General features: G+C 41.2%; 70 protein-coding genes and 1 tRNA gene (2 of these 71 cut by a window edge). 35 read left to right on the top strand and 36 right to left on the bottom strand.

The features are described from left to right. The 3 genes in view from BBW65_RS07260 to xseA are tightly spaced (at most 12 nt apart) and all read left to right on the top strand, a layout consistent with a single transcriptional unit that may run on beyond the window. A protein-coding gene (locus tag BBW65_RS07260; RefSeq protein WP_066341512.1) for an alanine racemase crosses the window boundary here: on the top strand, nt 1–312 show its 3' portion. 708 nt of this gene lie to the left of the window's left edge; only the last 312 of its 1,020 coding nucleotides appear in the window; the start codon falls outside the window, past its left edge; the stop codon is at nt 310–312. Next, nucleotides 309–755 carry a YqaA family protein gene (locus tag BBW65_RS07255; protein ID WP_066341510.1) on the top strand — a complete coding sequence of 149 codons (447 nt, stop codon included), beginning with the start codon at nt 309–311 and terminating at the stop codon, nt 753–755. The genes BBW65_RS07260 and BBW65_RS07255 overlap by 4 nt, the downstream gene beginning before the upstream one ends. Nucleotides 756–767: 12 nt before the next feature. Next, the gene (gene xseA, locus BBW65_RS07250) at nt 768–2,003 is read left to right on the top strand and encodes an exodeoxyribonuclease VII large subunit (protein WP_066341508.1); all 1,236 of its coding nucleotides are present in this window, start codon (nt 768–770) and stop codon (nt 2,001–2,003) included. Here the strand turns inward: xseA and BBW65_RS07245 are convergent. The 7 genes from BBW65_RS07245 to yaaA all read right to left on the bottom strand — a co-directional run bounded on the left by BBW65_RS07245 (nt 1,989) and on the right by yaaA (nt 9,062). Then, nucleotides 1,989–2,831 carry an ankyrin repeat domain-containing protein gene (locus BBW65_RS07245; RefSeq protein ID WP_066341505.1) on the bottom strand — a complete coding sequence of 281 codons (843 nt, stop codon included), beginning with the start codon at nt 2,829–2,831 and terminating at the stop codon, nt 1,989–1,991. The genes xseA and BBW65_RS07245 overlap by 15 nt on opposite strands. Further along, nucleotides 2,831–3,322, bottom strand: a complete 492-nt coding sequence (locus BBW65_RS07240) for an HIT family protein (RefSeq protein ID WP_066341503.1) — start codon at nt 3,320–3,322, stop codon at nt 2,831–2,833. The genes BBW65_RS07245 and BBW65_RS07240 overlap by 1 nt, the downstream gene beginning before the upstream one ends. Nucleotides 3,323–3,331: 9 nt before the next feature. Then, nucleotides 3,332–4,783, bottom strand: a complete 1,452-nt coding sequence (locus BBW65_RS07235) for a Mur ligase family protein (protein ID WP_066341502.1) — start codon at nt 4,781–4,783, stop codon at nt 3,332–3,334. Further along, entirely contained in the window at nt 4,783–5,502 is a 720-nt protein-coding gene (locus BBW65_RS07230; protein WP_066341500.1) for an alpha/beta fold hydrolase, read from the bottom strand. The genes BBW65_RS07235 and BBW65_RS07230 overlap by 1 nt, the downstream gene beginning before the upstream one ends. Nucleotide 5,503: 1 nt before the next feature. Beyond that, nucleotides 5,504–6,541, bottom strand: coding sequence for a D-alanine--D-alanine ligase (locus tag BBW65_RS07225; RefSeq protein WP_066341498.1), 1,038 nt, complete (start codon nt 6,539–6,541; stop codon nt 5,504–5,506). Then, nucleotides 6,541–8,292 carry a pyruvate carboxylase subunit B gene (locus BBW65_RS07220; protein ID WP_066341496.1) on the bottom strand — a complete coding sequence of 584 codons (1,752 nt, stop codon included), beginning with the start codon at nt 8,290–8,292 and terminating at the stop codon, nt 6,541–6,543. The genes BBW65_RS07225 and BBW65_RS07220 overlap by 1 nt, the downstream gene beginning before the upstream one ends. 62 nt (nt 8,293–8,354) lie before the next feature. After that, a complete protein-coding gene (gene yaaA, locus BBW65_RS07215; protein ID WP_066341495.1) occupies nt 8,355–9,062 on the bottom strand; it encodes a peroxide stress protein YaaA in 708 nt (235 codons plus the stop codon). An 86-nt stretch (nt 9,063–9,148) separates the two neighbouring features. On the opposite strand from yaaA, the gene BBW65_RS07210 reads away from it, so the two are divergent. Further along, nucleotides 9,149–9,610 (top strand): tRNA (cytidine(34)-2'-O)-methyltransferase, encoded by a 462-nt coding sequence (locus tag BBW65_RS07210; RefSeq protein WP_066341493.1) that lies wholly within the window; start codon nt 9,149–9,151, stop codon nt 9,608–9,610. Here the strand turns inward: BBW65_RS07210 and rny are convergent, their stop codons facing one another. The 10 genes from rny to BBW65_RS07155 form a co-directional block, all read right to left on the bottom strand. Next, a complete protein-coding gene (rny, locus tag BBW65_RS07205; RefSeq protein ID WP_066341491.1) occupies nt 9,611–11,086 on the bottom strand; it encodes a ribonuclease Y in 1,476 nt (491 codons plus the stop codon). After that, nucleotides 11,034–11,633, bottom strand: a complete 600-nt coding sequence (locus BBW65_RS07200; RefSeq protein WP_066341488.1) for a 5-formyltetrahydrofolate cyclo-ligase — start codon at nt 11,631–11,633, stop codon at nt 11,034–11,036. Before BBW65_RS07200 ends, rny begins: the two co-directional genes overlap by 53 nt. Nucleotides 11,634–11,975: 342 nt before the next feature. Beyond that, the gene (locus tag BBW65_RS07190) at nt 11,976–12,749 is read right to left on the bottom strand and encodes an agmatine deiminase family protein (protein ID WP_066341484.1); all 774 of its coding nucleotides are present in this window, start codon (nt 12,747–12,749) and stop codon (nt 11,976–11,978) included. A 10-nt stretch (nt 12,750–12,759) separates the two neighbouring features. Beyond that, complete coding sequence (locus tag BBW65_RS07185) at nt 12,760–13,038, bottom strand: hypothetical protein (RefSeq protein WP_066341482.1); 279 nt, start codon at nt 13,036–13,038, stop codon at nt 12,760–12,762. Between the two features lie 126 nt (nt 13,039–13,164). After that, entirely contained in the window at nt 13,165–13,464 is a 300-nt protein-coding gene (locus BBW65_RS07180; RefSeq protein ID WP_066341478.1) for a uracil-DNA glycosylase family protein, read from the bottom strand. A 665-nt stretch (nt 13,465–14,129) separates the two neighbouring features. Continuing rightward, nucleotides 14,130–15,059 carry an acetyl-CoA carboxylase carboxyl transferase subunit alpha gene (gene accA, locus BBW65_RS07175; protein WP_066341474.1) on the bottom strand — a complete coding sequence of 310 codons (930 nt, stop codon included), beginning with the start codon at nt 15,057–15,059 and terminating at the stop codon, nt 14,130–14,132. A 9-nt stretch (nt 15,060–15,068) separates the two neighbouring features. Then, nucleotides 15,069–16,307, bottom strand: a complete 1,239-nt coding sequence (locus tag BBW65_RS07170) for a beta-ketoacyl-ACP synthase II (protein ID WP_066341472.1) — start codon at nt 16,305–16,307, stop codon at nt 15,069–15,071. A 34-nt stretch (nt 16,308–16,341) separates the two neighbouring features. Beyond that, nucleotides 16,342–16,572: an acyl carrier protein gene (gene acpP, locus BBW65_RS07165; RefSeq protein ID WP_066341470.1), complete on the bottom strand. Its 231-nt coding sequence runs from the start codon at nt 16,570–16,572 to the stop codon at nt 16,342–16,344. Nucleotides 16,573–16,647: 75 nt separating this feature from the next. Continuing rightward, nucleotides 16,648–17,391, bottom strand: a complete 744-nt coding sequence (gene fabG, locus BBW65_RS07160; protein WP_066341468.1) for a 3-oxoacyl-ACP reductase FabG — start codon at nt 17,389–17,391, stop codon at nt 16,648–16,650. 233 nt (nt 17,392–17,624) lie between these two features. Next, the gene (locus tag BBW65_RS07155; RefSeq protein ID WP_083986204.1) at nt 17,625–18,248 is read right to left on the bottom strand and encodes a DNA-methyltransferase; all 624 of its coding nucleotides are present in this window, start codon (nt 18,246–18,248) and stop codon (nt 17,625–17,627) included. A gap of 184 nt (nt 18,249–18,432) precedes the next feature. On the opposite strand from BBW65_RS07155, the gene BBW65_RS07150 reads away from it, so the two are divergent. Further along, on the top strand, nt 18,433–19,200 hold the full coding sequence (locus tag BBW65_RS07150) for a TSUP family transporter (RefSeq protein WP_083986143.1): 768 nt from the start codon (nt 18,433–18,435) through the stop codon (nt 19,198–19,200). Between the two features lie 35 nt (nt 19,201–19,235). On the opposite strand, the gene BBW65_RS07145 is transcribed toward BBW65_RS07150, so the two are convergent. The 6 genes from BBW65_RS07145 to BBW65_RS07125 all read right to left on the bottom strand — a co-directional run bounded on the left by BBW65_RS07145 (nt 19,236) and on the right by BBW65_RS07125 (nt 23,880). Beyond that, nucleotides 19,236–20,903 (bottom strand): AIPR family protein, encoded by a 1,668-nt coding sequence (locus tag BBW65_RS07145; RefSeq protein WP_066341465.1) that lies wholly within the window; start codon nt 20,901–20,903, stop codon nt 19,236–19,238. Between the two features lie 51 nt (nt 20,904–20,954). After that, complete coding sequence (locus BBW65_RS07140) at nt 20,955–21,779, bottom strand: DNA-methyltransferase (RefSeq protein ID WP_066341464.1); 825 nt, start codon at nt 21,777–21,779, stop codon at nt 20,955–20,957. Continuing rightward, a complete protein-coding gene (locus BBW65_RS07135) occupies nt 21,776–22,327 on the bottom strand; it encodes a DpnII family type II restriction endonuclease (protein WP_083986141.1) in 552 nt (183 codons plus the stop codon). The genes BBW65_RS07140 and BBW65_RS07135 overlap by 4 nt, the downstream gene beginning before the upstream one ends. Nucleotides 22,328–22,354: 27 nt before the next feature. Beyond that, the gene (locus tag BBW65_RS07930; RefSeq protein ID WP_199919423.1) at nt 22,355–22,528 is read right to left on the bottom strand and encodes a hypothetical protein; all 174 of its coding nucleotides are present in this window, start codon (nt 22,526–22,528) and stop codon (nt 22,355–22,357) included. A gap of 91 nt (nt 22,529–22,619) precedes the next feature. After that, nucleotides 22,620–23,303, bottom strand: coding sequence for an XRE family transcriptional regulator (locus BBW65_RS07810; RefSeq protein ID WP_233702026.1), 684 nt, complete (start codon nt 23,301–23,303; stop codon nt 22,620–22,622). Beyond that, a complete protein-coding gene (locus BBW65_RS07125; RefSeq protein WP_066341462.1) occupies nt 23,293–23,880 on the bottom strand; it encodes a hypothetical protein in 588 nt (195 codons plus the stop codon). The genes BBW65_RS07810 and BBW65_RS07125 overlap by 11 nt, the downstream gene beginning before the upstream one ends. A gap of 77 nt (nt 23,881–23,957) precedes the next feature. Here BBW65_RS07125 and BBW65_RS07120 point away from each other — a divergent pair, with 77 nt between their 5' ends. The 10 genes from BBW65_RS07120 to BBW65_RS07080 all read left to right on the top strand — a co-directional run bounded on the left by BBW65_RS07120 (nt 23,958) and on the right by BBW65_RS07080 (nt 30,072). Continuing rightward, nucleotides 23,958–24,161: a helix-turn-helix domain-containing protein gene (locus tag BBW65_RS07120; RefSeq protein WP_066341456.1), complete on the top strand. Its 204-nt coding sequence runs from the start codon at nt 23,958–23,960 to the stop codon at nt 24,159–24,161. 8 nt (nt 24,162–24,169) lie between these two features. After that, a complete protein-coding gene (locus BBW65_RS07115; protein WP_066341455.1) occupies nt 24,170–26,293 on the top strand; it encodes a DDE-type integrase/transposase/recombinase in 2,124 nt (707 codons plus the stop codon). A 171-nt stretch (nt 26,294–26,464) separates the two neighbouring features. Continuing rightward, nucleotides 26,465–27,331, top strand: a complete 867-nt coding sequence (locus BBW65_RS07110; RefSeq protein WP_066340866.1) for an AAA family ATPase — start codon at nt 26,465–26,467, stop codon at nt 27,329–27,331. 191 nt (nt 27,332–27,522) lie between these two features. Beyond that, nucleotides 27,523–27,687, top strand: coding sequence for a hypothetical protein (locus BBW65_RS07925; RefSeq protein ID WP_199919393.1), 165 nt, complete (start codon nt 27,523–27,525; stop codon nt 27,685–27,687). A gap of 64 nt (nt 27,688–27,751) precedes the next feature. Continuing rightward, nucleotides 27,752–28,087: a DUF7768 domain-containing protein gene (locus BBW65_RS07105; protein WP_066340865.1), complete on the top strand. Its 336-nt coding sequence runs from the start codon at nt 27,752–27,754 to the stop codon at nt 28,085–28,087. A gap of 10 nt (nt 28,088–28,097) precedes the next feature. After that, on the top strand, nt 28,098–28,583 hold the full coding sequence (locus BBW65_RS07100; protein ID WP_066340862.1) for a host-nuclease inhibitor Gam family protein: 486 nt from the start codon (nt 28,098–28,100) through the stop codon (nt 28,581–28,583). Nucleotides 28,584–28,662: 79 nt separating this feature from the next. Continuing rightward, nucleotides 28,663–29,073: a hypothetical protein gene (locus tag BBW65_RS07095; protein WP_066340861.1), complete on the top strand. Its 411-nt coding sequence runs from the start codon at nt 28,663–28,665 to the stop codon at nt 29,071–29,073. Next, entirely contained in the window at nt 29,045–29,449 is a 405-nt protein-coding gene (locus BBW65_RS07090; RefSeq protein ID WP_066340858.1) for a phage protein GemA/Gp16 family protein, read from the top strand. Before BBW65_RS07095 ends, BBW65_RS07090 begins: the two co-directional genes overlap by 29 nt. Further along, on the top strand, nt 29,446–29,685 hold the full coding sequence (locus BBW65_RS07085; RefSeq protein ID WP_066340857.1) for a Mor transcription activator family protein: 240 nt from the start codon (nt 29,446–29,448) through the stop codon (nt 29,683–29,685). The genes BBW65_RS07090 and BBW65_RS07085 overlap by 4 nt, the downstream gene beginning before the upstream one ends. A gap of 66 nt (nt 29,686–29,751) precedes the next feature. Continuing rightward, the gene (locus BBW65_RS07080) at nt 29,752–30,072 is read left to right on the top strand and encodes a TRL domain-containing protein (protein WP_066340856.1); all 321 of its coding nucleotides are present in this window, start codon (nt 29,752–29,754) and stop codon (nt 30,070–30,072) included. On the opposite strand, the gene BBW65_RS07075 is transcribed toward BBW65_RS07080, so the two are convergent. The 6 genes from BBW65_RS07075 to BBW65_RS07050 all read right to left on the bottom strand — a co-directional run bounded on the left by BBW65_RS07075 (nt 30,073) and on the right by BBW65_RS07050 (nt 35,964). After that, nucleotides 30,073–30,501, bottom strand: coding sequence for a phage virion morphogenesis protein (locus BBW65_RS07075; protein WP_066340855.1), 429 nt, complete (start codon nt 30,499–30,501; stop codon nt 30,073–30,075). 1 nt (nt 30,502) lies between these two features. Further along, a complete protein-coding gene (locus tag BBW65_RS07070; RefSeq protein ID WP_066340854.1) occupies nt 30,503–31,291 on the bottom strand; it encodes a phosphoadenosine phosphosulfate reductase domain-containing protein in 789 nt (262 codons plus the stop codon). Between the two features lie 66 nt (nt 31,292–31,357). Further along, nucleotides 31,358–32,527 carry a phage minor head protein gene (locus BBW65_RS07065; RefSeq protein WP_066341453.1) on the bottom strand — a complete coding sequence of 390 codons (1,170 nt, stop codon included), beginning with the start codon at nt 32,525–32,527 and terminating at the stop codon, nt 31,358–31,360. Beyond that, entirely contained in the window at nt 32,528–33,901 is a 1,374-nt protein-coding gene (locus BBW65_RS07060; RefSeq protein WP_083986092.1) for a phage portal protein family protein, read from the bottom strand. Beyond that, entirely contained in the window at nt 33,901–35,430 is a 1,530-nt protein-coding gene (locus BBW65_RS07055) for a hypothetical protein (RefSeq protein WP_066341451.1), read from the bottom strand. Before BBW65_RS07055 ends, BBW65_RS07060 begins: the two co-directional genes overlap by 1 nt. 66 nt (nt 35,431–35,496) lie before the next feature. Then, nucleotides 35,497–35,964 (bottom strand): DUF1804 family protein, encoded by a 468-nt coding sequence (locus tag BBW65_RS07050; RefSeq protein WP_066340848.1) that lies wholly within the window; start codon nt 35,962–35,964, stop codon nt 35,497–35,499. Nucleotides 35,965–36,088: 124 nt separating this feature from the next. On the opposite strand from BBW65_RS07050, the gene BBW65_RS07045 reads away from it, so the two are divergent. The 17 genes from BBW65_RS07045 to BBW65_RS06965 all read left to right on the top strand — a co-directional run bounded on the left by BBW65_RS07045 (nt 36,089) and on the right by BBW65_RS06965 (nt 47,752). Continuing rightward, on the top strand, nt 36,089–36,901 hold the full coding sequence (locus BBW65_RS07045; protein ID WP_066340846.1) for a phage protease: 813 nt from the start codon (nt 36,089–36,091) through the stop codon (nt 36,899–36,901). Between the two features lie 10 nt (nt 36,902–36,911). Continuing rightward, the gene (locus BBW65_RS07040; protein WP_066341449.1) at nt 36,912–37,796 is read left to right on the top strand and encodes a Mu-like prophage major head subunit gpT family protein; all 885 of its coding nucleotides are present in this window, start codon (nt 36,912–36,914) and stop codon (nt 37,794–37,796) included. Further along, nucleotides 37,793–37,993 (top strand): hypothetical protein, encoded by a 201-nt coding sequence (locus BBW65_RS07035; protein WP_066341447.1) that lies wholly within the window; start codon nt 37,793–37,795, stop codon nt 37,991–37,993. Before BBW65_RS07040 ends, BBW65_RS07035 begins: the two co-directional genes overlap by 4 nt. Continuing rightward, nucleotides 37,965–38,270 (top strand): hypothetical protein, encoded by a 306-nt coding sequence (locus tag BBW65_RS07030; protein WP_066341445.1) that lies wholly within the window; start codon nt 37,965–37,967, stop codon nt 38,268–38,270. The genes BBW65_RS07035 and BBW65_RS07030 overlap by 29 nt, the downstream gene beginning before the upstream one ends. Further along, nucleotides 38,233–38,604: a hypothetical protein gene (locus BBW65_RS07025; protein ID WP_199919422.1), complete on the top strand. Its 372-nt coding sequence runs from the start codon at nt 38,233–38,235 to the stop codon at nt 38,602–38,604. The genes BBW65_RS07030 and BBW65_RS07025 overlap by 38 nt, the downstream gene beginning before the upstream one ends. After that, nucleotides 38,601–39,008 (top strand): N-acetylmuramoyl-L-alanine amidase, encoded by a 408-nt coding sequence (locus tag BBW65_RS07020; protein WP_066341441.1) that lies wholly within the window; start codon nt 38,601–38,603, stop codon nt 39,006–39,008. Before BBW65_RS07025 ends, BBW65_RS07020 begins: the two co-directional genes overlap by 4 nt. Continuing rightward, nucleotides 39,001–39,315 carry a hypothetical protein gene (locus BBW65_RS07015; protein ID WP_066341440.1) on the top strand — a complete coding sequence of 105 codons (315 nt, stop codon included), beginning with the start codon at nt 39,001–39,003 and terminating at the stop codon, nt 39,313–39,315. Before BBW65_RS07020 ends, BBW65_RS07015 begins: the two co-directional genes overlap by 8 nt. After that, nucleotides 39,287–39,484 carry a hypothetical protein gene (locus BBW65_RS07010; protein ID WP_066341439.1) on the top strand — a complete coding sequence of 66 codons (198 nt, stop codon included), beginning with the start codon at nt 39,287–39,289 and terminating at the stop codon, nt 39,482–39,484. The genes BBW65_RS07015 and BBW65_RS07010 overlap by 29 nt, the downstream gene beginning before the upstream one ends. Then, nucleotides 39,474–39,782, top strand: coding sequence for a phage holin family protein (locus BBW65_RS07005; RefSeq protein ID WP_066341436.1), 309 nt, complete (start codon nt 39,474–39,476; stop codon nt 39,780–39,782). Before BBW65_RS07010 ends, BBW65_RS07005 begins: the two co-directional genes overlap by 11 nt. Before the next feature lie 3 nt (nt 39,783–39,785). After that, nucleotides 39,786–40,346: a hypothetical protein gene (locus BBW65_RS07000; RefSeq protein WP_199919421.1), complete on the top strand. Its 561-nt coding sequence runs from the start codon at nt 39,786–39,788 to the stop codon at nt 40,344–40,346. After that, nucleotides 40,343–40,642, top strand: a complete 300-nt coding sequence (locus BBW65_RS06995; protein WP_066341431.1) for a hypothetical protein — start codon at nt 40,343–40,345, stop codon at nt 40,640–40,642. The genes BBW65_RS07000 and BBW65_RS06995 overlap by 4 nt, the downstream gene beginning before the upstream one ends. Before the next feature lie 17 nt (nt 40,643–40,659). Beyond that, the gene (locus BBW65_RS07920) at nt 40,660–40,887 is read left to right on the top strand and encodes a hypothetical protein (RefSeq protein ID WP_199919420.1); all 228 of its coding nucleotides are present in this window, start codon (nt 40,660–40,662) and stop codon (nt 40,885–40,887) included. Nucleotides 40,888–41,007: 120 nt separating this feature from the next. Then, nucleotides 41,008–44,223 carry a hypothetical protein gene (locus BBW65_RS06985; protein ID WP_066341423.1) on the top strand — a complete coding sequence of 1,072 codons (3,216 nt, stop codon included), beginning with the start codon at nt 41,008–41,010 and terminating at the stop codon, nt 44,221–44,223. Beyond that, the gene (locus BBW65_RS06980; protein WP_066341421.1) at nt 44,220–45,083 is read left to right on the top strand and encodes a hypothetical protein; all 864 of its coding nucleotides are present in this window, start codon (nt 44,220–44,222) and stop codon (nt 45,081–45,083) included. The genes BBW65_RS06985 and BBW65_RS06980 overlap by 4 nt, the downstream gene beginning before the upstream one ends. Before the next feature lie 12 nt (nt 45,084–45,095). Further along, complete coding sequence (locus tag BBW65_RS06975; RefSeq protein WP_066341419.1) at nt 45,096–45,677, top strand: hypothetical protein; 582 nt, start codon at nt 45,096–45,098, stop codon at nt 45,675–45,677. Further along, complete coding sequence (locus tag BBW65_RS06970; protein ID WP_066341417.1) at nt 45,678–47,237, top strand: RCC1 domain-containing protein; 1,560 nt, start codon at nt 45,678–45,680, stop codon at nt 47,235–47,237. Between the two features lie 14 nt (nt 47,238–47,251). Beyond that, nucleotides 47,252–47,752, top strand: coding sequence for a hypothetical protein (locus tag BBW65_RS06965; protein WP_066341412.1), 501 nt, complete (start codon nt 47,252–47,254; stop codon nt 47,750–47,752). 122 nt (nt 47,753–47,874) lie between these two features. Here the strand turns inward: BBW65_RS06965 and BBW65_RS06960 are convergent, their stop codons facing one another. The 5 genes from BBW65_RS06960 to accB form a co-directional block, all read right to left on the bottom strand. Then, nucleotides 47,875–48,129: a DpnII family type II restriction endonuclease gene (locus tag BBW65_RS06960; RefSeq protein WP_066341410.1), complete on the bottom strand. Its 255-nt coding sequence runs from the start codon at nt 48,127–48,129 to the stop codon at nt 47,875–47,877. 223 nt (nt 48,130–48,352) lie between these two features. Then, entirely contained in the window at nt 48,353–49,453 is a 1,101-nt protein-coding gene (pseC, locus tag BBW65_RS06955; protein WP_066341408.1) for a UDP-4-amino-4,6-dideoxy-N-acetyl-beta-L-altrosamine transaminase, read from the bottom strand. After that, the gene (locus BBW65_RS06950) at nt 49,450–49,950 is read right to left on the bottom strand and encodes a hypothetical protein (RefSeq protein WP_066341407.1); all 501 of its coding nucleotides are present in this window, start codon (nt 49,948–49,950) and stop codon (nt 49,450–49,452) included. Before BBW65_RS06950 ends, pseC begins: the two co-directional genes overlap by 4 nt. Continuing rightward, nucleotides 49,937–51,286 (bottom strand): acetyl-CoA carboxylase biotin carboxylase subunit, encoded by a 1,350-nt coding sequence (locus tag BBW65_RS06945; protein WP_066341406.1) that lies wholly within the window; start codon nt 51,284–51,286, stop codon nt 49,937–49,939. The genes BBW65_RS06950 and BBW65_RS06945 overlap by 14 nt, the downstream gene beginning before the upstream one ends. A 12-nt stretch (nt 51,287–51,298) precedes the next feature. Continuing rightward, a complete protein-coding gene (gene accB / locus BBW65_RS06940; protein WP_066341401.1) occupies nt 51,299–51,760 on the bottom strand; it encodes an acetyl-CoA carboxylase biotin carboxyl carrier protein in 462 nt (153 codons plus the stop codon). A 151-nt stretch (nt 51,761–51,911) separates the two neighbouring features. Between accB and dcd the strand changes: the two genes are divergently transcribed. Beyond that, nucleotides 51,912–52,472: a dCTP deaminase gene (gene dcd / locus BBW65_RS06935; RefSeq protein ID WP_066341399.1), complete on the top strand. Its 561-nt coding sequence runs from the start codon at nt 51,912–51,914 to the stop codon at nt 52,470–52,472. Here the strand turns inward: dcd and BBW65_RS06930 are convergent, their stop codons facing one another. Together BBW65_RS06930 and BBW65_RS06925 are read right to left on the bottom strand one after the other, a co-directional pair. After that, nucleotides 52,473–53,069, bottom strand: coding sequence for a phosphatase PAP2 family protein (locus BBW65_RS06930; protein ID WP_066341397.1), 597 nt, complete (start codon nt 53,067–53,069; stop codon nt 52,473–52,475). A 52-nt stretch (nt 53,070–53,121) separates the two neighbouring features. Further along, nucleotides 53,122–53,198: transfer RNA gene (locus tag BBW65_RS06925), tRNA-Arg, on the bottom strand. A gap of 132 nt (nt 53,199–53,330) precedes the next feature. On the opposite strand from BBW65_RS06925, the gene rpsU reads away from it, so the two are divergent. After that, nucleotides 53,331–53,543 carry a 30S ribosomal protein S21 gene (gene rpsU / locus BBW65_RS06920; protein ID WP_066341395.1) on the top strand — a complete coding sequence of 71 codons (213 nt, stop codon included), beginning with the start codon at nt 53,331–53,333 and terminating at the stop codon, nt 53,541–53,543. A 388-nt stretch (nt 53,544–53,931) separates the two neighbouring features. Further along, nucleotides 53,932–54,320: the 5' portion of a hypothetical protein gene (locus BBW65_RS06915; RefSeq protein WP_066341394.1), read on the top strand. It continues 22 nt past the right edge of the window; the window shows 389 of its 411 coding nt (coding positions 1–389); the start codon lies at nt 53,932–53,934; the stop codon falls past the right edge of the window.

Here is a 54,320-nt window from a genome sequence, read left to right as displayed (position 1 = left end):
CTCAAAGCAGGTGCAAAAGTGGGCTATGGGGGCGTGGGCATTGTCCCGCAAGATTGCTCTGTCAGCACCTATGATTTGGGATATGGTGATGGACTTTTACGCCTAAATGAACATTTTACAACCCCATTGCGTTGTGCCAATGGAGCCATCATCCTTCCCAAAATGTCAATGGATTGTTTTTCGTGTTTGAGCGATGAGGAGGAGATTTGTCTATTTGAGGATGCAAGTCTTTGGGCGCAGCATTTTGACACGATCCCCTATGACATTCTCACAAAACTCTCACCCTACATCACAAGGAAAATCATTCAGTGATCCTGCAAGATTTGGGGCTTTTAGGACTTTTTCTCGCCACTTTTGCCTCAAGCACGATCCTCCCATTACCCTCTGAGGCTTTTGTGTTGGGATTTATCGCACTCAAATACGATGGGCTGGTTGTTTTGCTTGTCGCAAGTTTGGGCAATACGCTAGGAAGCCTCACGACTTACTATCTAGGCTATGTGGGATTGACAAAAATTTTGGAATATTTTGGGCATTTGGAACACAAAAAGATTCTTTATTTCAAACACAAAAGTCGCAAATATGGTGCGTTACTGGCGTTTTTCTCTTTTTTGCCTTTTTTTGGCGATATTTTTGTGCTTGCTTTAGGGCTTGCACGCTACAACCTCGCAACAAGCGTGTTTCTCATCGCTCTAGGCAAAACCCTAAGATACACAATCGTGATTTTTGGGACAGAAAAACTACTGCAAATCTTTTGAGAGAGGACATTTATGGAACATCGACCGCTTAGCGTTTTTCAACTCAATTCTCAAATCAAATCAATCTTGGAAGACACTTTTTTGAGTGTATGCGTTGAAGGAGAGATCAGCAACATCACACACCATAGCAGTGGGCATATCTATTTCAATATCAAAGATTCTCAAAGTGCCATTGCCTGCGTGCTGTTTAGGGGCAATGCACAATTTGTGGATATTGCATTAAAAAACGGCTTGCAAGTCATTGTCTATGGCGGGATCAGCGTATATCCACCAAGGGGCAACTACCAAATCCTATGCAAAAAAATCATCGCTTCAGATATAGGCAACCTGTTTTTGCAATACGAACAGCTCAAACACACTCTGCAAGCAAAGGGTTATTTTGATACCAAAAAACCCATTCCCGCATTCCCAAAACGCGTCATCCTCATCACCTCCTCCACAGGAGCGGCACTCCAAGATATGCTACGCGTTGCCCAAAGCCGTTGGAATCTCCTAGAGTTTCTCATCCTTGACACCTTGATGCAGGGTGAAAATGCCAAATATCAAGTCGCCCAACACATTGCCTATGCTGACACACTCCAAGCTGATGTCATAGTGCTAGCGCGCGGTGGTGGAAGTATGCAGGATCTATGGACATTCAACGAAGAATGTGTAGCTGATGCCATTTTTCAAGCACAAACCCCCATTGTTTCAGCCATTGGACACCAAAGCGATGTGTTATTGAGTGATTTTGTGGCGGATTTACGCGCACCGACACCATCTGCCTGTATAGAAATGATCCTCCCCCAACAAACCCAATGGCTCTACAAAATTGCAGATTTGAGAGACTTCTTGAGCCACAAAATAGAAGCTGTTTTGCAAAGCAAAACCTCAACCCTTCAAGCGATGCTAGATTATTATCGCCTATGCAGTTATGAAGAAAAGCTCAAAAATCAGCACAAAACCATCGAGCAACTACGCAAACTTCTAGATGCCAAAATGCATTTTGTTTTGCAAGAAAAACTTGCACAATTGCTACTTCTTGCTCCCCTAAAAACACTCAACCCTATCAAGATTCAAGAACAAATCTTAAACAATCTATCAGAAAGCTTCAAGCTCTGCGATCCCACAAAACATTGCCACAATGGTTATGCACAAATCACGCAAAATGGTCGTATCACAGCCCTCCAACATCTCAAGCTTGACACGCCCTTTGAACTCACCAATTCAGAAACTAGCAAAAAAGCCCAGCTTCTACCAGAGGACTAGCTCCACCTCTTTAGAATCCTCAAAGCTCTTCCCACTATTATCCAAACTATATTCCACAGCCACCCCATACTCAAGCTTGGTTTTGCCACTGCTATTGATATTGATATTTTGATAGAAATTTGGTGGAAGTTTGATCGTAGCGACATTGCTCAATGTAGAGTTTGGTGCGATGTTTTTGGTCACTTGAGCCTCGCCCACAAGGTTGCCATTGAGATAAACTGCGATCTGTGAGACTTTCATAAATTGCTTACTTTTGTTTGTGATTCCAATGCTCACACTTGCCCTACCAAAAGAAAACGAATTGGCAGTCACATTCAAATCATTGTTGCTAAAACTTGTGCCTGCCATTGTTTTTTTGGACAAAATATATCTTGCGGCACTATCTCCACGCTTGTTTTTGATATACATATCTGCACCATTATCCAACAACAACTGAATCATCTTTTTGTTGCGATTCATAATAGCGTGATAGAGCGGAGTATTCCCTTGCGTGTCTTGAGCATTGACATCTGCACCATTGCCAAGCAAAACCTTTGCCAACTCCACATCATTGACTTTGCGTCCAGTGACCTTAAGCAATGGCGTTTCTCCATAACTTGCCTCATCGACATCTGCCCCTCTTGCAATCATCAACTCCACCACATCAGTCCATCCACTACGACAAGCATTATAAAGCGGTGTCATCCCCCTCCACCTTGCATCCAAATCCCCGCCCAATTTGATCCCCTGTCGCACAGTCGCATAATCATCGCTAAACAAATAAGCCGTATAGCGATCATTTGCCCCAAACAACAATGTCAAACACAAAAAAAACAATAACTTTTTCATCACACACTCCTTTTTGATTGTTCTGCGATTGTCTTGATTTTTTTATAACATTCCTCAAATACACTCCCATAAATCCGCGTTTGTGCAATAGAAGTCATAAAATTGGTATCACATTCAAAACGAGGTACCAAGTGCCAATGCAAATGTTGAGGGATCCCTGCCCCACCTGCTTTTTTGATATTGATGCCTGTATTGATACCCTTTGCACCAAACTCATACAAGATCTCACATCCCCACTGCACGCATTCTGAGAGATGTAGCCACAACTCTTTGGAACACAGATGGGGAGAATCCAAATGCAAATGTGGAATAAACATAATATGACCTGGTGTATAAGGATAGAGATTCATCACTCCAAAACAAGTATCATCTCGATAAAAGACAAAATGTTTTTCATCATCGGTGCTTTGAGAAATTTGGCAAAACACACACCCATCCCCTGTTCCGTTTTTCAAATACTCTTCTCGATAAGGGGCATACAGATAATCCATCAATCCTCCTTAAATATAGTTTGGTGCGTCATTGGCAAACAAAATCAAATCCCCATCTTTCAAGCACAGCTTCAAAGTGTCTTGCATTGTGCTTTTGTCTTTGAGGATGATTTTTTTTGCTCTGCTGATATGGCTAGACAAGATTTTTGCATTGAGTTCGCCTGTAATGACCACCAAATCAAAGACCTGATCCATCTCTTGTGCCAATGCCACATTCATCTCTTCCACACCCTCAACGATCCCCGGTGTCACAATCACTCTACGCCCTTGATATTCAGAGGCGATTCGAATCGCCTCTTGCATTCCCTCAAAATTGCCATTGAAACTATCATCCAAAATCACGCGTCCATTGACAATGCTTTTGTGCAATCGATGTTCTACAGGTTTGAGGTTTGCGACACACTTTTTGATCTCATCTATGCCCATACCCATTTCATTTGCCATCACGATCGCCAAAGCAATATTATAGGCATTGAAACTCCCTAAAACCGATGTTTGGAACTCGTGCCACTCGTTTTTGATTTGCATTTCAAAACGCGTATGATCCAAAGTCGCTTCGATATTTCTCATTTCTTTTGGCACAAATTTTAATATCTCTTTTGGCACATATTCTTGAGGCAATGGATTATCTTTGGCGACCAAAGCACTCCTCAAACGCTTGGATTGCAAAATCTCAAATTTTGTTGAAACGATATTATCCAAGCTCTTGAAATACTCCAAATGCTGTTCTCCAATCTTGCCAATAATCACATATTGGGGATTCAAAAACTGACTGATTTGGGCGATATCACCCTTTTCCCTAGCACCTGCCTCAACAATATAAATCCTTGTTTGCATATCAAGATGTTGATTAATATCTGCGATGATTCCATTGAGCGTATTGACACTGCGAGGAGTTGCATACACGGCAAATTTGTGCGATAAGATTTGATGTAGGAAGTTTTTGATACTGGTTTTGCCAAAACTAGCAGTGATTGCAATGATTTTGAGCTGTTGCATCAGATCAATCTTTTGCAAAGCCTTTTTTTTGTATTGCACCATCATCAAATACTCCAAAACATTGGACACGACCAAAGCAAGTGGCAAACTCCAAAACTCCAAATACCCCCATTGGAAGCCACAATATTTCAGCATCCAAACCACCCCGATCAACACGGCATAGATTCCAAAAAATCTCCACACCCTACCCGTCCATTTCAACCGACGATCCAATGCCCTCCCCCACAAAAACAATGCAATCACATAAAGCACGCCAAGCAAAACCACCAATATATCTTGCTCTCCCAATATACTCAAGCAATAACAGAGAACGGGCAAAACAAAATACAACAAATGCCATCTTTGCTTGTGATGCTTTGTCACAACACGCAAAAAGCTGTAGTTATACCATTGCAAATTTGTCATTACATAATAACCCAAGGCAAACAAAAACAAAACTTTAAACAACTCTACATATTCCATCACTCATTCCTACCTTGAGCATACATTTGCGCAATCCTCTCTCCTTGAGATAAAAAGAAAAAATGATCCCCCTCCAACACAAAAAACTGATTCTGTTTGATGAGTTTTGAGATTTTTTCTCCACTTTTGAGAGGTGTCGCCTCATCGCTTCTGCCCCAAAAAATCCAAGTCTGAGACGGACATTGCCGAAAAATCTCGCAAAAATCTTCATCCACAACATTTTTGAGTGTCTGATACATCCCCTCATTGAGCTGATTTGCATCTTGAGTGCGTAACCACTTACCAATATTTAAGCCCAATTTTTTCATACATTTGGCAAGAGTGATTTTTGCACGCACTTTCAATGTTTTGGACCACACAACCCCTGCACTACTAAGCAAAATCAGCTTTGGAGGAGACATAAGCGTAGCAACCTTTCCACCAAAACTATGTCCGACAATCACCTCAACTTCACATCCAATCTCTTGGATAAAAAGCTCAACCAACTTTGCATAATCTGCCGTATGCAGTGCGATTTCATTGTGGCTTTTGCCAAATCCCGGCAAATCAATATACAAATGATTGTATTGCCCAAAAGCATTGCCAAACGCACCACGCATCAACTCCTTGCAACTTCCCCACCCGTGCAAAAACAAAATATATTTTTCACTGCCTTGAGAGATCACATCATAAGCGATTTCAAAACTATGATTGCGGTATTGTAAAAATTTTTTTGCCAATTTATGCTTTCCCTTTTGCTCTCTGTATTTGATGGATATAAGTATAATCCACTCGAATCCTGCGGGTATTTGGGATAAAAATCTGATCAATCACTTGAGAAAAATCTTCAAAAAGATAGTTTGCCAATGAGCCGGGGATCGGATTGATTTCATTGAGATACACCTCATCATCAATCACGAAAAAATCACAACGGATGATCGCACCCTCAAAGCACTGATGATACAGCTTTGCAAAATTTTCCTTAAGCTTGATTTGCAAATCTGTGCCAACACTTGCCTCAGCGACAGATTGAGTTCTTGAAAAATCCAAATACTTATCTTCAAATTTCAAAAACTCTTTTTTCTGTGGCTCCTCAATGACAGAAAACACAATCTCTCCATTTTTGTCTTTGAATCCAGCCAAATTATACTCACGCACTCCCGCCACAAAGGGCTCCACCAAAATACGATCATCATACTCAAAAGCACTATCTAGGTAATAATCCAACTCCTGTGCAGATCCCACCACCCCTACGCCAATAGAGCTACCAAGTCTCAATGGCTTAATAATTGCAGGATAATCTGCAAGTTCCTTGGGTGCATTGTTGCGATCATACACCTCAAAAGGCAAAACCTTGACCCCACGACTTTGGGCATAAACCTTGCTCAATGCCTTATCATAACTCAAAACACAAGCATCAGGGCGTGGAGCAATATAGGGGATGCGATAAAAATCAAGCAAACTTGAAAACACTCCATCCTCCCCATCTCCTCCGTGTATCAAACTCAACACACACTCAACTCCGAGCTTAGAATGCCCCATCAGCCCTTTGACATAGAAATCCATCGCACCCAAAACAAGTTGTTTGCATTTTTTGTATTCCCCTGATGAAAACAGCTTAGAAGACATTTTTGATTTGGGAATCCAATAAAACTGATGCTCCAAATCCAAAAAAATACAGAATTCAACTTGAGGCAAAATCTTGCAAACAGAAATCGCACTTACGATACTGATCTCATGCTCAAAACTGCATCCACCAAATGCAAGCCCTAGTCTCATCACTCCTCCTCCAAAACAAACATTTTTTGACCACTAGAGAGAGTTTGACCCACCTGCACGCACACTTCCTTGATGATACAATCCTTGGGACTGACAATCTCATTTTCCATTTTCATCGCTTCAATCACCGCCACCACTTCCCCACTAGCAACCCTTTGCCCCACATCAACCAAACATTTCACAACATTACCTGCCATAGGGGTATAAATCGCATTTTTTTGTTGTGCTTCTGTAGTGGTTTGAGCCTCTTGGATGACAGAAATATCTAGGCTTCTCTCCTTGCCATCAATGCTTACAAGTATATTTGCCCCTGATTCTTGATTGTGGATTGACACAATCTCAACCTTACGCTTTTTGCCATCACAAAGCACTTCAAAGCAATTTTGGATAGCTAGATTTTCCTGTGTTTCAAGATTTGGAGCTGACACCTCATTCTGTAAAAAACGCTTGGCTATATCACCAAAGAGTGCATACGAAATCACATCTGTTGCACTTCTAGCAAACTCTTGAGATTCTTGGCAGATTTGCTCAAGGCTTTTTTGTTCATTCTCCAACACATCGCTACTTTTTGCCGCTTCTTCAGAATGCACCCGTTGCACTAATTGCGAATCTATTTCTATCGGAGTGCGACCATAATGCCCCAAAATGAGATTTTTGGACTCCAAGCTCAAAGTCTTATAACGCTCACCTTGCAACACATTCAAAACTGCTTGAGTGCCAACGATTTGGCTAGTGGGTGTCACAAGTGGGATGTATCCAAAATCCCTCCTCACTTTGATAATCTCCTGTGCGACCTCTTCCATCCGATCTAGGGCATTTTGCTCTTTGAGCTGACTTGCAAGATTTGAAATCATACCGCCAGGAATCTGTGTCGCCAAAATCTCAGTATCAATCTGATTGAACTCTGATTCAAAAGCCTGATATTTTTTCCTCACTTCACGCAATATCTTACTTGCGACCTCCATTTTTTCAAGGCTCAGTCCGCTATCCCATTGCGTCCCTTGCAGTGTTGCCACCATCGCCTGTGTGCTAGAATGAGAGGTGCCACAGCTCAAAGCACTATTGCTCAAATCCACCACATCAGCACCTGCCTCAATCGCCTTGAGCAAACTTCCAAAAGCAAAGCCTGTCGTAAAATGAATATGCACACTCAATTCTACGCCCAACTCACCTTTGATCATCTTCACAAGCTCATAGGCATCATAGGGACGCAACAATCCTGCCATATCTTTGATTGCCAAACTCTGACACCCAACTGCGACCAACTCTCTAGCATACTTCAAAAAATCCTCAAGTTTATGTGCTGGTGAAGTGGTGTAGCAAATCGCCCCTTGAGGATGTTTGCCATTTTTCAAAACCGCTTCTACGCTTGTTTGGACATTACGCACATCATTGAGTGCATCAAAGATTCTGAAAATATCCACCCCGCCTTGTGCGCTAAGCTTGATAAACTCCTTGACAATCTCATCACTATAGTGTTTGTAGCCCACAAGATTTTGACCGCGTAGCAACATTTGCAATGGCGTTGTTTTGAAAATTTCTTTGAATACCTTTAGACGCTCAAATGGATCTTCATTGAGAAATCTCAAACACGCATCATAAGTCGCCCCGCCCCAAACTTCCACACTATGAAACCCAATCTCCTCAAAAATCCTAGCGACTTCGATCATATCTTGAGTTTGCACGCGTGTAGCCAACAACGACTGCACTCCATCACGCAGGGAATTTTCTGTAATTTTTATTTTTCTCATCATCTTGACCTTCATCCAATAGGGGCTAAACTTCTAAACAATAGCAATATTCTAGCAAAGCTCTAAGAAATTGCAAAGATCAAAGTAGTTTTTTTGCTACTTTCTTTGCTTCCCACACTTTGCAATCCGTATTCCTCTAGTGCTTCCTCTATACCATCAAGAGAAGCATTTTGAGCAATCACACGCAATACAAGACCGCGATAATACTTCGCATAATGGCTCACCTTTTTGCCATCTTTGAGAAACTCAAACTCAAAACAATGCTCCCCTACGCTATAGAGCTTTTTGTAAAACTCTGCACGCAAATCCACCACAAACTCCCCCTCAATCATTTCTCTATAGATCTCATATTGTTCTTGATAAAGATTTTTTGTGCCAAATCCGCCAAACCCAGTCCCCTGCTTCAATTTGTAAAAAGGCAACAAACTATCTGCCCCAACAACGCCAAAAAGATTGGAAAAAATCAACACGCTCTCACTGACAAAATGCCTCTGCTCTGAAGTCAAACTCCCATAATCCAACGCATCATAAGCCACCCCATCATAAAGCTCTATCGCTCTTTGCAGACTAGGTTTTTGCATTTTTTCCAAAAACTCCAATATTTCTTTTTCCTTGCTAAATCCAGTGATTCTGGAAAGCTCCTCTAGAGTCGCCTTGCCCACAAAGTCTGCATACGCATCATAAATCCTTTGATGTCTCTCTAGCATCCCTTCACTTTTAGATGATTTTATATACCTTTTACCCTCGCTTGGAGAAAACAAAATCTTCATCACAACACCTCAAAAAATCATTTTTAAATATTTTATCAATAACTCTCATTATACTTCTAGCAATCACTTTACCTCCAAGGAGACTTATGTTTAATATCGTTTTGGTTGAACCTAGAATCCCACAAAACACAGGCAATATCGGAAGGCTATGTTTGGCAGGGTGGGCGAGATTGCACCTCATCCACCCATTAGGCTTTCTGCTTTCCCAAAAACATCTCAAGCGTGCAGGAATGGATTATTGGGACGCACTAGAAAAGTATGAATGGGATCATTTGGAGCATTTTTGGCAACATTATCCACCCAATGAAGAGCATTTCTTCCTTTCGACAAAAGGCAAACGCAATTATTTTGAAGCAAACCTCAAAGATGAATGCTTTTTGTATTTTGGTCGCGAAGATGCGGGGTTGAGAGAGGACATTTTGCACACACACTCAAGCCAAACACTCACACTTCCAATGCGACAAGGACGCAGTATCAATCTCGCCACTTGTGTGGGAGCGGTGCTTTATGAGGCGATACGCCAAAATGCTAGTTCTTTGCTTGAGTGATTAGTGTGCATATTCCACACATCGACTCTCTCGTATCACATTTATTTTGATTTCACCCGGATAGGCAAACCCCTCCTCAATCTCTTTGGCGATCTCTCGTGCAAGCACACTGCTTTGCTCATCATTTCTAAGCTCCGCATCAACAATCACACGCACTTCACGCCCTGCACTGATGACATAGGCTTGTTTCACCCCGGGCTTAGCCAATGCCAAAGCCTCCATTTCACTTGATCGTTGCAAAAAATTCTCAAGTGCTTCACGCCTTGCCCCAGGACGCGCTGCTGACAAAACATCTGCCGCACACACTGCCGCCGCCTCGATACTTCGTGCCTCCTCACATCCGTGATGAGCTTTGATCGCATTTAGCACAACAGGATCTTCTTGATATTGCACACAAACCTCATACCCCAAATCAATATGATTGCCCCCAACCTCTTGTGTCAAGCTTTTGCCAATATCGTGCAAAATCCCTGCGCGTTTTGCCAACTTCACATCCCCACCAAGCTCTCCTGCAATCACTCCTGCCAAATTTGCCACTTCGATTGAATGCCCCAAAGCGTTTTGCCCAAAACTAGCACGATATTTCATCTTGCCAAGCAGTTTCTTGAGCTCAGGGTGCATATACCCCAGCCCTAGATTCAGCACTGCCTCTTCGCCATCGTGCAAAATCTGCTCTTCCATCTCTTCGCACACACGCGTATAGACTTCCTCGATTCTTGAGGGCTGTATCCTCCCATCTTCGATCAAAGCCTCCACCATTTTGGTCGCAATGGCACGACGATAGAGATTGAAACTGCTCAAAACAATCACTGATGGGGTGTCATCAATGATCACATCAACCCCTGTGATTTTTTCAATCGCCTTGATATTACGCCCCTCTTTGCCAATAATCCTGCCTTTGAGTTCATCATCTGGCAACTGAATCACATTGATCAGACGCTCTGTGGCAAACTCTCCTGCATACCGCGTTGTCGCTTGAGCAATAATATAGTTTGCCCTCTTCCTCGCCTCTTCTTTTGCCTCATTTTCATAGCGTCTGATGATCTTCCCCCTCTCATCAATCATCTCTTGCTCAAGAATCTTGAGGAGTTGCTTTTTGGCTTCCTCGATACTCATTCCCAAATAATGACTGAGCACCCCCCTCACTTCATCAAGCTCTTTGTGGTATTGGGCAATCAGTCTATTTTTTTGCTCCTCTAGCTCAACAACTGCCTTTTCTCTCTCTTGGAGCATTGCCTCCCTGCGTCCCACTTCTAGACTCTTCTCTTCTAGCTCCGCCTCTCTTGCCTGTATCTGTGCTTCAAGCTTTATGTATTTGCTAGAGCGTCCGTCTTCTTTGCTCACCCCATAGGTGCCATCGCCTCTCTCAATCCATCTACGCAATAGCATTGCAAGTTCTTGACGCAGCAAAAACACTACAATGCTACAAAGAGCCGATAATCCTAAAACAATGAGGCTTATCCACACCAAAGCCATTTTTTCTCCTTTTTATCACGACTTGTGGAGTGCAGATCAAATCTGCCACAATATCCCAACTCTCTGTTATATTTTCATACGCCATACAAAGACGCTTTTGGACAAAGATCACATAAGGTCGCCCAGAAAATTGCTCAAAAAATCTATCATAATACCCCTTGCCATATCCGATCCTTCTCATTTGGCAATCAGTCGCTACAATAGGCACAACCGCACATTGCAACGGGCTTTTGTAAAGAGAAGAAGTCTTGGGTTCCAACACTCCAAAACTCCCCTCAACCAAAGGAAGACGATAAGGAACAATCTGCATTGCCTCGCCTCGCACCAACGGGACAAATACCCTGATACCCAACGCACGCAACTCTGTGATCAAAGGTCGGAGATTCACTTCTATACTCAAAGCACAATACAACAAAACACATTTTGCTTTAAGTCTCAAAATCTCCTTCCGTAGCTGATTCAAAATCACTTGATTCTGATATCTGCCTCTAGTTTTTTTCAAAATCTCTTTGGCTTGTTTCCTGATGTTTTCTTTTTTTATTGTCATTTTGTTTCTTAATTTGATTGAATTTAATCAACCATTTAATTCTACAAAATTTACTACAAATATTTTTGAAATTGTCCATCAAATCTATCAAACTTCCAAACTCCAAAATTCTCAACTCCACCTTTCTAGCACAAAACAGCATTTGCGTTCAATCCAAATTTTGACTCAAAAACTTTGTGAGGAATTTTAGATGATCTTAGGTCGCAATGATTCAAGAATGTAAAAGGAGTATTACTCAATGTTATTTAGACTTGTTTTGTTCAAGGTTATTTAGCAATGTGCCAAATCAAAACAAGCATTTCTGCTTATTTACTTGGCTCAAATGCTTATATTTTTGTAGGCTCAACACGCTACTTCTGTGCTGATACAATGCAAAGCCCCACCACTTTTGATGATTTCACAACTCACAATGGGGATAATGTCTTTATCTGCAAAAATTTTCTCAAATTGCTCTTGTATCACTTTGTCTTCAGCAATCCCATAAACAGGGAGCAAAATCAAATTATTGATTGCAACAAAATTCACATAAGCTCCCCATTTATATTTTTCCCAAAATGTTTTAGGATAATGCAAAAATGTACTTTGGATTCCCTCTAATGCATTTTGTAACTTTGATTGAAAAGCTGTATTTTCAAGCGTAAAATCATTGACAAGCAAGTGATTTGGCTCTATCCACCTTGCCATGCCATCACTATGCCCATAACGATCATAAGGCACTTTTGGGAGGAAAATCACTTCTTCTATTTGCATAATTTCTTTGATTTTTGCAACAATCTGATTTTTAGAGAGAGGGCGATTTTCACTCAAAATCTTTTCACACATCAACACTCTTTTGCCACAATGCACAAAATTTCCACCATCTAAGATTAAATCTAGATGATTAGGTAATTTCTCTCTTTGGGTGCGTAATTCTGGATATTTGGCAAGATAGTTTGGCTCATATCGATATGAAACAAATGTGCCACTCTCCAATTTGATTGGCATAAAATCACGCACCCAAATATCTTTGCAATCATCAATCAAAGCAAAATCTACCTTGCATTCTCGCAACACTCCGTCCAATCTGCTCCAAAACTTAGGGTGTTTTTGGGGCAAAAGATTTGCAAAAGCAAGCATTATCTCACCCCTAAAACTTCATTCCTGCTTGTTCTAATTTTTCTCTCCAATCCTTCGCCTTGTTTTTTGTCTTACTAGTGCAACGCGCTGATGGAGATGTCAAATGAATAAGCTTCACTCCTTTTTGTGCTTCCATCAACCCATCTTTTACATCTCTCTCCTTACAATAAAAAGCATTATTGCTCACATAGTCAATGTCTTTGCTATTGGCTTTTTTCTCTTTTCGCTCTCGCAATTCTTTAAGATAGTCTTGATTGATTTGCAAGTATTCTTTTTTGGCAATCTTCATTGCCCATTCGCTAGTAAAAAAGATTGCCTTGGTATTTTTGTTTTTGTTTAAATAATGAAGTAGATCAACAATTTCAATTGGGGAAATATCTGCATCTGTTGATAAGTCACGATAACGATTAATCTTTTAAAACAAATCTACAAAAGCCATTCCTCTTTGACGCATAAACTCCTGTCTTTTTTCTTTGGTATCCAAAATATCATCACAAGAAAAAACCTGCTGAATCAAACCATCTTTCCCACCTTGACCCCAAAACGAATTGTCTTTGCTACCATAAAACCATTCTACTTCTAGATTTGTTCCTACAACAGGAAATGTTCCCACAATCAAATATTGCGTATCTGGATCAAGAATCGCACTTTCATCATTGTAAGAGTGAGACTCCACTTTATAAAATTTTCCATTTTCGTTGCTAACTACTTTCATATATAACCTCCTTAAATTAAATTGAGTTTAACGAATTAAACGAATAAACTTTACAAAACAAAAACTGAATCGAAGTTTAATTCCAAAAATATCAAAATAATTAAAAACTTCAAGAACTTTTAAGTTAGAGGATAGAATAAGCGTATGTTTCATTCTTGTAATTTCCGATCGACACAAAAAATACAAAGAAACGACAGGAGGTATCCTCCTATTTGGTATGCCAAAAAGAGAAAAGTTTATACTCAAGTAGCTACCAATTGCAAAGCAAAGACTTTGAACCCCATAACAATGGAATCTAGCAAACTTCAAAAAGCATAATTTGTTCAGATTCTTGACCGATGATGCTTTGATAGATTGGGAGCAAAAGAGAATCAAAATATCAATAAAATAGAAATTGTTGCCTATCGGTATCCATCTTACTTTGGCAATTACCCTGTATGAGCATTTTGTTAGACTATTGCCTTACCAAGACATCCATTTGCCTTGACATTTTGGCAAAGCAGGTTTTGTGACTTTATTGATTGAGATCATCGAGATTTGCCTATCTCAATCTATTTTCTCATAACCACCTTAAACCCCCAACAGAAAGGACGGAGATTCATCAACATATCAAAGCCAAAAGAGGGGCAAGACTACAATCTCTTATCATCCACCCCACAAAACCACTACTCTACAAAAACCCCATAATTCATCAGTTTTTCATAACGCTTACTCAAAAAATCTTTTTGCGATTGGACTTGTGCGATCGCTTGGAGAATATATTCTTTGAGAGCTAGAGCCGATTCTTCTTTGTGGCGATGAGCCCCTGCAATCGGTTCATTCACAATATCATCAATCAACCCCAATTCTTTGAGATCAGGAGCCGTGATTTTCATCGCTTTCATCGCTGATTCTATTTTGCTAGGATCATTCCATAAAATCGCAGCACAACCCTCAGGGGAAATCACACTAAAAACAGAATAACTCATCATTGCCAATCTATCTGCGACAGCAATCGCAAGTGCTCCTCCACTACCCCCCTCACCAATAATGACAGAAATTGTCGGAACTTTCAAATCGGCAAATTCCTGCAAATTTCTCGCAATGGCTTCGCTTTGCCCTCTTTTCTCAGCACCGATCCCGGGATATGCACCGGCAGTATCTACCAACATCACAATAGGAATGCCAAATTTTTCTGCAAGTTTTCCTGCACGCAAAGCCTTGCGATAGCCTTCGGGGTTGGGCATACCAAAATTCCTAGCAAGTTTATTTTTGGTGCCACGCCCTTTTTCTTCTCCGATGATCATCACTCTCTGATCATCAATATAACCCAAAAAGCACACGATCGCCTTGTCATCGGCATAATGACGATCCCCACTAATTTCGTATCTATGATTCAAAATCAATTCAATATAATCCATTGCATAGGGACGATCAGGATGTCTTGCGATTTGCATTTTTTGATAATCGCTCATAGAGCTATAGAGTTTTTGCGTTTCCTTTTCTAATGTCTGTTGCAAAATCTCTTGAGCGTGTAAATCCCCCTTAAGTTTAGCAGTCTCTATTTCTTCTTGAATGTTTTTGATCCCCTGCTCAAAATCTAAAAAAACTGCCATTACAAAATCCTAGAATTTTTTGAACACAACAACGCCATTGGTCCCACCAAAACCAAAAGAATTGCTCATCGCTGTTTCAATCTTGATCTCACGCGCAACATTTGGAATATAATCCAAATCACACTCTGGGTCAGGTGTTTCATAGTTAATCGTTGGAGGAACGATTCCTTTTTGCATCGCCATAATCGAAATCACAGCCTCAATCGCTCCAGCAGCTCCCAAACAATGCCCGATTTGTCCTTTGGTAGAACTCACCATCGGAACACTATCTTTGCCACCAAACACATCTTTTAACGCCATTGTTTCATATAAATCATTATAGTAAGTGCTTGTTCCGTGTGCATTGACATAATCGATCTGAACTTTTGCCATATCAAGTGCAGAACGCATAGCACGATATGCACCTGCACCCTGTGGAGCAGGAGTTGTGATGTGGTTTGCATCTCCACTCTCACCAAACCCTACCAATTCTGCATAAATTTTCGCACCTCTTTTCTTCGCACTCTCATACTCTTCAAGGATCAAAGCTCCGGCACCCTCACCCATCACGAAGCCACCACGATCTTTGTCAAATGGACGACTTGCCTTTTGTGGCTCGTCATTGCGATCGCAAAGTGCTTTCATTGCTGCAAACCCACCAATCCCTACAGGACAGATAGAAGATTCTGCACCTACCACAAGCATCGCATCAGCACCTCCAAGCATAATGGTTTTGGCTGCCTCAATAATCGCGTGTGTTCCTGCAGCACAGGCTGTCACACTTGAAACATTTGGACCCCTCAACCCAAACTCAATACTTGTGAATCCACCAAGCATATTCACCAAAGAAGAAGGGATAAAAAATGGACTGATTCTTCTCGGACCTCTTTGCTCACACACAACAGAATTGCTTTCGATATTGCCAAGCCCACCAATTCCGGCTGCTGAGCTAACTCCAAAGCGATATGAAAACTCCTCTTCGCATTGCTTCGCCCCACCTAATATGCCACTATCCAAGATCGCTTCTTTGGAAGCCTTAAGTGCGATTTGGATAAATCGAGCTGCTTTTTTGACCTCTTTTGGTTCAAGCACCTCTTCAGGATTAAAATCAAGAATTTCACCTGCGATTTGCACAGGAAAGCCTTCTACATCAAAACTACTAATTCTTTTAATTCCACACTGACCGGCAACTATGGCATTAAAAGAACTTTCTTTATCCAATCCCAATGCATTTATCATCCCCAAGCCACTTACAACAACACGACGCATCAATACTCCTTAGATTCCCTCAAAAGAGGGATGACTATTTTTGTTCCTCGATATATTTTACAACATCTCCAACGGTAGACATTTTTTCAGCCACTTCATCAGGAATCTCAACTTTAAGTTTTTCTTCCAATGCCAAAGTCAATTCCACAAAATCAAGAGAATCAGTATTGAGATCTTCAATAAATCTTGATTCCATTTTTACTTCATCAGCACTTACGCCAAGCTCTTCTACGATGATTGCTTTTACCTCATCAAATACAGCCATTTTAACTCCTTGTTTTTACTCTTTTAAATTTAAGGCAAATAATTTTAACAGAAATATTTCAAACTTCTCAGTTTTTTACATATAAAGACCGCCATTCACCTTCAAAACTTCACCTGTGATATAAGAAGACGAATCACTCAGCAAAAACGCAACACTCTGAGCAATCTCTTTGGCATGACCAAAACGCCCTAGTGGAATATTTTGGATGTAATACTCTTTGATTTCATCTTTTAGCACTTCAGTCATATCTGTCTGGATGAACCCCGGAGTCACGCAGTTAAAACGCACATTGCGACTTGCACCCTCATAGGCGAAACTTTTGCTCATCGCAATCATTCCACCTTTGCTTGCTGCATAGTTTGTCTGTCCGGCATTGCCCCTCTCACCTACGATCGATGCGATATTGACCACGCTTCCCATTCTTTGTTTGCTCATCACTTTGAGCGCTTCACGACAACCGATAAAACACGACTTGAGATTGGCATCAATCACATTGACAAAATCTTCTGTTTTCATCCTGAGTGCCAACTTGTCATTGGTAACCCCTGCATTATTGACAAGATAAGCAAGCTCACCATCGCTCTCCACAATCAAAGCAATCGCCTCAACAAACGCAGCTTCATCAGTAGCATCAAAGCAAATAGTTGCTGCCTTGCCACCTTCTGATTCGATTTCTTGCTTCAAGGCGTCTGCGAGTTCTGGACGACTACGATAGTTGATCCAAACTTTCAAACCATACTCTGCCAATACTTTGGCAATCTCTGCACCAATGCTTTTACTCGCACCAGTAATCAATACATTTTTGCCACTAAATTTCATCGCGATCTCCTTAAATTGATTTAAAACCTCATAATCATAACTTGTTTTTGGAGGTTTTGTGAGAGATGTTTGATGCTTTGGGGATTTTCCCCAATACCCATCATTCAAAGGCACATATTGATTGGGCAAAGGTTTGTGATAAATGTGGTATCAAGCACACCCTACCCATTCTGCTCAAAATCGCATTATCTATTAGTCTTTTTGGCTAAAAGTTCTTGAATGTGTTTCCACATTCAATCCTTTTGATAATTTTTATCAGTATTTTTGAAATCCGTGCCGATGAAATTGCGATTGAGCTCTTTGCAACATTCTAGCACGCTGAAACTACCCGCTGCAGGATCAAGCACGATATCCCCTACTTTCGTGCAAGATTCAATCAAGGCTTTTTGTAGATTCTTAGGCTTACTATGAGGATGCAAAGCCAACTCTTCTTGAGTGAGTTTCTCACTCCAAACATCACGAATATTATGCAAACTCCAAGTTTCTTTTGCCTTGATAGGCTTTTTTTGCAAAATCAGCAAATATTCACATTGCCTTCTTGTGCGATAACCCATTCCCATTTTTCCCTTATCCCAAGTGATGAGATCTACACTCTGAAAAGTCGTATCTGCAAACCATCCCCCCACCCCCTCACAAAGATGAAATTTGTCTATCCAAAGCATCAAATAAGCACTTGGTTTGAGGACACGATGCAATTCTCTCACAAAACGCACAATCACCTCTTCACTCATTTGCGTCAAGACACTGCGACCCTTTTGTCTCTCCCCCTCATTGCCATACCGCATCTTATCAAGCACCCCTCTGTATTGAGGATCAAAAAATGCAAGATGGATGCTCTCATCTTTGATTTGCTCCATCAATGCCAATCCGCAAATAGCAAACTGACTATTTAATAAATTTTGCAAACAACCTCCTAATCGCTAGAGCGTACCATTCAATGCTTTTGACTATATTTAAAGCTTTAGTTTTGTTATTATACTTAAACAAACAAAGGCGAATTTATGTATAAAAGCCTTATCCACATAGATTTTAGGAATCCTAATGGAAGCATTGATGACTGATTTTGATGTATATACACTTTTATTTCTCTTTTTTGCAGCATTTGTAGCAGGCTTTATTGACTCTATTGCTGGAGGTGGTGGAATGATAACGATTCCTACACTTTTGCTTGCAGGAATGCCTCCACTTCAAGCCTTAGCAACCAATAAACTCCAAAGCTCTTTTGGAAGTTTTTCTGCAACCTTACAATTCTACAAAAAAGGCTATATCCACTTAAAATCTAATGCTTCTTTTGCAATCATCGCCTTTGTCTTTTCTGCGATAGGCACACTTAGTGTGCAGTTTATCCAATTAGAACTTCTCTCCAAGATTTTGCCCTTTCTTGTGCTTATTTTTGGATTGTATTTTTTATTTTCCCCCAATATTGAGGAAATGGAAAAAACAAAAAAATTAAATAGGGCATATCTAAGTCTTGCAATTGCGACTATTGGCTTTTATGATGGTTTTTTTGGACCTGGCACAGGTTCGTTTTTTGTACTTGCATTGATTATCATTGGAGGTTTTGGTGTGATACAGAGTTTAGGACAGGCAAAACTTTATAATTTCTCAACAAATCTTGCTTCTTTAATCTTTTTTGCTATCAATGGGCATATTCTATGGAGTATAGGTTTGCTTATGGCTCTTGGGCAATTTATCGGTGCAAATCTTGGCTCAAAAATGGCTATTCGCTATGGAATCCGTATTATAAAACCCCTTGTTGTTGGAATTTCTTTTCTAATGGCAGCCAAATTGCTCTATGAGCAATTTTGAGATAATGCGAGGCATGAAATTCATTTTATTCTAAATTAAAAACCAAATGTTGATAAATATTTTTTAAGAATCTCTCCTTTAAATAAAAGGCTTAATGGTAGGTTTTGTTCTTCCACGATAGTTTTTAATCGCTCACATATTTGTTGATAAAACTCCTCTTCTCTATCTACATAATTTTTTTCTTGTTTTTCAAGCAAGGCATAACAATATAAAATATAGTAAGTTGCATACTTTAAAAAAGGAAGTTCTTTTTCTAATTCGAGTTTTTTCTTTTCAACAAGCAAATAAAGTTTGTATTTTTTTAAAATATCTTTAGCATCAGTATGATCATTGAAAATTTTTTCATATTCCGATCCAAATATTAAGCTTTTCTTATTTTTTGCTTTAGCAGGTTCTCCTAAATAGGCATATAGAATCTGTCCTATTTTCTCGCTATCCAATCTTTTGTCCTTTACCTTCTCTTTGTATTGATTTTTCTTCCTTTCATAAAAATATCCCTCCGCCTCAAATTGTTTTTCAAGTTTGATTTGAATATCATCCAAAGATCTAATATCTCGGCTTTTAACTGGATTTTGACTATTTGTAAATCTTGCAATTTTAGCCTTCAAATCTGCCTTATTGGTTTGATAAATTCTGCATAACAAAGAAATATTTTCTACATTCTCACTCTCTTTCCAAGCTTCTTTAAGTGCGTGAATTGTTTGCCCGCCATTGACAACTTGAATATTTTTTAAAGTAATTAAAACATCTTTTTGACCTTGATAATCTATACTATCACAAGTAATCGTTAAGCCATTGTTATAAAAGAAAAAATTTGCAGACTCATCTACATCAATAGCGGTATTCTTTATTTCTTTATTAATGCTAGTAGCCTGTCGCAGATAAATCCTTACATTATCATCAAAGGCTCTCTCATCAATCTTGGCATTACGAATATCTATAACTTCTGCCCCTACATTTTCCCTCAATACCTCATCATCACTAACAATTCTAATCGCATCTTTTGCATAAATTTCAAAAACAAGAGCACGATTCCCTCCCTCGCTTTTTTCAAAAAAATTCTTAGATATACTTTTAACCCTTGCATTAATCTCTGAACGATCATTTATTATTTCATGGACTATATCCTTTACTAGTAAAAGCTTAATAGCTACATCATCATATATACCCATATTTTTTAAATTTTCTCGAAAATTTTTCTCTTGAGCTTCTTGGAATCCTTGAAAGCCATTTCTGACAAAATAAAGTTCAAACTTGAATCTAACTCCTTGATCTTGGAAAGAAAAAATCTCTTCACATTTATCTTTTAGTGATTGATTGATTTCTAATGTTTCAGTACTTCTGTTTAGCAAGTTGTACAGAAAATTAAGAGTTTTAGTTAATTCTCCTGAGGGAAAATGATTATCTGCATTTTTAATTTCTTCACAATATTTAAAATTTAATAATTTGACACTTTTTTCTTCCTCGTTGATAATTAATGCATCAATTCCACAATCATCTTTAGAATCCCTACTTCTTTTCTTTAAATAACTTGTATCAACTAATGCCTCATCAATCTCATCTTCTTGCAAATGAAAAATAGTGTCTAAAATCATCCAAGAAAAACCTAAAGATTTTTCTTTAAAACCATATTTTTCCCCATAATCTTGAATAGTCTTCTCAACACTAAACCCAATAGTGCGAAAATCTTGATAATTAACCACAAGAATCCTCCAACAATTTAATATATTTAAGAAATCCAACCAAATAGAAATTTAAAGCAACTTAAAATCTCTTAGTTTCCTCACAAACTCATCTTTTCTTTTCTCTAGCTCTTCTTTGCGTTTGATAGACATTTCAATAAACTCTGTTTCTTTTTCAATGCCTACAAATTTTCTACCCAAAAGATTAGATGCAATGCCTGTTGTGCTTGATCCACTAAAGGGATCGCAAATAAGAGAATCTTTATTGCTTGCCATCAAAATAAGACGTACCAAAAGTGCGAGGGGCTTTTGTGTGGGGTGTTTGCCATTTGTTTTCTCCCAAGGTGCGATTGCTGGAAAACTCCAAACATCACGCATTTGTTTATTATCATTGATTTTTTTGAGTATTTCATAATTGAAAATATGCTTATGTTTAGGGCTTTTTCTTGCCCAAATGATTTGCTCTGTAGAGTGTGTAAGATATCTACAACTAAAATTTGGTGGGGGATTGGTTTTTTGCCAAGTGATGATATTCAAAATCTTAAAATCAAGTTTTTGCAAAGCTCTACCAAGTGAAAAAATATTATGATAAGTCCCACTAATCATAATACTTCCATTCTCTCTCAAGGCTTTTTTGGCATTTGCAATCCACTGCATATTAAAAGCATCAATATCTTCAATATCTTCTCCCCTATCCCACTCTCCCTTATTGACACTCACAACCTTACCACTTTGAATACTTAATCCATCATTGGATAAAAAGTAAGGGGGATCAGCAAAGATTAAATCAAATTTTTTTTCAAACTTTGGCAAAAGCACATTGCAATCGTTTTGATAGAGAAAAAAAAGCAAGTCTTGACTTTGATAAACAAGGTTAGAATGTCTATTTTCTGTCATTGTATTTCTTTGATGAAATTATCAAGATTACTTAAGTTATAAATTTTGATATTTTTATAGGCTTCTGATAACTTACTTTTTGCTTCTAGCCAACCTTTGCCATCGGTTATCCAAACAAATTCTTGTTTCTCTAGTCCATCAAACTTCAATGCTATTTCTTGATAAGATCTTGCTGTTTCATTAAGTTTGCTTCCACCACCCGAATAAAAATTGCATTCCATAAAATAAGTTTTGTCACAAGTAAAAATTACAAAATCAAATCGTTTTATATCATCGCCAAATAATCTATGCAAAATGGGAAATTCTTTGATCCCTGCTTGCTCTTTGAACTTTAGCTGTGCTTTTTGAAATATCTTTCTCAAATAAGCTTCCATTATTTTACCACCACGATTCTTGCGTGCGTTACTATCAAGCCCCACTTCTATACCAAAAACAAAATCATTAAGATCTTTAATTGTGTGATCGCTAAAAATCTTTAAGAGTCCTGTCTCTACAATAAAATTATAGATTTGAGTAGAATCTTGAAAATAATCTGTAATAATGTGTATGAAATCAAAGTGGGGGGTTGGGGGGTGTTAGGTGCGATGTGTGCGTGGTTTGAGGGTGGTTTTTTTAAAATCAAAGTGAGGGTAAAAATTAGGAATTTTTAGGACATTTTTTGAACGATTTTTGACAATCTTTAGAACATCATTGCGACACATCAGAAAATAATCATCATACAATCCCCTAAAATGCGTAATTTGAGCCATTTGACACTTAAAAAATGGGTTTGTGTGGGGATTTGGCTACAAAAGAATATTCAAAAAGCCTTTAAAGCCCTTTTAAACGGAGTTTAAAGGGTTAGATGATACATCTTAAAACCTTGCCAATGACAATGAACTCGATCTGGGATTCTGAGATGGAGTAGCTTTTGTAGTCCTTGTTTGCAGAGATGATGTCCAAAATATTGCGTGCTGGGTCAAGTTGGAGGAGCTTTACCATCAATTGATTGGCGTAGTTGATGATATAGAGCCCATCTCCTTTGAACTCCCTGCTTTCCTCAAAGATTACCCAACTATCAGGATAGAGCATGGGAATCATTGAGTAGCCCTCTACTTTGATGGCTTTGAGCTTGTGCTGGGGAATGGATTTGAAAAAGGCTTTGTCGATGGTGAGTGTTTCTCCACTCTCATAGCAGCATAGATCTAGGAGTTCGTTTCCTCCTCCTGCTTGGGCGTGGAGGGTGAGCTTGGGGATATTGTAGTAGGAGTTTGGATCGCTGGAGGGACTAACGCACTCACTTACGCACTCATTTTGAGGGACTAACGAACTAGTTTTTGTCTGACTAACGAACTCATCATCCAAAAAATAAGACATTGGGATTTGAAAAATTTGCGATATTTTCTGCAGATACTCAAAACGCGGTGATTGTTCTCCATATTCATATTTTTGAAAAGTTCCATAGGAAATACCTGTCATTTCAGCAAACTCTTTTTGAGAGAGATGGCTTTTCTCACGAATTGCAAAGATTTTTTTATTTAGCATCATTGCCAACTTGTAGAGCAAGAATGTATGAACGCCCCTTTTTTTCTCTCTTGATTTCCTTTTTAAAATCAGCATAATATAAAACATACTGAATATCTTTTTTTGAATAATCTCTCAAGAATGAATAAATTTCAGTTTGCAAAATGCCAGATTTGCTCTTTAAGATTATCCTAGTTTCATCAAGTATAAAATGATAAATTGGATCATAGTCAGAAAAATCAGCAATGATTTTAATAATGCAGTCTGCCTTGTATTGAGCAATCTCATCATTAGAAAGAAGTGTTGCGGACTCAAGAAAATTTTTTCTAGCCGAAGAATAATCATTGCCCATCCAGCAAGCATAAGCGTTTTTTAAAGAATCTATAGCTAATAGTTCTCGCTCATTTTCTGGATAAAAATTTACTGGATGTTCTTTTATAAAAGCTTCTACAAACTCTTTGTTGGGATATTTTGCTTGTATAGCCTCTTGTTCCCGTTGTTTGTTTTCCTGTGCATATTGAGACAAGGTTGAAAAAATAAAATACAGAAACACTATACAAAATAAGACAATCAACAAAATTGATACACCATCCATCATTAATACTCCAAATACACATTTTTTTATGTATAATTCTATCCACTAAGATAGAATTCTATCAGAAAGGAGCAAAGACTATGCCAAAGCGTAAGAAAAAAACTCTTGCAGAACAGATGAGAGATAAGGGGATAGTGCTCTCTGTGTGGGCTAAGGCTAAAGGAATGAGCCAAAAAGATATCAGGCTTCTGTGGCAGATTTCTCAGGGAAAAGTCAAAGGCACTAGAGGAAGAGCTAAAGAGATAGCAAATGAGCTAGAAAAAGATGGAATCAAGGTAGGATAGGCGGAATAATGGCTTGGGTGAGTAGTAGGGAATTTGCAATTAAAAAATCGCTTACCTTAAGAAATTTGCAAAAAAAGATTAATGGATCAAAAAAATTTTTGCTTCTTGATACATATTTTTTTATGTATTACTACACCCAAGGCATTGGGCGTGGTGGCAGGGTCCTTAGAATCTGGGATGAGCCATTCTCTAGTGAAGAGGAAGCCCAAAGCTTCTATGAAAGAGAGGTGCTGGGTGGGGCATTGGAGATGGGTGGAAGGAATGAATATCATTTGAGTGGCTCTGCTAACAATGGAGGTCTTTTGAGTGGTGGGGGTGGCTCTGCTGGTGGCTCTGTTGGGGCTGGTTTGGGTGGGGGTGGCTCTGCTGGGGGTTCTGCTCTTTTGAGTGGTGGCTCTGCTCTTTTGGGTGTGGAGGGGATCAAGCCTAGTGTCTATGATCGCTCTTATCTGCTCGCTTTGGAGAAACAAAGGGTGGTGCAAGAATGGAATAGAGCCAAAAAAGAGAAAATGAGGGCAAAAGATTTCATCTATGCTCTCAATGCCAAAGGGGAATATAGCTTTGAGCTAAGTGAAAACAAGCTTTTTGCTTGGCTAAGGGCTTATAAACAAGGAGGGGTGGAGGCTCTAAGAGATACAAGGGGGAAAAACCGCAATGGGGAGAATAAAATCAAGGAGCTAGAGTGTGAGGAGCTAGTGGTCTCCCTCATCAAAGCAAGTAAGGGGGGAGTGAATCTCAATAGTATGCACAGGGCATTGCATATCTTGCTACACAGAGAGGGGAAGTTTGATTTTGAGGTGTTTAACTCTAGGAGGGGGGAGGCTGTGAGCTATAGCGTGTTGCGACGCTTCGTGCAGGAATGGCTAAGAAAGCATCCAATGAGCAAAAAACTCATCGAAAAAGGAAGTGATAGCGTGGTCTCAAGTTTCGCTCCTGCTGTGGGTGAGGCTAGAAGGGGCATCACTCTCAATGAAATCGTAGAGATTGATGGGAGCAGTCTAGATCTCATCATCGATGCAAGAGAGTATGCAGAAATGCTGGGGGTGAGTGTGGAGGGAGAGTGGCAGAAGAGATTCACTCTCATCCAACTTATCGATACTTACTCTAAAGTGAGGAGTTTTTTCATCTGTGAGAGTGAGAATAAGCTAGGGGTGGCAAGAGCTATCGCAAAATATATCAGCAAGTTTGGCAAACCCAAAATCATCCGTGGGGATAATGGGAGGGCGTTTGTGAGTCAAGATGTGCAGGCGTGTCTAGAAAATCTGGGGATAGAATATGAGAGAACTCCTGCTTATAGTGGGTGGTGCAAGCCTTTTGTGGAAAAGAGCTTTGGGACATTGCAAAACCATCTAATGGAATGGATGAAGGGGTATATCGGGCATTCTGTCAGTCAGAGGCAGGCGATCGAGTTTTTCTTTGATCGTAAGGAGAGGAGGCTAAAGAGGGGGCATAAGACACATCTAGAAAATCTGCATTTGCTTAGTGAGCTTAATGTGATTTTGGATGATTATGTCGAGGCGGTGCTGCTCAACTCTTATGATGAGGCTCTGGGGGTGTCTCCAAGAGAGGCATTTGAAAGCAAAAGGAATGAAGCTAGGGCAATCCACGAATACGAGCTCTCTGCCAAACTCTTGCCTGCGATGAAAAGAAGTGTGGGCAAAGAGGGAGTGAGCGTGGGTGGGTATAAGTGGGTGCATCCTAAGATGTTTGAGCATTCCTCTATCTATATCACACAGAATATCAACAATCTATATCAGAGTTTTGTGTTTGATTTGGAGATGAATTTTTTGGGGGAGGCGGTCATCAAAGATGGGAATGATCCATTGGTGGCAGAAATGGCACAGAGTGCCAAAAGAGAACATCAGAAACGCTTGAGGGCAATCAAGAAGGGAGTGGAGGCTTCACGCAAGGAGGTGGAGGAAGGATTTTTGGAGGGTGTGAGGAAAATCAAGGAGGGGGCTACAAGAATAGAACCCCCCAAACTCAAGCCCCTCAACTCTGTAATGGAGAGAGAAGTCAAGCTCAAGGAAGCAAGTGAGGGGGGAGAACTTGAGAAATACACTCTTTCAAAAAACCTCCAAAAGAGCAAAAAAGACTATAGCTGGGAGGCTTGTGTTCTCAATAAGGCTTAAAGCTTTGGGTTAGGTTTCCCACCAAAAAATCAAGTTCTTTGAAAATGCAATGTTAATGCTCCAAGTGAGCCCACCACCTTCACCACCTTCACCACAACCCATAAAATAGGGAGGTTTGATGTGGTGGTCTCATTTGGGGTTTTAACCTCATAAAAAACAAAAGGAGAAGGAATGGAAGCGATAGAACTATCTCAAGTGAGAGCCGACTTAGAAGCTTTTATGAGCAGAGAAAATGTGTCTCAAGCCTCTTTAAGTCGTGCTCTGGGTGTCAGTGCAAGTGCGATTTCACTTTTTGTGAAAGACAAATACACTGGAAAAAGTGAGGAGCTTGCAGAAAAAATCAAGCTCTACATTGCCAATTTTAGCAAAAGAGAGCAAAAGGTGGAAACAAAGCTCTATGAGAGCAAGGATAAAAGAATGAGTGATTTTGTGATTTCTGAGGCGATTGAGAATAGAGAGATCGCCATCATCACAGGAGAAGCTGGGAGTGGGAAAAGCAGTATCGCCAAAGAGTGGAGCAAAAGCCACCCCAATGTCGTGCTCATCGAAGCCACACTGCATACTACTGCAAGTGTGTTGCTCAAAGAGCTATGCGTCAGATTTGGAGTTAATGGAGGCTCTAATCTGCACGAGAGTGTTAGCAATATCGCTAAATACCTAAAGAGTGCTGATGTGGTGCTGATGATTGATGAGGCGGAGCATCTGCCCCTAAGAGCATTGGAAGATCTACGCAGGATTTGGGATTTTAGCGGTGTGCCTTTGGTGCTGTTTGGGACTGAGATCTTAGTAAGGAATCTAGTGGGAAAAAATGGAGAGTTGCGTCAGCTCTATAGTCGGATCGGAGGAAAATACAAGATGAAGGGGCTAGATAAGAAGGAATGCAAAGAGGTGTTCTGTGAGGAAATCTATCCCTACACTCTGGGGAATTTCAGAGCAAGCTCCAAACTCTACAAAAGAGCTAGGAGACTAGCAGAGCTTCATAGTGAGCCACTGAGTGAAGAAATCATCAAGAATGCTGTGAATATGGTGATTTTATGATTGGGGTGGTGAGAGTGCGTGGAAAGGCTGGAGTTTTGGTGCTCAAAAAAACTCTGATTGCTGGGGAGAGAGATTTTGGAATTTGTCAAGAGTGAAGCAAAATCTCATCGGCTTGGGAGTGTTGAGAATGCTACAAAGCTAGTGGAAGAGGCTCAAAAAAGGGGGATTATCGCGTATTTGGAGGAAAAAATATGAAAAGACTGATTGAATGGCTATTTGGGAGAGGCAAGGTGGAGATCATCAGGGGGAGAAAGGCTGGGTATAGCTCTAGGTATTTTGAGGTGCAGGGGGAGTTTATCGCGATCAAGTCTGGGGAAAATAAGGGGTTTGTGGTGGATATCGTGGAAGGTCGCTAGAGACTACAAAAAAGGGGGCAGTAGTCTTTGTGGGGTTTTCCCAAAAAAACAAAAAGGAGGATCAATGGAAGAACCTAAGTTGATTTGCTATGTGGCAAGTCCGGTGAAAAATATCCTAGAGCTAGAAAACTACACGCCCAAAGCTTGGCAAAGAGTGATGGATATGGCAGAGAGTGGGTGCAGAGAGGTGAAAGAGAGGGGCTATATCCCCCTTTCTCCTGTGCTGCTTTTTGCAAAAGTGTATTGCGAGGAGAAGCAGAGAGAGGAAGCACTCAAAGATGGGTTGGCACTTCTTGCTAAGTGTCATTGCTTCTATGAAGTCAAGAGTGCTTATAAGAGTGAGGGGGTGGCAAAAGAAAGAGAAGTGGCGATTGATTTGGGGCTTGCCCTACTAAACTAAAGGAGCGAAAATGGAAATCAAAAATTATGAAGATGTGGACAAGGCACTTAGAAGAATCTGTGAGTGCGAGGTGGAGATCGGAAGGATTGAAGGAGAGGTGACACTCAAAGTCAATGAGATCAAAGAGGCTTATAAGAATGATGTGGGCAAGCTAGAGAATGAGAGAAACTATCTCAAGCAGTGCATTGAGGGCTTTTGCAATGAGCATAAGGCAGATTTTGTGGATAAGAGAAGCAAGGAGCTAGTGTATGGAAGCATCGGCTATCGCGTCAGTAAGAGTGTGAGCCTGCCAAGAGTGAAAGCAAAGGTGGAAGCTTTGATTAGCACCATCAAGAAGTTTGGGCTCAAAGAGTGTATCCTCTATGAAGAGAAGCCCAATAAGGAGGCTTTGAGTGAGCTTGATGAGGCGAGCTTGGTCAAGCTTGGACTCAAAAGAGAGGTGAAAGATAACTTTCGGATTGAGCCAAAGATTGAGAGCTTGTCATTGGAGGGGTAACCCTCTAATGAGGCTAGTTTAAAGGGCATTAAAATGCCTTTTAAAGTGGGTTTGGGAAGTCAAAAAAGAAGGAAAGGAAATGTGGGAGAAGTTTGAAAAAATCAAAGCGTTAAGGAGTTTGTGGCTAGATGTGGTCAAACTTCCAATAGTGGGGATCAATCTAGAAAATGATATTTTACGCATCACACTATCGCACCCCGCTCATCTGCAAGAATGGAGAATGAAGGAGGAGGTGTTTTTGGAGGAGCTAAGGAGGGAGTATAAAAAAAGGGGGCTCAAAAAGGTCGCGGTGTTCAAAAAAATCGTGTGCAAGGTGAATGGGGGAGTGGAGACAAAGAAAGAGGAAAAAGAGGAGGATCTAAGCTATGAGGAAAGAGCTAGGGGGGAGTTTGTCAATCATTGCACAAATGAGAGGCTTGCTGGAATGTTTGAAAAAATCAGAGAAATCATAAGGAGTAGGAATGACAGAGAAACAAAGGCAATATCGTAATGCACTTTTGAGAAAAATCCACACCCACCCAAAATACAAAGAAATCAAGGGTGCTCAAGCTTGGGGGGATTATCTATATGTGAGGTTTGGGGTGAGTAGCTCTAAGGAGCTTGGAATAGAGGAACTCCTCTCTTTGATTGATAGTCTAAATGGATATGAGAATGGGAGGGGCAAAGATATCAGAGGGAGAGTGATGCTTTTTGGCTCTAGACAAGATCAAAAGATCGCTTTGTTGCTTGAGGATTTGGGAATGAGGGGAATGATTGGTGAGTTTATCTATCGCCAAACTAAGAAAAGAACGCTAGAGGAATGCAGCACAAAAGAAAAGACAAAGATCATCATCGGACTAGAAAAAATCAAAAGGGAGAGACAATGAGAGGCGTGCTCAAAGAGATCTGTGAGAGTTATAAAGAGGGAATGAGTTGGGAGAAAATCTGCAAGAAATATGGAGGGGTGAATATCTATGTGCCCAAAGTGATCCCAAGTGTGAGGGAGCAAATCTTGGAGGAGTATAATGGGTATAATAAGGTTTTTTTGGCTCACAAATACAATCTGAGTGTGAGGAGTGTGGAGAAGATTGTGAGGGAGTGGAATAGGAATAGTCTATCTTGATGTATTTTTGACATTTTTTGGGGTTTTTTATAAAATCCTGCACCCAAACTATAAAGAAGGAAAAAAATGAAAACTTTGATTTATGGAACGCTCATCACATCAGGATTGTTGTTTATTGGATGTTCGCAAGTCACTTCACCGGCTATTGGTTCATTTTATACAGGAACAAAATCCGCCATTATGGCTACTGGGGAAACGATTGATGAGAGCAAAAAGAAAGTGGGCGAGGCTGAATGTATAGTCATTCTTGGTTTTGCAACAGGGGATTGTAGTATTGAGACTGCAGCAAAGAGTGCAGGGATCAAAAAGGTTCATTATGTGGATGGAGAGTCTTTGAATGTGCTTGGGATTTTTGGAAAGTACAAAGTGATCGTCACTGGGGAGTGATTAAAATCCAAAATGCTTCTTGATTGCCTGCTTGATACTTCTCTTTAGATCCCCTGGGATTTTGCCTTTGTGGGTGGGGAGATAGGCTCTAGGGGGGATAAAAGCCTTTCCCCCTTTGCCTGCGTGCCCTCCAAACTGATGAATGGGAGCATAGCTTAGGTTGCTTCCAATGCTCACTTTATCCACTCTATTGTTTCTAGCTATGATACTAGCTTTCAGCACTCCTGTGTCTTGTAGGATTTTTTGCTTGAGTGGTTTTTTCTTTTTGGTGGGAGCCCAAGGATTGCCAAAGGGATCTCTCTCTTTTTCAAAGGAATCCATAGTTTTTTGGTAAAGGGCGTCTTGGGTGTGGTAGAGAATGGGGGTGAGGTCTTGGGCTTTTTTGCTTAGATCTTGCAAAAAGGCAGAGAGAGAGTTTAAATCTTTCATATCATTTTCCACAAAAGCAGTTTTGATGGTCTAGTGCAATATCTGGCGTTTGGAATTCTTTGGCATATTGGAATTCTTTGGCAAATTCTTTGGCATACTCAAGAAGGCTTTTTGGCTTAAAGGTTTGGTTGATACAATTGAGCTCTTTTGCCCTTTTTTCCATATCAAGTGCGATTTGATAAAGCTCTGGATAATATTTCCAAAGGGTAAAAAGGCTTTTTTTGCTTTGTTTGGGGCAGAAAAAGCACCCTGTTCTTTGGAAGTGGTTGTAGAGTGGGTTGAAAAGTTGGCGTTTTTTCAAAAAAACATCTATCTCTTTTTCATTCCATTTCCATTGGTGGAGGGGGTAGATAGAGATGCCATAGTCTAGGTTTGAGACTCTGCCCTTCTCCACTTCATCGTAAGTGTAGCCTATAAGAATGTTGTTTTTGAATTTTTGGGGAGATTGGGAGAGGATAAACTCTTTGCTGGGTTTTGCTTTGGTTTCTCTGGTGCAAAAAGAAGGTCCTAGCATTTTTGGCAATCCCCTCAACTTCCCTTTGTGCTCTCCTCTTGTGATGGGGTAAGCGAAGCTCCAATGCTCAATCTCTTTGGTTTTGTCAATCTTTGTGATTTGTTTGTTGAATTCTTTCTGCAAGTATGAATCTAGCTTTTGGATATAGTCGTGCATTTGAGGGAACTCATAACCTGTATCACAAAAGAGTATAAAATCAAGAGGTTTTCCTAACTCTAGCCATCTGATAACCATTGCAGTGCTATCACGCCCCCCACTCAAATTTGCAAAAAACATATTTACCTTTCTCTAATAAAATTTAGCTGCCTTAGGAAAAGCAAGGAGTCAGCTTGAGACACTTCTCTACCTCATAGGAGCATAGGGCGTGGGTCTATCCTTTACCACGACTAAGGTTTTGTTTCTCTCTAGCTTTCTTTTTTCTCTTAAAATCTTTTTTTCACTATCAATTCCTACCAAAGAACTCACCCATATTTCATTTTTCTCTTTGATGTGTTTTAGAGCCAAACGATAATGTCTGTCAAACTTTTTGCTTATAAGAATGAGGTAACGCTCATCTTTGGGGTCTGTATAGAGGGAATCAATGTTTTCTAGTATATAGGGAATGAGGCTGTAGTCAAAGGCGTCAATCTCTGGGTGTTTGCTCTTGTGGCGTCTCATCGTATCTGCAACAATCCCCACTTCTTTTGTCCCCAAAAGAGAAGTGAGGGTGCTAGGGATAGAGCCAATAGAGTAAGGGGTTTTTAGATCAGGGCTATCATAAAGCCTCCTTAGAGCTCTGAAGGTTTTCTCTCTTTTTTTTAGCTCTGTTTGCAATGAGTGGAGAGCTTTTGAGGCGGTTTTGTTGTGGGAGTGGGCTTCTAGCTTTTTGGCGATGATTTGGGCTAAGTGGGAGCTAGTGGAGGAGGAGGCAAAGGGGTTGGCAATAGAGCTAATGGGTGGGGTGGAGGAAGGAGTCCAACCTTTTTGCTCTAAATCATAGGAGCTAAAAATATCAATCCTACAACGGCAACCCCAATCAAGTGGAGGGGTGTGGGTGTCCCAAAAGGAGTGATTCCTAGGTAAGATTGTCCCATGCAAAACACGATGGGTGGGTCTTGTGGCAGAGTCAAGAACGCAGGAAAATCTAAAAAACCAACCATCTTCTATCCCCTCTCTATCTTTGGGGGTTTTAAAAGCTGGACGGCTCATCATCTCCATCTTTCTCCCTGACGCGTAGGCGTTTTTGAGATTGTGGGCATAGATTTTCTTTAGTCTTTTGGGGTTTGCTCCCTCCCAACCCTCTATCAAGTTTGCATTTGCCTTTTTCCACTCTGAAAAACTCTGCCCTTTGAGCATTGCAAGAGCTATGGAGTTTTGGAATGCACTCAAGCGGTCAATATTTGTAATCCCACTAATGGTGAAGGCAGTTTGAGCGGTGTGGTGTCTGAAGTCTGCTTTGTCTCTCAAAGCAAGGGGTTTTTTGCTCAAAAGATAGGCGATAGCCTGCAAAGGAGGGGTGGTAAAATCTAGCATTTAAGCCTCATTGAGTGCCCCTTTGATTGTAGCATTTGTGAGGTATTTCATCAACTCCTCCTCTAGTGCTTCAATCTCTGCTGCATTAAATCTCTCTAAGATTTTCTCCTGCACTTCCTCAAAGCTTGAGCTCTCATTGATGAGAGATTCTAAGATCGTGGGCAATGGGAGCTTGAATTTGTCTAGGGGGAGGGAGTGTTTGGTTTGGTTGGCTTCTAGGGAGAGAGTGTGGTTGAGATTTGGGGTGGGGTCTAGCTTTTTTAGCCCTTTGATTTTGAAAGTTTTCTCTAGGTGCTCGATAGGGATCTCATATCCCATACCTGTAAGATTGAGATATACCTCGCTTTGGGTTTTTTCATCGATTTCGGTATTGGAGTCAAAGCCAAAGGAAAAGGGGGCAGGATTTGAGAAGTTGAGGCTTAGAGTCAGCTCTATGAGGTTTTGCACACTTTCTCCCAAAAGCAAGCTATCGTGCTCGCTAATGCCTTGCATGATTTTTTCGTGCACTTTGCCTAAGGCTTGGGTGCCATTGAGGGTGGAGTTGCCTGCCAAAACCTGCCCTGTGATGACTTTGGAGATACATTCATCACAATAGCGGATAAACTCTAGGAAGTTTCCTTTGTCTTGGGGGGAGCTTAGGAGCTCTAGAATGTCGTTTTGTGCAAAGAGTGCCACTCCATTGCTTCTAAGCTCTAGAGCACTCTCTAGGATTTCTTTGGCATTTTCTTCGTCATTGATGGCATCTGATCTGATGATGAGGGGAGGGATAGAGAGAGAGTCAAAGAAAAGCATATTTTTGGAAACTACAGAAGCTTTGAGTGAGGCAATGATACAGACTTTGTGCATCAAAGAGCTTTTGAGGAGGTCTCCACTATCTGTGGGGTGGTAAATCAGCCACACATCGCTTCTATCTTTGAGATAGATTTTTGCTCCTGAGTTATATACAAAAAGCTCACCTCTCTCCTCTTGGATATAGGAATGAGGAATCAGTCTAGGGGAGGGGTAGAAAAACTCGCCCTCTTTGCTCCATTCCAAAATAAAGGCAGAAAAGCCATAAGCGATAGAGCTAGAGCAATCAAATAGGAATCTCCTAAAGGAGTGTTTGTGGATAAGGGAGGTGATGAAAGCCTCTTGGGCAGTGTCGGTGGAAGTGCAGACTAGAGGGAGAGAGGTGAGAGCACTTTTGCGTTTGTAAATCTCGCTTGAAATTTGTGTGTCTGTGGCGAGGAGGTAGTCAAAAATAGAGATAAAGGCGTTTAGGTCTTGCTCTTTGAGGGCTTTTTTGGTCAAAGAGTAACTGATCCCTCCTAGTGTGGTTTTGGAGTTGGGGTTGAGCATCAGTGTGGCTCTTTTCTTTTTGAAAAATTTAAACATTAGCTATACCTTTCTTTGATGGATTGGAATCTCCCTTTGAGTTTGGAGGAGATTTTGGCGTTTTTGTAATCGCACACGCTTGAGTGCATAAATGCAAGATAGGCAATGTCTCCACTATCAAGCAAATCATCGTGGGCACATTTGGGATAGGTAGAGAGCTCCTCTTGCAAAAGGGTGCTTTTTTGGTCAATGAGAAAAATAGAGGAGGAAAGAAGTGGGGAGAGGCTATCTAGGCGGACTTCTTTGTGGGCTGTGGGTTTAACCCCAATGATTGGGAGGATTAGGTTTTGCTCATAGAAGGCTTTTTTGAGGCTGTCTTTGAAAAACTCTTGGAATGCGATGCTTTCACAAGCAATCATAATCTTTTTGCAGATTTTGAGCTTTTTGAGCGTGAGGTCTAGGATTTTTTCAATCATTAGATCTGGGGTGATTTTGTATCCATGAGCTTCCCAAAAGAATTGCTTGAGAGGTTTAGAGTAATGCAAAAAGCTCAAAGCAAAATAATCACTCCTTGCTTTGCCCAAAGAGGGATCAATCCCAATATAGATACAATCAATTTGGGAGGGTAAAACCTCATAGGTGCTAAAAGAGCTTAGAGGGGCGTTTTCTCTGTCTAGAGGTTGGTTTTGGAATTCGCTCATAAAGGAGCTTTTGTCTTCTAGATAGTCGCTTAACACATCGCTTGCTTTGATACTAGGATCATCAAGGAGGAAATCTAGAGGGAGGAAGGAGCTAAGGTTTTCTTTGTGGAGCTCATCTAGATTGCTGGGGAAATTGATCACTAGAGGGAAGGATTTGAAGTAGAAATCGCTCCTTTTTTCAATCCTTTTGAGCAAAGAGTCGTAATGGAGAATAGTGCCTACAATGATGATATTGTAGGTGGGGTTGGTCCTAGCTGGGAGCTTTAAAACAGCTTTGTTGAACCAAGAGTAGAGTTTGTCTCGCTGGGTGGAGCTTGTGACATTTTCATCGTTTTCGATATCATCACAAACCACCAAATCTGGACGCATACTTAGAAAGTTTGTCCCCCTTAGTTTTTTGCCTGCTCCAAAGGCTTTGAGTTTGCAAGGAATGCCATCGCAACAAAAGCTCATCTCTTCACTTGTGGCACTGAGGAAGGGAGTGAGGGAAAAGTCGCTTTTTAGCCTTATGTTTTCCTGAATCTCAAGGGAGAGTAGCTCGATACTCTCTTTGGCTAGATCTAGAGTGGAGCTAATAATGATGAGATAGCGTTTGTCTCCCCTTAGGAGTTTCCAAAGAGAGAAAAGACGCGTGATGAGTGTGGTTTTGGCTCCTCCTCTGTAGGCTTCTATCAAAATCTTGTTGTGTTTTTGGGATAAGTCCTCAAGGTGGTCATAGATGTAGTTTCTAAACAGAGAAGCTTCGGTGGGGCTTACATGGTGGGAGAGGTAGGTTTGGACAAAAAATCGAAAATCGGACTTGGCTTTTTGCACTCTTTTTGCTTTGTCTTTGTCATTTAATGCAGGAAGTGCTTTTAAAAAGCTTTGGAGTTCTTTGAGGTTATTCATATCGTCCCTTGTGTTTTAAAACGATTTTAAAGGGATTTAAAGGGGTTTTAAAGGGGGTTTTGGTTTTCATTTAAAAACCCTTTTGATGATTTCCTCGTGGTGTGTGCTCAAAAAATCTATCACTTCTTTTTGCTCAAGCTCTAGGGCAAGATGGGCTAACTCTTTGATGGTGAGCTCTGCTTTTTCTCTAAGTTTGTCTTTGAGTTTGAACTCATCATCGTTTTTGGGGGCTTTGAGTTTCCAATAAGTTTGGGCGTATTTGTTGAGCTTCTCTAAGGAGGGGTTAGCACCTTCTAGCAATGCTTTTTCAAAAGAGGCAATGAGGGTGGCAAGAAAATATTCCTCACTTGCTTTTATTTCCTCCTCTCCTCTTTTTTCTCTCAAAAACGCTTCATCCCAATCATCTCCTGCTTCTTTGGCTTTTTTCTTGTGGTAGTAAAAAGTCGAGCGCGTGATGTCAAAAAGTGTGCAAATAGAACTAATCTCTTTTCCTTTGAGATAAGCATTTTTGATTTCTTGGCGTTGTGGGTTCAAATCCTCCTCCTTTTTCTTAAGAGTGGAATTTTTACCTAGTCCTAATCGTTATTTTGAGGAAAAATTCGCAAAATTGGGGGCTTGCCTCCATTTAGAATTCCAATCAAAAAAATAAGGAGCGGGAATGAGAGAGTTTTTGATCGAATTCAATGAAGTCTCAAAAGATGACAAAATCAAGATTTCTCCTGTGGGAGAAAAGGTTGTCGGAAGAGATGGAAGAGTGTTTGCCATCAATGCAGAAGAAGTGATAAAGGCTACCAAAAAAGGTGGAGTGGATCTGATGCTTGATGTAGATCATTGTGGAGGAGAGGCTGTTGGGTGGTTTGCACTTAATAGTTTGGAAGCAAAAGATGATGGAATCTATGCAAAGCTAGAGCTTACGCCAAAGGGGGAGGAGCTAGTAAAAAACAAAGCCTACCGCTATCTCTCACCGGCATATTTGACAGAATATCAAGGCGAGGCAATGGTGGTCAAAGGGATCCATAGTGTGGGACTAGTCAACCACCCCAATCTGTTGAAAAAGAGCCTCAACTCCAAAGAGGAGGGAGAGGGAATGCAAAAAGAGAATGAAAAGCTCAAGCAAGAGAATAAAGAGCTCAAGGCAGAGATTGAACAACTCAAGCAGGAGAATGAAAAGCTTCTCTCCTCAGTCAAAGAGCTAGAAAAAGAAAAAGAGGCAATCATCAAAGAGTATGAGAGCAAGCTCACTAGCACCAAAGTCAAGAATGCTTTGATGGGGAATAGAATGCTTAAAAAAAGAGAGGAGGAGGCTAGCAAACTTAGCGGTGAGGCACTGGAGAGCTTTTTGTCTATGTGTGCTTATGAGGCTAAGGAGGTTTTGAAAGGAAGTGATCTGGCGGATTTGCAAAAAAACTCAACGCAAAGCACAGATAAAGAGAAAATCGCCCAAAGTTTAGGGCTTGAAAATTTAGATTAAGGAGAAAAAAATGCCAAATAAGTTGGACGCAAGTTTTATGGAGAATGTGAGTAAGGGCTTTTCTAAGGTGTTTAATGAGAGCCTTGTCAAGCAAAATGATGACTACAAAAAGATCTCACTTGAGGTATTGAGTAATACCATCGTGACAGATTATGCCTGGATTGCAGACCTTCCTAGTATGAAAGAGTGGGTGGGAGAGAGAACACTCAAAGAACTCTCAGCCCACAACTACACAATCAAAAAGAAAGATTGGGAGGCAACAATCAAAATCCATAGGGATAATTTGATCTATGATAATTTGGGGATTGTCAAGCCACAGATACAGAGTTTGGCAGAGAGTGTGAGTATGCACTACAATCAACTCATTTTCAAGCTTTTGGAGGATAATGGGGATTGTTTTGATGGGAAGAAGTTTTTCGCTACTGATCATGCTGTGGGAAGTCAGAGTTTTGGCAACAAAGGAACAAAGGTGCTAAGTGCGGAGAGCTTTTTGGAGGCAAGAAAGGAGATGAGGAGTTTGGTGAATTCTCATGGCACTCCTCTTGGAATCCGTCCTAACTTGCTCGTTGTGCCTCCTGAACTAGAGGCAACAGCCCTCAAAATCCTCAAGGCTCAAACAATAGAGGGCTCTAGCAATATCACTTATGGAATGTGTGAGCTTTTGGTGTGTGATCATTTGAGCAATGATAAGGCGTGGTATCTCTTTGACACAAGCCGCAGTGTGAAGCCTTTCATTTTGCAGGTGAACAAAAAGCCTGAATTTGTCGCATTGGATAAGCCCAACTCTGATCGCAATTTTATGAGCAAAGAAATCCTCTATGGAGTGGATACTGAAGATAATGCAGGGTATGGAATGTGGCAGCTTGCTTATAAGAGTGATGGAAGTGAGCAATGAATAGAGAAAAGGCTCAAAAGCTAAGGGAAGAGAGTGAGAGGGTAGAAAATGGGGGGCTAGAGGAAAGAGTGGCTCGCTTAGAAGAGAGAGTGGCAAGCTTGGAGGCAAGTGTAGCTCGCTTAGAGGCAAACTATGAAAGCTTGGTGGAGCATATCGGGAGAATGGAGGATGAGCTTAGAGGAACAATGGAGGCTTAAGGCAGAAGCCTCTCTGCTAGATCCTCCAAAAGAGGAGTATCTGGAGCATGCAATGAAAGAGGCAAAAGAAGTGGCAAAAGGAAAGGAAGTGCCTACTTTTGCCCTCCTTGATGTGGCTCTTGTGAGATTGAAACTTTTGCTCAAAGTGCAACTCAATGGAGAAGATGAGCTCCTCTATAAACAAGCTTTGAGCGTTATCAAAGAGGCTCCAAGTGAGGGGAGTGAGAGAAAGAGTAATTATGCAAGCAAAACTAGAAGGAGTGAGTTTGATCTGTAGTGTTTTTGATGAACTTTGCACCGCCACTAGAGCTAAGCCCCTCAAAGAAATCCCCAATGAGAATGGGCGGTATCTGCTTTTTAGAGGGCTAAGGGTGCAGGGGAATGAGGAAACCCAAGAGTATAGCTTGTTTTTTGTTTTTAATGCAAGTGATGCAAGGGCAGGACTAAAGGAGGTCGATGGGATCAAAAGAGAGATCCTCCAACTCCCTACTTTGGAGAATGTGTTGCTTCCTAATAAGGTGAAACTAGAAGAAATCAAGAACTCTATTGTTGGGTTGGCTCATAGCTATGAGTTTGCTATCAAAATAAGACTGAAAGGAGTGTGGGCGTGAGAAAAATCGAAAAAATCATCATCCACTGCAGTGCCACTCCCCCTCAATCTGATATTGGAGTGCGTGAAATCGATATGTGGCACAAAGAGAGAGGGTGGAAAGGCTGTGGGTATCACTATGTCATCAAAAGAGATGGAGAAATCCAAAAAGGACGCGGGGTGGAGGAGATCGGAGCTCACACTAAGGGGTTTAATGCCAAAAGTATCGGAATCTGCCTGGTGGGTGGGGTGGATAAGAATGGCAAAGCAAGGGATACAAAAACACAGAAACAAGAAGCGTCTCTAAGGGCTTTGCTAGGAGAACTCACAGAGGAGTTTAAGGGGGCGGAGGTGTTAGGGCATAGGGATTTGGATCCAAACAAAGAATGTCCTAGCTTTGATGTGAGGAGGTGGCTCAATGTTTAGAGGTGTAGTGGCAGGAGCGATTGGAGCTGTTTTTTTGGTTTTGTGTATGTCTCTGGTGTATTACAAGAATGCTTATGAGGAAAAGAGTGGGCAGTTTGCAAGGTGCAAGGGGCAGGCTGATGGACTGATAGCAACACTCAAGCATAAGGAGCTAAGGCTCAAAGAGTTTATGGAGCAAAAACAAGATGAAAGGCAAAAAATCATCACAAAATACAAAGTCATCAAGCAAAAAGATGAGGATTGTCAATCTTTTAGGGAGGGAGTGCGTGAGGTTCTTGATGTTTTCTATTCCAATCCTCCTCCTTAGTGGGTGTGCAAAGGAAGTGGTCACTATCATGCTTCCTTGTGAGGTCAAAAGTGCCCATCGTCCTACCCCAAAGCAAGATAGACTAGAAAATCTCAAAGAGATTTTTGTCTATCTTGAGGAGCTAGAGAATGATTTGAAATTTTGTAAAGGAGAGTTAAATGGGAGATAAAGAGAGCTTTAAGCTCTATTTTTTTGTGCTTTTGGTTGGGATTTTTGCAGGAGTGATGTATGTGCTTCGATCGATCACAGAGCAAAAAATCGACACCAAAGCTAAGGCTGTGGTGTTTGTCATACAAGGGATTGGGAGCTCAATGCTTCTGTGCTTCTTGGCATTTGAGGGAGCACATTATTTTGGGTTGCCCAATTCGCTTTGTATTGCTATTGGTGGGGGTGTAGGTTGGCTTGGAGGTGAAGTTGTCTCAAGACTACTTCTAAGACTATTTGAAAAAAAGATTTTAAAGGAGTGAATGATGGCAAGAGATGTGGAGTTGTATCTGGGTGGTGGGAAGCTTTTTATGCAAAAGCTTGGTGGAGTGGAAAAAGTGGATATGGGCGTGCAGACGCTTTCTCTAAGTCGAGAGAGTGCGACAAAAGAGGCTTTTAGCCGAGCTTATGGAACAAAGCAGAGGATTGAGGAAGTGATCGTTGATGATTCTTTTAGCCTCAAAGGAACGATCAATAATATGAGTGCAAAGATTTTGGAGTTTGCTTTGGGGAGCAATGTGGAGAGTGTAGAAATCGCAGATGGAGAAAAACTCCCCAATGGAGAGACTAATAGCAGTGGAAAAACAATCGTGTTTTCTAAACTCAAAGCTGGGAGTAGCCCAACTTTCAAAGCTAAGCTCATTTTTGAGGGTGTGCCTGTGAGTGGGAAACAAAGTATGTTTGTGGCTTATGAGGCAAATATCAAGCTTAGTGGTGAGCTCAATCTTGTAAGTGATGATTTTGCAGAAGTGGGGTTTGAGGCAAAGCTCAATAAGACAAGTGAGGGGATCTATGATCACTACATCAAAGAGGAGGAAAAACAATGAAAGTTTTCAAAGTAGAGAGGGTCAATATCGCTTTTAGGGCTGTGCTATCTAATGGAGAGGAGAGAGAGCTGCTTTTTTTTGAACCCAATATGAATCAGATCCAAAAGATGAGTGGGGCTAAAGGGGTGAGTGAAAATCTAGAGGCAATGAGAGAGGTTTTGGGTGCAAATGTCAAAGGAGAGGGGGCTTTGGAGTTTATAGAGGATCTGTATGAGAATGGGAATGTGGAGAGTTTTTTTGAAAACCTCAATCACGCGATTAATAGCGAGAGGGAGAAAAAAAGAAAAAACTCTTAGAGTGGGCAAGGCAGAGAATGCTGATTGCAAGAGGGAGCGTGGTCCCTACTCCACTTGAGCTTAATGACAGCGAGGAGATCCTCATCGCAAGAGCTTGGAGTTTGTCGCTTAAGGTTGAGAGTGGGTGGAGTGAGGGGAGGCTGGTGAGTGATTATCTGGTTGTGAGGGATTTTTGCAAGAAGTTTGGTCTTTGTCCACTGCTGGTGCAAGAGGTTTGTAAAGAGATGTGCGAATGTGGATCGTGATGCTATATTCTTTTGGTTTGGGCTTGGGTGGATTGAAAAATGCCACAAGGACTACAGCAAGACAAAAAAGAAGGAAAAACTCAAACATCGCACACTCATCTTTAGAATTGAGGAATTATAATGCAAGAAAACTTTGGTGTCAATGTTACCTTTAATGTCAAAGATGGCACGATAACAACTGCCAACTCTAAAGTAGTCAATCTCAATAAGCAAGTGAGCCTCACGCAAAAAAGCGTCAGCTCACTTAATGCTAGCTTCCAAAATACTTTTTTTGCATTGGGGGGGCTAAATCTTGCCTTTGGGGCATTGAGTGCTAGTTTTGGTGCGACTTTTAAGAGTTCGCTTAATCTTGTGAGTGTGAATGAGCAACTTCAAAACTCTCTTGCAAGTCTTATCTCACTCAATCATAGCAATATCGATACGATGGGAAAAAGTATCGATGCCAATGAGAAATGGAGTGCGAGCCTAGAGCTCAGTGGGGAAACAATCAAAAAGCTCAATGTCATCAATCTCAAAACAATCTATACAATGCGGGATATGAGCGAGATGTTTAAGAGTTTCTATAGCACTGCTGGCTCTTCTATGAGTTTGGAAGAAGCCATCAATGCTATGGAAGCCATCGCATATGCTGGGCAAGTGAGTGGGGCAAGTGTGGATAGCCTGAAAATGACACTTGATAGTCTGGGGGCTGGTGTGGCTCAAACCAATACAGATTTTGGGAGGTTTGTCAATTCTCTTGGGCTTAGCACAGAGGCAATGAGCAAAGCAAAGGCAGAGGGGAGGCTCTATTCTCTCATTATGGAGAAGCTTGGGAGCTTTGCAAATGACGCAAGCAGGAGTGCTAATACTTATGAAGCGAGTGTGAGTAATCTCACTAATGCGATGGAGGAGCTCAAAAGAAAGGCAATGGAGCCTTATTTTGAGGGGATTAAAGATGCAATCAATGCCACAAGTGGGGCAATCTCAAAAAATCAAGAGGTGGTTTTGGAATCTCTTGGGGTGCTCTCAAGGCTTGCTGGAAGTGTCGCTATCCTGTGGGGAGCAACAAAGGGGCTCAATCTAGTTTTAGGGGAAGGTGCTCCTCTTAGGGCTTATGCTTCAGAGCTAAAGAGGATTGAGGGGGCGGCACATAAGGCAAGGTTTGCAGTCGGTGGGCTTTTCTCAATCCTCAAGCGGTTTGCTCCTACGGCTGGGATTTTTGCAGTGATGGAAGTCTGGAGCAAGTGGAATGAAACCATCAACGAAACCCAAGAAAAACTCAGTAAGCTCAATAAAGATGGGCTAGAAAATAAGCTTCTGGAGGCAAAAGAGAGGCTAGAGCGTGCAGGAGAAAATCTAGAAAAAGCTAGAAAAGAGGGGGGAATCCTCAATAAGTTTAGAGAGCAAGAGTGGCTGGGGGAGTATTCTAAGGCTTTTAAAGAAGTGCAGGATTTGGAGCACAGAATCAAAATATTCCCTCAAAAAAAGGTTTTGGAGCAAAAGAATAAGGCTAACACCCCCAATCTTAAGGCTATCAAAGATGCTTCTTTGGCATATAGAGAAATGGCTAAGGTGGGGCTAGGTGAGTATAATCTTGCTTTGATTGAGATCGCTGAAAGAACTCAAAAATGGGTCGATGAGGGGGTGAGGCTCAATGAGGCGTTGGCTGTGCAAAATATCCTTTTGCAGGATTTGGAGAGCAATCAAGCAACCAAAGAAATCAATGCAGATCTAGAAGATAGGGCAGCCTTTGTGGCTCTCTCTAATGATGGGATCGCTAAAAGCATAGAGCTAGAAAAAATCCGCTATGAAAAAGCTATCGCCAATCTCAATGAGAGGGTGGCAAAAGAAGTAGAGCTCCAAGAGATGAGTTGGAATAAGGCTAATGAGCTCTACAAGCTAGAGGAGCAAAAGCACCAAAGGGCTCTGGAGCAAATCAAAGAGGAGCATAGGCTCAAAAGTGGGTTTGGGGGGTATTTTTCAGAAGCTTTGAGTGAGAATTTCATCAATATCTTAAATGGCAAGGGGGTTTTGGAGTTTGGGAAAAAGCTCGAAGTGAGTGCCTCGCAAGCCTTTGGGAGAAGTTTGGCTAAAAGCTTTGAAGATAGTCGCGTCGGAAAAGCGATGGATAAAGCTTTTGATCTAGCTATCACAAAGGCAAGTGGAGCTTTGGGGAGCTGTCTTGATGGGCTTTTTGGAGAAAAGTTTGCCTCTAATCTAAGTGATGCTCTTGGGGGAGCGTTGGCAGGGATTGGAGTGGGGATTGGAGTGGGGAATCTTTTTGCCTCTTTTATGGATAAAGATCACCAAAAGGCTGCAAGTAGAGGGGGAGAGATCGGTGCTACTAGTGGGGCTGGGATTGGTGCGGCTCTGGGAACTTGGGTAATCCCTGGACTTGGCACTGGGGTTGGAGCTATTGTGGGTGGAGTGCTGGGGGGCTTGCTTGGAAGTGTGGTGGGCTCTGTTTTTAACACCAAAACCGAAAAAATCGCTGATGGGGTTGAAGTCAGAGAAAGGGGGAATAAAGACAAGATCAATGCTAGGGAGTATCAAACCTTCAAAACAACAAATAGCTATTGGTGGGGGCTAAAGAAAACAGAAAGCGTGAGGGATCACTACACAAAGGCAAATAGCTATGCCCTAATGCAAGTTAGGCATACGCTTAGAGGATTTGAGAATCTCATCGCAGATATTGGGGGGAGTGTTGATGAACTAGCAATCAGTGCTGGAAAGTATGCAGACTATCAGTCAATGAGTGATAGTGTGGTGGAGCAAGTGATCGGATCTGTGATGGGGAAAGAAGATAAGGAGCTGATTGCTGGCGTCTATCAAATGTGGAGTGATTATGCTAAAAGTATCAATAAGAGTGTCAGTCAAGCTGTGATGGAGGGAATGGCTAGCTTTGTCAAAAGTGGGCAAAGCTATACAAAATGGCTCTATGACTTCAGAGGCGATGCTCTAGGGAGTGCTAAATATAGTGCAGAGCTTGCCCAAAAGGAAGTGGATAGACTGCAGGAGGCTTTGGGGGTGAGTGGGATCAATGTGGATAATTTCCTAGATTTTAGAGAGGAGATGATCAAAAATGCTTTTGATCCTAGCACTATCAATCTCATCAATTCTTTGGGTGAGGCACTCAAAAATAGTGCTGAGGCTAGCAAAAAGTTTGAAGAAGCACTCAAAAAGGAAAACAAAACAAAGCTCAAAGCTCTTGATCCATTCCTCAAAAAGACAAAAACGCTAGAGGAAGCAAATCAAACTAGAGGAGAGATTGGGACAAAAACAAATCTCAAGATTTTGAGTGTTTTGCAAAAAATCCTCAAAGCTCAAGAGGTGGTGAGCTATGGAGGTGCGGTGTGAAAGTGCTAGTGAAGAATGAAACCATCATCATCAATAGCAATCTAGAGGAGAGTGCTCCTTTGTGGACACAAGAGAGTGGTTACAAAAAAGGAGATGTCGTGGTGGGGGAGGATCATCTGCTCTATGAGGCACTTAATGATGTGAGTGGTGTGGCTCTGAAAGATAGCCTCTCTTGGAAGTGTTTGGGGAGTGATAATACAAGGGCGTGCTTTGATTTTTTCCTCAATACCACAAGTAAGAGGGAGGAGAGTCTAAAAATCAGCTTTAGTGGTGGAGGGGGGCTCTATCTTGGGAATATCCGTGCAAAGAGTGCGAGGGTGGAAGTCTATAATAGTCGCTCTCAAGAGCTCATCGAGCAAAAGGATTTCAAGCTCATCTACCGCAATACAAAATCTTGGAAGGAGTATTTTTTTGGGGAGTTTATTTTCACCAAACATCTCTACTACCCAAGAAGCACGCTGACAAAATCTGTGGCATTCACTCTCACTTTGGAGAATGCAGGATCGATTGCTGAGATTGGAAGTATTTTTTGTGGGAATGAAGTGGAGTTTGGGACGAGTTTGTATGCTGGGAGTATCAGTGCGAGCGATTTTAGCAAAATCGAGACTGATGAAGATGGCTATACAAGTATCACGAAGGGGCATTATAAAAAGCTCAATGAGTTTAGTGTGCTTATCGAGAATGAAAGGCTTGATCATTTGGTCAATAAGCTTATAGGGATTAGGGGGGAACCTGCGGTGTTTATCATCGCAAATACTTATGAAAGTCTCATCAATTTTGCGGTGCTCAAAAGCTGGGAAGTGCCACTAGAGCTCAAAAGCAAAAGCATCGTCAATCTTGAGATTGAGGGACTCATCTAGAAAGGAGGAATAATGGAAGACATCGATAGTGGAATGAATGCAAAAGTGATCTCTTGTGTGATCACTCAACTGCCCAAACCCCCCACAAGCAAAGAGCCTGATTGTTTTGATGAGAGGGCTGATGCGTTTTTGGAGAGTTTGCCAACGCTTGTAGAAGAGATGAATACTGTGGGAGAGCAGGTGAATGAGTTTCTCCCAAAGCTTGAGAGTGAGGGAGAGAAAATCGCACAAAAGTGCGAGCTGAAGGCTCAAAAGGTGGCAGAAAAGATTGAACAAATCAAAGAAGATGCCAAAAGAGAGATCGCAAGCATTGTCACTGCGCGCAGTGGAATGCTCAAAGAGAGTGCAATGCGGACTTATCTGCTTGCTTTGAGCGTGAGAGAAATCGTGATGAAAAATAGGAGGAATTATGAGAGAGTAGGAGAAGTTAGGGAGTTTCGAGGCAGTGAGGTGGGGGGTGGATATGTGAGGCTTCCTGCACAGCTAAGTGTGGTGGAGTATCCACTGCTTGCAAGGGCTTTGGGGGTGCGTAGTGGGGAGTTTGTCGTAAATGGAAAAGAGGGTGAGAAAATCTATACAGGAAAGGGAGAGTGAATGAGTGTCGAGACAGAAGTCGCACAAACGCTAAGTGCAATCAATGAGGTTTTGAGAGAGGTCGCAAAAGAAAAAATCGATCCGAGTGTTTATACAGAAGTTTTGGGGAGCTTTGTGGAGGAGAAAAAGAGGGAGTTGCAGGGGGTTGTGGATAGGGTCAATGATCCTTTGGGGGAGAAAACTATCACGATGGAAACCATCGGCAAACAAAGGGCGATTGCAGGGGCGTATGTCTATCAAGAGGTGTGGAAAAAAGATGGGAGGATCACAAGATATGGGGATTTTATCTTGATTGGGTATTGTGATGATAATATGCTTGGAGTGAATGCTGATGGAGGTAAGAGCCTAAGAGTCCCACTTCCTAACGATGTGGAGTTTGAAAGGCTGGTGGTGGGCTATCACAATCTGTATGCTATCCCTAAAGCTGGGCAAAGCAATGTGGGTGGGGTGGAAGGAAGCTTGGATTGTTGTTTGTTTTGTATGGGTTATGGTGTCTATGGGCAGCTTGGGAAAGGGAGCACTAGCGATTCGCTTGTGCCTTATGTCCATACTTTTGAATCAAGGGTCAAGAAGCTTTTGGTCTCTGGGCATGGGACTGATATCAGAACTGGGTGTTTTGCTCTGCTTGAAAACAAAAAGGTGTTTGTGTGTGGGAATCAGCCTGAGGGGTATTTTGGGATCGGTAATACTTCGCAAGTGAATGCTTGGGTGCAGGCTCATGAGGGAGTGGATGATATTTTTGTCTCTCCTTTTGATTGCTGGATCATCAAAAGTGGGGTGGTGTATGCGATGGGGTGGAATGGTGTGGGGCAACTAGGGTGCAATAGTAGTGGGCAAAAACACACTCCTGTGCAGATCAAGGCTGGAGTGAGGGAGGCTTTTATCCAATGTTTTGCAGAATATCAGAATGATTGGTATGTCTCGGCTTTTATGATGTTTGATGGGGTGCTTTGGGCAGCAGGAAGGAACTCTCACTATCAGTTTAGTGCCAACAACACTTCAGATAGCAATGCTTTGGTCCGCGTCACAGATGGGAATGGGCTGCCTCTCAATACGCCTAGGGGGACTCGATTTTTGAACCACCCTCTTTTGACTGTGATCCTTATCCCCAACAATGGAGATACTGATGTGTATGTCTCTGGATATGGGGAGTATGGGTTTGGAGATGGGAGCTGTGATAGAGCGACAAAGCTCAAAAAGATCAAGACGCTTAGTGGGGTGGGCTGGGAGCTGGATAGTAATTTTGGATCGGATAATTATCAAGACAGCATTGATTGTGTTTTTATCATCCATAAGGAGAAGCAAGAGATCTGGGCGTGGGGGTATAACGGATATGGAGAGCTTGGGATTGGGAAAAAAGGAGGAGAGGAGATGACAATGACAAAAGTGTGCTTGCCTAGAAAGGGGCTCAAGCAGTTTGAAGCGTGGGCTTGTTTTGCTGCGGATAATACGGGGGGACTTTGTGTGATTGTCGATGGGGTGCTGTATGCTTGTGGGAACAATATCCATCAGCGTCTTTCAAGAGTGTCGCCGATTTTGAGCCCGGTGGCTAGAGCATAGATAAAGGAGAAGGAATGAAATACTACAAAATCAATAATGCAGAGATTGTAAGGGCAAGGCATAATGAGCCTTTGGAGTGTGTGGGGGCTGATGGAGTGAGCTCTTTTTATATCAGTCAGAGCGATGAGGAGCTGAATGCTCCTTTTGTGGAGATCCAAGAGGGGGATTTGCCTAGCGAGATAAGGGAGAGAATGGAGCGTGAGGAAGCCAAAAAGGCTGAAGTGGATACTACAACGATCGAGAGGAAAGAGCAGGAAGTCAGAGAGGCGTTAGCAAGCTTTGAATCTAGTGCGTTGGGCAAGAGGGGAATCTATGATAGTGATTTGGTTTGGCAGGCAAATTTGCTCCAAGCGTTTTCACTTGGCAAGGGTGGGAGGCTTAGAGTGAGGTGTGATGGAGAGGAAAAGCAGTATGTTTTCCATACAAAGGAGCAAGTCAAGCAAGTGATGAGCGATTGGGTGAGGCATAAAGATAGGGTTTTGAGTGAGTTTGAGGAGTTTAAAAAGGGGGGTTAATGGGGGTTTAATGGGGTATGGTGGGGGTATGGTGGGGGAGCGTGGCACCACCAATAAAATTGCATGAAATTTTGCATTTGAAATCAAAGTCAAAACCCCCCACTTTGATTTCATTTGTAAAATCACTTTGATTTCAAGTGGAGTTTGACATAATCTTTTAATTTGCAAGGATTATCATTTATATCTAATACTTCCTCTTTGCTGTCACGCACTGCAATCAATATCTCTAAAACACCAAAAGCTTTGGGAAATTCACTAAAAAGTTTTCCTATACAACTTTGCATCACATCTTTATTTTTACCAAGCAAAAAGTTTAGATGATTGAGTGCTATGGTAATATCATCACGATTATTCAAACATTTTTTTTCAATCAACATAAAAGCCCAAATTCCTATTGGTAGTTTTCAAGGTTTCTAAAAATTTATCAAAGTCTAATGTGTTTTTCATTTTTCATTCCCACTTACTCATATCTATCAGTTTAAGTAAGTTTAACTCACAAAAACTTACAAACTTCTTATATCCCTCCCCGTAGCCACATCCCTTGCTATCGTACATCACAGAAGGCAAGGGATGCGTTTCAAGATCTTTAGACACAATCGCTCAAAAGCCCTCAAGAGTATCGAGCAGAATCTCAGCAACCTCTTGTGCTAGTGGGATGTCCATTTTTTGATGGCAAGGGATAGAGATTTGGGCATTATAAAAGCGTTCAGCTTGATAAAGCGATCTGTGAGGAGTTTTGGCATACAAATCATAAAGATGAATGGGCTTATAATGCACCTGGACTCCAAGCCCCCTTTCTTGCAAACGAGCAAAAATAGCTTCTTTGGCACACCAATATTGCTGTTTGAGAAAAATAGGATACAAATGGATAGAGCTTTTGATATGAGAGGGGATCTGGAGAGTATGAAAATATGGATTATCTTTGAACACTTCATCATAAAAGCTTGCGATCTTTTGGCGTTGCTGGATAAAAGTATCAATCTTTTTGAGTTGTGAGCGTCCAAGTGAGGCAGCAATATCTGTAAGTCGGAAATTGAATCCACTCTCTTGCACTTGAGTATTCCATAGCGATTTTTTGATGACGCCGTGCGAACGGATGCGTTTGATACGCTCATAGAGTTTGGCGTCTTTTGTGGCGATCGCCCCACCCTCGCCTGTTGTGATAGGTTTGAGGGCGTGGAAACTAAAGATTGTCAGATCTGCAAATGCTCCAATTTTTGTGCCTTGATACTCTCCTCCAAAGCTATGAGAACTATCGGAGACAAAAGCGAGTTGATACTCTTTGGCGATTTGTGCGATTGCCTCCACATCGACACTTGCCCCCGCATAATCTATGCTAACAATCGCCTTGGTTTTGGGTGTGATCAACTCGGGGATTTTGTGTGGGTTGATGTTGCCATTACTCATAATGTCACAAAAAACAGGTTGTGCGTGATTCTCCAACAGCATATTGGAAGTGGCAACAAAACTAATCGGCGATGTGATGACTTCACAATGTGCCAAACCCAACGCCCTATACGCACAAAAAAGTGCAGAGGTCGCAGAGTTGAAGCTCAACACATAAGGCACTCCAAGATACTGGGCAAGCTCTTGCTCAAAAAGTTCTGTTTGAACGCCTTGCGTGAGGTTTGAAGATTGCAGAGTGGAAACAACAGCAGAGATGTCATCTTCATCGATACATTGAGTGCTGTATGGGATCATATCGCCTGATCTAAAAGTTTGATTTTACTTGCGTTGTGTGCGACTTTGAACAATGGGTTTTGGAGTTTTTCTTTTTGAAACTCTGTGGTTTGGGGGAGTAGATTTTGGATTTGGTGATGATGGGTTTGGATTTGCTGTGCGATGCGTTTTTGCAGAGAATGAATGATGTTTTGGGTGTTTTTTGCATCTTGTTTTGTTAGCTTTTCTGCCAATTCTTGAGAATCATCCAAACCAAGATCGTGCAAATTTTTTTTGATCTCATCTTGAAGGGTTTGGATTTCTTGCAATTGCTTTGGATTCTTGAGTTGGGTTTGAAGTGTAATAAGGGAGCGATTGAGGATTTGGAGCTGCCCGACTTTTTGGTTGATCGCTTTGATGGTTTCAAGTGGATTTTCTGATATCTCCTGTGTTTCTTGGGTTATTTTCTGGAGCTTTTCCTGCTTGATTTCTTGCGTGTGCTTGGCGATGTTGGGGTATCGAGAATTATTTACTTTCATTGCGTTGCTCTAGATATTTTGTATGGATTTTGGAGTGTTTGAAGTCCTGATTTTCCATCATTTCAATATGGAATGGGATGGTGGTTTTGATACCATCGATATAAAACTCTTTGAGTGCTCTACGCATTCTAACGATGGCTTTTTGACGATCTTCTGCCCATACAATGAGTTTGCCAATCATAGAATCATAATGCATTGGCACAACATAATTACAATAAGCCTGAGTGTCTAGTCTCACATAAGAACCGCCCGGTGCTACCCATTGAGTGATTTTGCCGGGACAAGGAAAAAAGGTCTTGGGGTCTTCTGCTGTAATCCTGCATTCGATTGAATGCCCTTTGAAAGAGATACTCTCTTGTGAGGGCAGTCTCTCTCCTTCTGCGATTCTGATCATCCACTCTATCAAATCAAGTCCGCTAATCATTTCGCTCACGGTATGCTCAACTTGCAAACGCGTATTCATTTCCATAAAATAAAAATCTTTGTTGTTGGCATCAAGCAAAAACTCAAAAGTCCCCGCACCGACATAGCCGATATATTTCGCTGCACGCACAGCCGTTTCCAATAGTTTCTGACGCACTTCTTCACTCAAAACAACAGCAGGGGCTTCTTCGATAAGCTTTTGTTGGCGTCTTTGGGCTGAACAATCCCTCTCTCCGATATGCACGACATTGCCGTGTTTGTCTGCCAAAATCTGCACCTCGATATGCTTGGGGCTTTTGATAAATTTTTCCATATAGATTGTGCCATCACCAAAAGCACTAAGTGCCTCGCTTTCTGCTGCAAGATAAGAGTTTTTGAGGTTTTCCTCCGACTCCACCACACGCATTCCGCGTCCGCCACCACCTGCTGCAGCTTTGATAATGACAGGATAGCCGATCTCTTGAGCCACCCTTTGTGCTTCTTGATAATCTTTGAGCGAGCCTTTGCTGCCCATAATCACCGGGACACCAGCCTCTTGCATCACATCTTTGGCTTTGGATTTGTCACTCATGAGATTCATAACCTCTGAGCTTGGTCCTATGAACTCCAAATGATGGTGTTTGCAGATTTCCACAAAACTTTGATTCTCGCTCAAAAATCCATATCCCGGGAAAATCGCATCAGCTCCAAAAAGCTCTGCTGCACTGATAATCGCAGGAATATTGAGATAGCTATCGCTAGATTTTTCGCTTCCGATACAAATCTTGGCATCAGCGACATTGAGATAATGGGCGTCTTTGTCTGCAGTAGAATACACAGCGATTGCTTCTTTACCCATTTCTTGGATTGTGCGGATGGCTCTTAATGCGATTTCTCCACGATTAGCGACAAGGATTCTTTGTAGTTTATTCATCGTTATGAGCCTTTAGATTTTTTCGACTTTGATAAGCTTGGAATTAAACTCTACAGGCTGCGCATCACTTGCAATGATTTCGACAATTTGGCAATCAAACTCCGCTTCAATTTCATTCATAATCTTCATCGCTTCCACAATCCCGATAATCTGTCCTTTTTTGATTTTGTCTCCGACATTGACATACGGAGGAGAATCAGGAGATGGCGCACGATAAAAAGTTCCAACCATCGGAGAGATGATAAAGGTGCCATCTGTCGCTTGTGGCGCAGCTTGAGGCTGTGGAGCTGGTGCAACACTCTCTGCTTGGCTTTGCTGTATTGGCATCGGAGCAATCGCGGAAGTGGTGATAGTGGTGGGACATTGAATATGTTTTTCCAAAAGAATCTCAAAGTCCTCTTTTTTGATACTGAGTTTGGAGATTTGCTGATTGGCAAAAGTCTCGATTAGTTTTTCTATTTCTTTATGATTCATTTTGTATGTCCTCTCATTTTGCAAGATGATTTGATGCCTTGTTTATTCCAAATGCTAATACATAGGCAACTAGATTTGTTATGATAGCATAATTAAAACATTGGATTTTAATGTTTAGATTAGCTTAACAACAAAACATAAGGAAATAAATATGGGTTTAAAATCAGATCGCTGGATACGAGAGATGAGTTTGCAAAACAAGATGATTGAGCCATTTTGTGAGAAGCAGATTGGTAGCGGGGTTGTAAGCTATGGAGTGAGCAGCTATGGGTATGACATCCGTGTAAGCAATGAGTTTAAGATTTTTACAAATATCAATGCGACCGTTGTGGATCCCAAAAATTTTGATTATGAAAATGTGGTGGATTTTGTGGGTGATGTGTGTATCGTGCCACCAAATTCTTTTGCCCTTGCTTCTACAATCGAATACTTCAGAATGCCTAGAGATGTATTGGCGATTTGTTTGGGCAAAAGCACTTACGCGCGCTGTGGAATCATCGTTAATGTTACGCCTTTTGAGCCAGAGTTTGAAGGGCATATCACTATAGAAATCAGCAACACCACTCCACTCCCTGCCAAAATCTATGCCAATGAGGGAATTGCTCAAGTGTTGTTTTTGCAAGGTGATGAGGCGTGCGAGACGAGTTACAAAGACAAATCGGGCAAATATCAAGGGCAAAGAGGAATCACTCTGCCTAGAATTTTGAAGTGATTAAAACTTGCGGGAATAAGAAAGCATCAGAATCTCTGCATCCTTCTTGGATCCCTCTGTGGAATACATTGCGATTTTTTCTATAGAGGGATCTATGTATTTGGAGCTCACAAGATAATTGACTCCAAATCCAAGCATAGCTCCTGCCGCGACTTGCAACAAAGTATGGCGTTCTGCATAAACACGACTAAACCCCGTAAAACCTGCCAAGATCGATAGAGGCAATCCCCACTTCCACCCATAGCGTTTTTGCATAAATCCCACTGCACTAAATGCCGAAGCTGTGTGTCCTGATGGAAATCCTTGAAAATTTCCATTGTTTGGACGCTGGGCAAAAGAAACATATTGTGGATGTTTTTTGCTTATCTCATTAAGCCCCCATTTGCTCACCAACACAACACCCATCGTAGAACCAAAGCCTATAGCGTATTCTTTGAGTCCCTGATAATCTTGTATCGATAGTGCATAAGAAACCGGTACAACGGGCAAAAACTGCAAAACATCCCCGATGGTTTCTATGACCTTTTTTGCCGTTGTTGCATTGACCTGTGAAGACAATACGAAAAATATAAAGAATATTTGGAAATATTTTTTCATCTCAAAAAGCTCCTGATTTGTCTTGTGTATCAAAGTAGGAAATGATCAAGAATGGTATGCCCAGAGGGATTCAAACCCCCGACCTACAGGACCGCAACCTGTTGCTCTATTCAGCTGAGCTATGGACACAAACAAAATGAGTTTGTGATTATAGCTACTTTTGGACAAAAAAGCAAAGATTTTGAAAGTTTAGGATAAAATATCGCCACTTGATTTGATGAAAGTCAATCAAGAAATCCAAAACGAAATGGTGGTGATAGTATGCCAGGCATTAAAATGCGTGAAAACGAATCTTTTGATGAGGGTTACAGAAAGTTCAAAAAACAAGCCGATCGCAATTTGGTAGTAACTGAATGCAGAGCGCGTAGATTTTTTGAATCTAACACTGAAAAACGCAAAAAGCAAAAGATTAACGCCAAGAAAAAAATGCTGAAGCGTCTTTATATGTTAAGACGCTATGAGTCTAGGCTCTAATCTGTTCCTCCGCCTCACATTGCTTGATGATGAAGCGGAGGATGCAATCTAATCGACTAGTCTGCAAAACTTCATAAATTACCAGAACCTCAAATTACGACAAATTTGACAACCTCCAACATCCACACTAAAAAGATAAGAAAATATTCAAGACACTAAGGTCACAAAAGAGGGCTTTGCTTGTTTAAATAATTAATTGATTACAATTGACAGAAACTCTACTTTTGATATTTTTGAAGCTTCAATATCCAAAAATACTACGATTTCATCAAATTTCTTTTGAGAAATTGAAGGAATGGTGCAAGGAGCTCAATGCCCAAAATGGAGGCAATCGCAAATTATTGGAATCTTTTTTGCTTCTACTCCCTAAAATTTCAAGGAGTCACCGATGCAAATCACTTCTGCCAATTCTTTTATGCCCAACTATTCCAAGCTCAATCAACAAGAACAATATCTCAAAGATTCTAATATCTTGCCCACACAAGACAAACAGCAAGAGATCATAGAGCAAGAGCCTTTTGTCGCTCCTGTAGGTGAGTTTCCAAGACAAACCTATGGTTTATCGATTTTGGAAACCATGAGTGATGATGACTATCGTGCATTCACAAGGGCAACAGCAGAGATGACAGAGGGTGAGAAAATCATGGCAGCACAAGCCCTCTACCGCTCCACTAATTTCTATCAAGGCAAAACACAGCAAGAACAGGAGAGCAAAAATCCTTATCAAGAGCATTCTAAAGAAGTGCAAGAATTTTTGCAAATGTATGAAAATGCACG

Source organism: Helicobacter enhydrae (assembly GCF_001693335.1).
GTDB classification, from domain to species: domain Bacteria; phylum Campylobacterota; class Campylobacteria; order Campylobacterales; family Helicobacteraceae; genus Helicobacter_G; species Helicobacter_G enhydrae.
Note: the sequence above shows the minus strand (reverse complement) of the source record. Positions and strands in the feature narration are given on the sequence as shown.

Bases quoted from the DNA above. Each gene is read 5' to 3' on its own strand.
- xseA (WP_066341508.1), top strand. From the start codon at position 768: ATGGAACATCGACCGCTTAGCGTTTTTCAACTCAATTCTCAAATCAAA.
- BBW65_RS07245 (WP_066341505.1), bottom strand. From the start codon at position 2,831: ATGAAAAAGTTATTGTTTTTTTTGTGTTTGACATTGTTGTTTGGGGCA.
- BBW65_RS07240 (WP_066341503.1), bottom strand. From the start codon at position 3,322: ATGGATTATCTGTATGCCCCTTATCGAGAAGAGTATTTGAAAAACGGA.
- BBW65_RS07235 (WP_066341502.1), bottom strand. From the start codon at position 4,783: ATGGAATATGTAGAGTTGTTTAAAGTTTTGTTTTTGTTTGCCTTGGGT.
- BBW65_RS07225 (WP_066341498.1), bottom strand. From the start codon at position 6,541: ATGAGACTAGGGCTTGCATTTGGTGGATGCAGTTTTGAGCATGAGATC.
- BBW65_RS07220 (WP_066341496.1), bottom strand. From the start codon at position 8,292: ATGAGAAAAATAAAAATTACAGAAAATTCCCTGCGTGATGGAGTGCAG.
- yaaA (WP_066341495.1), bottom strand. From the start codon at position 9,062: ATGAAGATTTTGTTTTCTCCAAGCGAGGGTAAAAGGTATATAAAATCA.
- BBW65_RS07210 (WP_066341493.1), top strand. From the start codon at position 9,149: ATGTTTAATATCGTTTTGGTTGAACCTAGAATCCCACAAAACACAGGC.
- rny (WP_066341491.1), bottom strand. From the start codon at position 11,086: ATGGCTTTGGTGTGGATAAGCCTCATTGTTTTAGGATTATCGGCTCTT.
- BBW65_RS07200 (WP_066341488.1), bottom strand. From the start codon at position 11,633: ATGACAATAAAAAAAGAAAACATCAGGAAACAAGCCAAAGAGATTTTG.
- BBW65_RS07190 (WP_066341484.1), bottom strand. From the start codon at position 12,749: ATGCTTGCTTTTGCAAATCTTTTGCCCCAAAAACACCCTAAGTTTTGG.
- BBW65_RS07185 (WP_066341482.1), bottom strand. From the start codon at position 13,038: ATGAAGATTGCCAAAAAAGAATACTTGCAAATCAATCAAGACTATCTT.
- BBW65_RS07180 (WP_066341478.1), bottom strand. From the start codon at position 13,464: ATGAAAGTAGTTAGCAACGAAAATGGAAAATTTTATAAAGTGGAGTCT.
- accA (WP_066341474.1), bottom strand. From the start codon at position 15,059: ATGGCAGTTTTTTTAGATTTTGAGCAGGGGATCAAAAACATTCAAGAA.
- BBW65_RS07170 (WP_066341472.1), bottom strand. From the start codon at position 16,307: ATGCGTCGTGTTGTTGTAAGTGGCTTGGGGATGATAAATGCATTGGGA.
- acpP (WP_066341470.1), bottom strand. From the start codon at position 16,572: ATGGCTGTATTTGATGAGGTAAAAGCAATCATCGTAGAAGAGCTTGGC.
- fabG (WP_066341468.1), bottom strand. From the start codon at position 17,391: ATGAAATTTAGTGGCAAAAATGTATTGATTACTGGTGCGAGTAAAAGC.
- BBW65_RS07155 (WP_083986204.1), bottom strand. From the start codon at position 18,248: ATGGAGCAAATCAAAGATGAGAGCATCCATCTTGCATTTTTTGATCCT.
- BBW65_RS07150 (WP_083986143.1), top strand. From the start codon at position 18,433: ATGGAAGCATTGATGACTGATTTTGATGTATATACACTTTTATTTCTC.
- BBW65_RS07140 (WP_066341464.1), bottom strand. From the start codon at position 21,779: ATGACAGAAAATAGACATTCTAACCTTGTTTATCAAAGTCAAGACTTG.
- BBW65_RS07930 (WP_199919423.1), bottom strand. From the start codon at position 22,528: ATGGCTCAAATTACGCATTTTAGGGGATTGTATGATGATTATTTTCTG.
- BBW65_RS07810 (WP_233702026.1), bottom strand. From the start codon at position 23,303: ATGCTAAATAAAAAAATCTTTGCAATTCGTGAGAAAAGCCATCTCTCT.
- BBW65_RS07125 (WP_066341462.1), bottom strand. From the start codon at position 23,880: ATGATGGATGGTGTATCAATTTTGTTGATTGTCTTATTTTGTATAGTG.
- BBW65_RS07120 (WP_066341456.1), top strand. From the start codon at position 23,958: ATGCCAAAGCGTAAGAAAAAAACTCTTGCAGAACAGATGAGAGATAAG.
- BBW65_RS07115 (WP_066341455.1), top strand. From the start codon at position 24,170: ATGGCTTGGGTGAGTAGTAGGGAATTTGCAATTAAAAAATCGCTTACC.
- BBW65_RS07110 (WP_066340866.1), top strand. From the start codon at position 26,465: ATGGAAGCGATAGAACTATCTCAAGTGAGAGCCGACTTAGAAGCTTTT.
- BBW65_RS07925 (WP_199919393.1), top strand. From the start codon at position 27,523: ATGAAAAGACTGATTGAATGGCTATTTGGGAGAGGCAAGGTGGAGATC.
- BBW65_RS07105 (WP_066340865.1), top strand. From the start codon at position 27,752: ATGGAAGAACCTAAGTTGATTTGCTATGTGGCAAGTCCGGTGAAAAAT.
- BBW65_RS07100 (WP_066340862.1), top strand. From the start codon at position 28,098: ATGGAAATCAAAAATTATGAAGATGTGGACAAGGCACTTAGAAGAATC.
- BBW65_RS07095 (WP_066340861.1), top strand. From the start codon at position 28,663: ATGTGGGAGAAGTTTGAAAAAATCAAAGCGTTAAGGAGTTTGTGGCTA.
- BBW65_RS07090 (WP_066340858.1), top strand. From the start codon at position 29,045: ATGACAGAGAAACAAAGGCAATATCGTAATGCACTTTTGAGAAAAATC.
- BBW65_RS07085 (WP_066340857.1), top strand. From the start codon at position 29,446: ATGAGAGGCGTGCTCAAAGAGATCTGTGAGAGTTATAAAGAGGGAATG.
- BBW65_RS07080 (WP_066340856.1), top strand. From the start codon at position 29,752: ATGAAAACTTTGATTTATGGAACGCTCATCACATCAGGATTGTTGTTT.
- BBW65_RS07075 (WP_066340855.1), bottom strand. From the start codon at position 30,501: ATGAAAGATTTAAACTCTCTCTCTGCCTTTTTGCAAGATCTAAGCAAA.
- BBW65_RS07070 (WP_066340854.1), bottom strand. From the start codon at position 31,291: ATGTTTTTTGCAAATTTGAGTGGGGGGCGTGATAGCACTGCAATGGTT.
- BBW65_RS07065 (WP_066341453.1), bottom strand. From the start codon at position 32,527: ATGCTAGATTTTACCACCCCTCCTTTGCAGGCTATCGCCTATCTTTTG.
- BBW65_RS07060 (WP_083986092.1), bottom strand. From the start codon at position 33,901: ATGTTTAAATTTTTCAAAAAGAAAAGAGCCACACTGATGCTCAACCCC.
- BBW65_RS07055 (WP_066341451.1), bottom strand. From the start codon at position 35,430: ATGAATAACCTCAAAGAACTCCAAAGCTTTTTAAAAGCACTTCCTGCA.
- BBW65_RS07045 (WP_066340846.1), top strand. From the start codon at position 36,089: ATGAGAGAGTTTTTGATCGAATTCAATGAAGTCTCAAAAGATGACAAA.
- BBW65_RS07040 (WP_066341449.1), top strand. From the start codon at position 36,912: ATGCCAAATAAGTTGGACGCAAGTTTTATGGAGAATGTGAGTAAGGGC.
- BBW65_RS07035 (WP_066341447.1), top strand. From the start codon at position 37,793: ATGAATAGAGAAAAGGCTCAAAAGCTAAGGGAAGAGAGTGAGAGGGTA.
- BBW65_RS07030 (WP_066341445.1), top strand. From the start codon at position 37,965: ATGAGCTTAGAGGAACAATGGAGGCTTAAGGCAGAAGCCTCTCTGCTA.
- BBW65_RS07025 (WP_199919422.1), top strand. From the start codon at position 38,233: ATGCAAGCAAAACTAGAAGGAGTGAGTTTGATCTGTAGTGTTTTTGAT.
- BBW65_RS07015 (WP_066341440.1), top strand. From the start codon at position 39,001: ATGTTTAGAGGTGTAGTGGCAGGAGCGATTGGAGCTGTTTTTTTGGTT.
- BBW65_RS07010 (WP_066341439.1), top strand. From the start codon at position 39,287: ATGTTTTCTATTCCAATCCTCCTCCTTAGTGGGTGTGCAAAGGAAGTG.
- BBW65_RS07005 (WP_066341436.1), top strand. From the start codon at position 39,474: ATGGGAGATAAAGAGAGCTTTAAGCTCTATTTTTTTGTGCTTTTGGTT.
- BBW65_RS07000 (WP_199919421.1), top strand. From the start codon at position 39,786: ATGGCAAGAGATGTGGAGTTGTATCTGGGTGGTGGGAAGCTTTTTATG.
- BBW65_RS06995 (WP_066341431.1), top strand. From the start codon at position 40,343: ATGAAAGTTTTCAAAGTAGAGAGGGTCAATATCGCTTTTAGGGCTGTG.
- BBW65_RS07920 (WP_199919420.1), top strand. From the start codon at position 40,660: ATGCTGATTGCAAGAGGGAGCGTGGTCCCTACTCCACTTGAGCTTAAT.
- BBW65_RS06985 (WP_066341423.1), top strand. From the start codon at position 41,008: ATGCAAGAAAACTTTGGTGTCAATGTTACCTTTAATGTCAAAGATGGC.
- BBW65_RS06975 (WP_066341419.1), top strand. From the start codon at position 45,096: ATGGAAGACATCGATAGTGGAATGAATGCAAAAGTGATCTCTTGTGTG.
- BBW65_RS06970 (WP_066341417.1), top strand. From the start codon at position 45,678: ATGAGTGTCGAGACAGAAGTCGCACAAACGCTAAGTGCAATCAATGAG.
- BBW65_RS06965 (WP_066341412.1), top strand. From the start codon at position 47,252: ATGAAATACTACAAAATCAATAATGCAGAGATTGTAAGGGCAAGGCAT.
- BBW65_RS06960 (WP_066341410.1), bottom strand. From the start codon at position 48,129: ATGTTGATTGAAAAAAAATGTTTGAATAATCGTGATGATATTACCATA.
- pseC (WP_066341408.1), bottom strand. From the start codon at position 49,453: ATGATCCCATACAGCACTCAATGTATCGATGAAGATGACATCTCTGCT.
- BBW65_RS06950 (WP_066341407.1), bottom strand. From the start codon at position 49,950: ATGAAAGTAAATAATTCTCGATACCCCAACATCGCCAAGCACACGCAA.
- BBW65_RS06945 (WP_066341406.1), bottom strand. From the start codon at position 51,286: ATGAATAAACTACAAAGAATCCTTGTCGCTAATCGTGGAGAAATCGCA.
- accB (WP_066341401.1), bottom strand. From the start codon at position 51,760: ATGAATCATAAAGAAATAGAAAAACTAATCGAGACTTTTGCCAATCAG.
- dcd (WP_066341399.1), top strand. From the start codon at position 51,912: ATGGGTTTAAAATCAGATCGCTGGATACGAGAGATGAGTTTGCAAAAC.
- BBW65_RS06930 (WP_066341397.1), bottom strand. From the start codon at position 53,069: ATGAAAAAATATTTCCAAATATTCTTTATATTTTTCGTATTGTCTTCA.
- rpsU (WP_066341395.1), top strand. From the start codon at position 53,331: ATGCCAGGCATTAAAATGCGTGAAAACGAATCTTTTGATGAGGGTTAC.